The organism is Vibrio sp. 070316B (genome assembly GCF_013114115.1).
Classification (GTDB): Bacteria; Pseudomonadota; Gammaproteobacteria; order Enterobacterales; family Vibrionaceae; genus Vibrio; species Vibrio chagasii_B.
Genome location: NZ_VTYC01000014.1, coordinates 57,672 through 115,342, shown reverse-complemented (window position 1 = coordinate 115,342; position 57,671 = coordinate 57,672). Strand labels below are relative to the sequence as shown.

Here is a 57,671-nt window from a genome sequence, read left to right as displayed (position 1 = left end):
GGAATTTGCTGCCAAAGGTGGCAACAAAAGCAAAGGCTATACTTACAGTGGTTCCAATAACTTAGATGATGTTGCGTGGTACTCAGCAAATTCGAAAAATAGCGCACACCCAGTCGGGCTAAAGAAGCCAAATGAACTAGGCTTATATGACATGACCGGTAATGTTGGCGAATTCGTGATCGATGCCTTCGATGACACCTTCTACCGATTTGGTCCAACAGACAATCCAAACAACGCTAAACACAGCGACGTAGGCTTATCGCACAAGTCTGTTCGCGGTGGCAGTTTTGCTTATGACGAAAATGAATCGGAAAGTTACCGTCGTGATTTCGCAAGCCAGTCCATCACCATGTCGGACATGGGATTGCGGTTGGTTAAAGATGCGAACTAGATACGTGAATAACCCTATCTCAACGTTAAAAGTCTGACCACACGCTAGAACAATGCGTCAACACTGAATAAGGAAACCCTATGCAATACACCAAGCTTTCAGGTCTTACACTTGCTCTACTCTGTGCTTTGCCCGCAACAGCCGCAGAGAAACCTGATTTGGTTCTTCAAATCACGGTTGATGGTCTGCGTGCCGACCTTATAGAGCGCTATAAGCATAACTTTGGTGAGGGTGGCTTTCGCTACTTGATGGATGATGGCACCTATTACACTAATGCCAATTATCAACACGGTAATACAGAAACCATTGTCGGCCATGTATCACTAGCAACAGGCGCTCCACCAAGTGTACATGGCATGGTGGGTAATGTTTGGTACGACCGCAGTGAAGAGCGTTTAGTGTATAACGTAGAGGACGGCAACTACACCATGTTAACCTCTGGTGCTGGTGTCGATAAGGCTACAGAGATAGATCCAACACAAAAGACAGCACAAGGCGATGGCCGTTCTCCAGAGCCAATTCTTGCGACCACCTTTGGTGATGAACTCACTATTTCCAACAGCGGAAAATCAAAGGTTTTTGGTGTGTCAGTGAAAGACCGTGGTGCTATCTCTCTTGCAGGACACAGTGGAAAAGCGTTTTGGTTCTCGAAAGCACAATCTGAGTTTGTCACCAGTAATTATTACTATGATGAATATCCAGATTGGGTATCTCGTTGGAATGAGAAGAAAGTTGCAGCGCAATACTCCAAACAGAAATGGGAACTCTCGTTGCCGCGCGACCAATATACACTTCAAGAGCACGATACTGATTACAAGGTTAAGCTAGGTGATTTCCAAAGGACTTTCCCTCACCCTTATGGCCCAGCGAGTTACAAATATTACAGCACCACGTTAACCGTGAGCCCCGCTGGTGATGAGATTACAGAGAACTTTGCCAGCACACTATTGATGCAAGAAAAGCTTGGGCAAGGCGATGCCACCGACTACCTATCGGTTAGCTTCTCATCGAACGATTATGTGGTCCATCTATACGGCCCAGAAAGCTTAGAAACGGAAGACAACTTAATTCGACTTGATAAAACTATCGCGAAACTTTTAAAAACCGTCGATGACCAAGTGGGGTTAGAAAACACACTCATTGTTTTGTCCGCCGACCATGGCGTACCTGAAGCGTCGCCTGCGGCAAATGCGCTTGGCTTTAATCAAGCACAATACTTCAACAAAGATACCTTACTATCGAGTGGTGTTGAGAAACGTTTGAAAGACCAATTTGGTTTAACTAAAGATGCGATCCGCTTGTATGCACAGCCGTACATTTACCTGAATCATGACCTTATCGCTGAGAAGAAGCTTGACCTAGCAAAAGTTCAGGAAGCGATTGCAGATGAAATTTCGAAAGTGAAAGGCGTAGCATTTGCTGTATCAAGCAGTGATATCGCTAAGAACAGAGTACCTGATACACACGTCATGCAGCTGATTAAAAACAACTATCACCCAGCGCGCTCTGGTGACGTTTATGTCGTATTTGCACCGCGCAGCTACATCAACGACATGGAAGGCCTTCAAATCGCGTCGACACATGGTTCACCATGGAAATACGACACTCATGTACCGGTTATCTTTGCAGGTTATGACGTAGAAGCTAAAAAGATATCACGAGCAGTTACGCCTTATGATATTGCACCGACTCTGTCTAACAAGCTAGGCATTACACAGCCAAGTGGTTCGATTGGTGAAGTATTGAAAGAAATCGTCGATTAAAAGCATTAACACTAACACCGATTAAACCGGTGTGTTGCGAGCGATAAAAAGCCGCTTACCTAATACAGGCAAGCGGCTTTTTCTTTTCTTTGCTATGGTACGAGTAACGTTCAGTGCACTAGTTTTTTCCTGAATAACGGAAAGCCTCTCGAGTTAATTGGCTCAGCTCTTGATCATCCATTTTGTTGTGCACCACGGTGATTCTGCCTAAATAGATCAACGGCACTTCTGTTTGTCGACCTTCCAAGTGAAACTTAATCGCTTCTGCCGTAGCAACACCCAGATCGTCGCTCATTCTCATAGGGGTAGCATCAAGCTCATCAGAACGGATTTTTTCTATTTCTTTTGCGGTGCCGCCCCAACCTGTCACATATATCTCAGACAGCATGTCAGCTTCACTAAGCGCGTCCACCGCTCCCATCGTCATTGCCGTATTAGCATTGTGAACCATGGTCACTTCCGGAAAGTTACCGAGTACTAGGCGAATCCCATCGGCCCCTCCAATTTTTTGATACTGCCCAAAATGCTCATAAACCGTTAACCAATCGCCTTTCTCTTCAACACAATCGATAAAGCCTTGTGAACGTTGGGTGTCGGTGATGCCAGGAATGCCTCGGTTCGCGGAAAACTCAACATCATTACCTAACTCTTGAACCACGTGATCACACAACACTTTCGCGCCCATCTCACTGGAAAAATCAAACCAGCTATCTGGCTGATGTGACCACTGCTCGTTAGGGGTATGGAAAGCCCAAATGAAGGTTTTAAAGTCGGAGGACGCCGACAGCTTTTGAATGTTTCCGGCTTGAATATCCAATTCTGAAGGTCCAAAAATGACGAAGTCATACGGAGTATCCGAGCTGAGCACTTGTTCCGTGTATTGAGTTTGCAATGAGTGTTCAATCTGCCTTGATGTGAATTCATCAATCTCAAACCTGAGCTCCAAAGCGATCAGCCTTTCCTTTAGCGCAACGAAATTACGTATCCAAAAATCGGAAATATCTGCGCTTGGGTAAATTAAAGCGATCCTTACGGGTTTTTCAGACGATTCTGCTACAAGAGAAATAGGCTCACCACTCACAGTCTCTTGAAATTTTTCAAGTTTTCTAAAATCATCGTCAAGCCATTCTCCATCAGCCCTCACAGTTAGTGAAACCATAAAACAAGCAGTTAGAAGTAAAGGTAAAAGGATTTTATAATTTTGACCCAGCATAAATGTTACCAAGTGTTTGAATGTTTATTAACAATATTATAAATATAGGGCGATAATGATTTAAAGAACTTTTATAAAACTGATGAATAAAATATTTAACTTTGCAAGTGCATTACTTGCTATCACTTGCAGCTCAACAAGTTTTGCAGGGTACCCAGAAGACGTATTTTTCAAATACGCTGAAAATAAGGTTACGCGTGCGGTGTCTTACCAAACCACTTGGGGAGGACCAACTGCAGGCCCTGCGATACGCCATGAAAAAAGCATCATTTTTGTTGCATCGGACCTGCGTAACGGTGGTGTTTATGGTGTGGGGAAAGGCCTATCTGAAGCGATTTCAAAAATTGATTGGCACCTACGTTTTGTCGATGGTTTAGGATCTGAGGTTCGCCAAGGGGCAGCCATTAGAAAAGCAATCGGCTTTCAACCCGATGCCATTGTGCTTGGTGGTATTGATGCAGTACGTCATCAAAAGATCCTAAAACAAGCCCAAGATTTGGGCATCACCATCATTGGATGGCACGCCACAGAATTAGCGGGTGGAAATCCTGAGATTGGTCTGTTTACCAACATCACAACCGATCCTCTGGATGTAGCAGAAATCGCTGCTTTATTGTCTATTGTTAACTCAAAAGGCCAAGCCAAAATTGTGGTTTTCACCGACCCAAATTACGAAATTGCGATGATAAAAGCGAATGCAATGGTGGATACTATCAAACAGTGCCGCCAGTGTGATGTGCTTGAGCTGATCTACCTTCCACTCGATCAGATCGACCAAAAAATGCCATCTACCTTGAAGATGCTTGATAAAAAATATGGTGACAACATCACCCATATTTTAGCGATTAACGACCTATATATCGATTATGCCATCCCCTCCTTAGAGTCAAAAATCGAAGATAACAAGTTGATTCCCAATAACATTTCGGCAGGCGACGGCAGTAAAGCCGCGTACAAAAGAATCAACAGAGACAAGTTCCAGTCTGCGACCGTTCCTGAGCCTCTATACCTTCAAGGTTGGCAAATCGTTGACGAACTCAACAGAGCGTTTAATAACATGCCGCCTAGTGGTTATTCTGCGCCTGTTCATCTCGTCACGCCAAAGAACGTAGCAGAGCTTATTAACAACGAAACGACTGGCATTTATGACCCTAAGAATGGCTACCGCGAAGCGTATCTGAATATTTGGAAGCCACAATGAAATTCAATCAAATTAACATTACCCAGCGCTTCATAATATCCAACTTAATATCACTACTTATCGTAAGCTTCGCGGTCATCATGGTGATTCGCTCTTTGTATTATGTCGAATCAACGCTTAAAACAGAAACCTCTACACATGTCTCCGAGTTGATTGTAAATTCCGAGATAAGTCGACGAGTTTTTACCTTGACCTCTCGAGTAAAACTACTCGAACAGACCTTTCTATTCAGCGAGAATACCTTGTCTGAAGAGGCTTTTAACGTTGATTTCCAGCTGCAAAAACTAAGAGATTTGTCTACAAATGAAGGATTTTCACAGAAAATAGATGCCTTTATTGACAACTTCCACCGTTTCTTAGGCAGTTCACTTGCGCTTAATCGAATCTTAAAACAAACCAATCAAATTGATGCCACCTTAGCAGCCCAACTCAATAAGCTGGAGTTTGCTATTGCTGACAGTAAGCTGAAGCACCTCAATCAAAATGACTTTATTCGATACAACAATGAGTTGGATCTGATGAACATGCTGAGGGAATCTTTTCTGACTTCCGGAAAAATGGTCGGTGACATACACAGCCGCATTACACCAGAAACAGAAAAAGTGCTGTTAATCAAAGTCGAAAAAGAGCTCGATATCTTCTTACTGCACTTAGAAAACGTTGATATAAAAACAGCAGCGGTAATCAGCGAGAAGCAGAAAATTCAGAAAACAGTTAAACGCTATAATGCGGCACTTAAACGAATTCGTGCCAACCTAGAACAACGTTGGCTGGTCATGGCTTCTCTATTGGATGCACAAAGCGATCTATTAGAAATGGTAGAAAATACAGAGTCTCGTGTTCAAAACCAAGCTCTGGCCCTCACTGCTCAACTAGAAGAAGAGATCGGTGAGTCGCGCTTTAACGCAATTATCATCAGCTTTTCTGCCGTTATCTTGTCACTGCTGTTACTTAACCATGTCGTCAGACACCATATTCAAAAACCACTCAACGCACTTAAGCATGGTTTCAATCGTTTGGAGTCTGGCAGCCTAAAAGAGCCTATCGCGCTTGGTAGAAGCGATGAATGGTCTCATTTAGAGAAAGCCTACAATGACATGGCTGGTAGGCTGTCTGAAGCGTATTTGGACCTAACTGAAGAGAAAAAGAACTTCGACTTTCTTGCCCACCACGATCCGTTAACAGGTTTAGCAAACCGACTGTTAGCGACGAAGAGATTAGATGAGGAGATTAAACGGTCTCGAGAGCATAACTCATTTTTCTTACTGTTCTATCTGGATATTGATGAGTTTAAAACCATCAATGACTCGCTAGGACACGGGCAAGGTGACAACCTGTTGATCAACGTATCAAATATTTTGACCACGCTTGTTGGCAACAATGGCTTCGTCGCACGAATGGGCGGCGATGAGTTTATGGTCGTGTTCTCTGACATCAGCTTAAGTAAAGGTGAACAACTGGCAGACCGACTAAACCAATCACTCCGCAAACCTTACTATGCCGACAACAACTCGATATTCGTTGCTGCAAGTATAGGCGTGTGTGAGTACCCTACTCATGGCTCAAGTGGTGAAACTCTAATCCGAAACGCAGATACTGCCATGTATCACGCCAAGCGCAATGGCAGAGACCAATATCGCGTCTATGCCGACAAGATGACTCATGAAGTCAATGATCTTATCGAAACCAACATGGGCTTGCATCAGGCCATTGCTAATGACGAACTAGAAGTGTTCTTCCAACCAAAAGTCGATCTGGACACGCAAGAGATCATTGGTGCTGAAGCGCTAGTCCGTTGGCGACATCCTAAGTTGGGCCTTTTGCCTCCGGCTGGTTTTCTGGAAGTCGCAGAGAAGAGTGACCTTATTATCGACATTGATAAGTGGGTATTTAAAAAAGTAGCTAACCTCATCACCGACTGGCAACGCTCAGGAATCGACTTGGAGGGGGTAACTTTCTCAATCAACTTCTCTGCTCGGATGTTTTACATGACCGACCTCGCCGAGCAACTCCAAGTAATACTCGATGAGACAGATTGTCAGCCACATCAACTGTTACTTGAGATAACAGAAAGAGACATGATGCGAGATTTCGAGACCTGTTCGAGAACGATAGAAGTGCTTCATTCCAAGGGCTATAAAATTGCCATTGATGACTTTGGTACCGGTTACTCTTCACTATCTGTGTTGAAAAACCTCTCAGCAGACTGCGTCAAACTCGATCGAAGCTTTATTGAAGACATCAACTCATCTAAGGTTGATTACGAGATCACCTGTGCGGTATTAAAACTCGCACAAATACTCGATTTTTCAGTGATTGCTGAAGGACTTGAAACGCAGAACCACGTAAAGACTCTGCGTCAGATAGGTTGTAAATACGCACAAGGTTACTTCTTTGCTAGACCTCTACCTATAGATGACTGGGTCTCATATTTTGTTGGCAATACGGAGCAAACATCACAAGCATCAGTATAGGCTGTCGCTTCAAGCTCAGTGGAGTCAGTGGTTTGTACCCTACTCCAGACGTAATAAAAGCGTCTGGAGTGGGTCTACGAAACCACCACTCAGCTAACGAAAGCGCTAAGCCGAGACCTCTTTTGCTGCGGCTTTGATCTTGGCGCGTAACCACTTGTGGCTTGGTTCGTTAGTGCGGCTTGGGTGCCAAATCATACACATATCGAGGTTGTCCAGTTCGAACGGCAGCGCTAGCGTTTTAACCTTGTACTTTTCAGAGAAGCAACGCACCGACGACATCGGAAGCATTCCGATATAATCTGAGTTTTCGATAACCGGCAACATTTCAACTACACCTGCTGCTCTATAAACTACTCGACGTTTCTCAAGGTCTCTATAGTGCTCCGAACTCAATAGGCTTCGGCGTGCATGCCATTTGGATACCACCACATGCTCAAGCGACAAAAATTGTGTCATATCGATGCTATCGCCAATAGTTGGATGATCAGTGCGGCACACCACCACCAACTGTTCGGTAGAAATCACCTCATGCTTTAGCGTCGTTCTTCCTTTTGGCGTCATATCAATGATTACATCATGTCTTTGTAGTCTTAGATCCGACTCGTAGTCTTCTGTAAACAAAGGGTGAATTTCTAAGGCAATACCCGGTGCTACCTGGCTAATCAGTTGCATCACCTTAGGCATCATTTCGTAGCTCGCCGCCGACACACAGGCGATAGAGAACACGCGGCCGGAGGTTTTAGGGTCAAAGTCTCTTGATGCAGACAAGGTCGACGTAAAGTTCTTCAGTGCGGCCGCCATCGCTGGGTAGATATCCATCGCGAAAGTAGTTGGCTCAACACCTGAAGTGGTACGGTGAAACAGTGGCTCATCATAAATATCTCTCAGCCTTGCAAGTGCTTTACTCACAGCTGGCTGACTAATATCCATGCGGCTAGCAGCTCTAGATAAGTTCTGCTCTTCATAGATAGCGACAAATATAGGAATTAGATTTAGCTCGGTACTTTTCATACAGTTCCATATTAAAGAAGCAGGTTCCCTATAGTAGGGAACCTGCTGATTTTGTTCGATGCGAATTGCTAAAAGTTGTGCGTAATGCCTCGATAAACCTTGAATTTTTATAGGTATTTCAACGATACAAGAGCATCACGTGGCTACTTAGTTTTATCTTTTAAGTCTGGCAAGGCTTTAGGAATTTTCAAGCGACTTACGATCGACCGCGAAGAGTCTAGTTTTCCATTTGTATTGGTAATGGGTAGCTTTTTTAACCCTTGCAACAAACGCTTGAACACGCTTTTATTTTCATGACCTTGTTGAAGAGCAGTACTGTCCTCTTGCCATGAATTTTCATTACTGGCTTTTGCTAACTCTAACTCAGAAGTGTGTTGTCGCAATTGACGGTAAATAAACGTTCGCAGTTCTGCCCACTCTCCTTGTTTAATCAAACGATGGACCACCAACCAAGTCGGTGTTGGTCGAGCCGCGTAATAACGCTTACCAATAACAAACAGCACCGCACCTACTAATAAGATTAAACCAATCGTTATGAATACCGACATATAGGCTTTAATAAAAGAACGTAATGTGTGCTTGGCTTCAAACACTTCGCCCTTAATAACAACATCTTCTAAACGTTGCTTATCACTATTCCACCATTGAAACTTGAATTCAGGAAGCGTCAGTTCACCACCTTGTTGAATCACATAGACTGATTCTTCAATTCGGCTTGAACGATAGTCCCCTCGCTCTTGGGTATCATCAAGACGATTCGGTTGCGGATAGGCTTGATACTGCTGTGTAGATTCGTTGGTTAGTACGTTAGGTAACAACACAGATAAGCTGTCTTTTGCCTTAATGGCCACTGTTCGAGTGATTGCATCGCCGACTTTCAGCTCATCGCTAGAGCGTTGCCACTTTTGCTCAACCTCAACATCCGTTGCTGCGAACCAAGGCGAGTCTTCACTCAATAACCCAGAAGGTAGCGAAGCTTCAAACTTAATCGGTTGGGTGTAAAGTGTACCAGTCACGTTAGAACCATCGGGAGCTGACACCTTTATACTCACAGGCAAGGTAGGAATAACAAAAGCACCCGATGCCATCGGATAAAGGGTGATTTCCCAGCGCTGGCGAGACCAAGTAGTACCACCTACTCTCTCGGTGTAATTCGTTGCAAGCTGATTACGCTGCTTAGCAATCACGTTCGGGATTTCGATGCTACCGATGCGTGTGCCACCCGTAAACCAGCGTGGTGTTGCGACTTCGATATTCAAAATTACTTGTTCATTCACACTCACCTTAGTTGGCGCTATCTTGTCGCCCTGCTTAGGTTTTTCTCCCACCCACGCAATCAGTTCAACATCGCCACTGCGTTGCAAATCATAAATATCAAGGGCATAAGCTGAAGGCGAACAAAGAGCAATAATTAACCCCAACAACATCATACTGAGACCATGTCGTAGACGGTTTAACGGCTCGGTTGGTTGAGAGTCTCTATGCTGACCGAGAGACAAAGACTGACTGAAGTTCATTACTTTTTCTCCTGGTTAGATGTTGTTGAAGGTTCACGCAGCTGGATTTGAAACTTAGCGCGAAGAAAATACTTAGGATCTGCCTCTACTCGCTTTAACCACTTATCAGCGAGCTCTTGACTACCAAGAATTTCATTGGCATTGAGCGTTTCTTTTAACATGAGCTCAGCAACTGTCTCCTCTTCTGCACCATCGCCCGTACGTGGCTTATCCTCGTCTAGTTCAAACGATTCTTCAGGGCCATCCGTCGTCCCTGCTTGGCTTTCACTGGTTCGGTTAACTTCTTCAACAATGCCATTAACCACGGCTAAGTTGTGCTGAACCTCAGGCTTTAAATTAGAGTCAAGGTCAGGCTTATCATTTAAACTTTTCAGCAAATCTCGTGCAGCCAGATACTCTCGTTGCCTAGCTAGAGCACTAGCCGCGTTGTATAAACCAAAATCACTGTCGACTTGTAAGAAGGCACTATGGGCAAGCTTAAACTCGCGTGCGTAGTAGTAAGCGACGCCTTTCCTAAGTGGATCCTCAAAGTGTTTCGCCGCTTCTAGATACTCTTGTTGATTTAACAATCGCTGACCCTGTTGGTCCGGAGTCAGCCATAAATCCCACCACCATTGGGCAGTTTTATCCCAAGCCGATAATGTTTCCACTTCAGCAGGTCTGTCCGCCGTCAGATGAACCGTTTTTGCCATTGTATTTGGCGTATAAAAGGTACCTGTCGTAACAGCTCCTATTAGACACCACTGCACGAGCCAGCCTTTTCGGAACCAAAGTAACATGATCAAAGCAATAGGGAACAACAAGCCGTAACCCATGTCTTTCCAAGGCATTGAAGACTCACCATTGAGCTGCATATTGCGCTCAACCGCACTGTTAAGCGCTTTGATGTCAGAGTCATCTACCGTCACTTCAATCAAGCGACCACCGGTAGCCTTGGCTAACGTGCTCAATGAATCAAGGTCTATTGGGTTATTACTCACAATTTGGCTATTACCTGCGGCCAAGATCAACAGCTGGTAACTGTTTTCATTGAAGAACTTTTCGTACGCCTTGATGGTAGTAGGGTTTACGCCATCAGAAACCAGCAACACAGTTGAACCCGGTTCACCAGACAATTGTTGCTGAACCAAAAGCAGGGCTTTCTCAGCAGCTTTACCATCAACAGGCATAATTTCAGGGGTAATTGCTGCCAAAAACGGTTCGAAAACTTTGCTATCTTGAGTAACCGGCATCGCGACATGTGCACTTCCTGCATACACAACTAGACCTGTATTACCGCCTTTGCGCGCCGCCAATAAGTCTCGAATTTTTTGCTTCGAGCGCTCTAAGCGACTAGGAGGTAAATCCTTTTCTAGCATGGATTCGCTATTATCAAGTACCACCAACATTGAGGCTTTGTCTTCACCAAATGGCGATGCTTCACGCTGCCACGTTGGCCCTGAGCAAATAATGATCGCAATAGTCACGATAACCATCAGCAGCTTGAGTGGCAGTTGTTTGCGCCACCCGGTCTCACCGATCGTCAGCGCATTACGTAAATGCTCTGGCAGAATATCTTTCCAGCTCGGTTTGGTCTCTTCTCGCCAACGTAACCAAAGTAAGAAAAACATCGGCACGAATGCTAAGAGCCAGAGTGGGCGAATAAAATGAAACTGAGTAAAAAACTGTTGAACTGCGAGAGAATCAAACATCACTCTCTCCTTTCGTTTCAAGGTTCGACAAACGAACGGCACGGCGACGTCTTACCGTTGCAAGGCTAAATGCAGTGAGATACATGAGTACAACGACTGCCATTAAATAGTGGTGTAAGCCCTGCTTAGGTCGATAGGTTGTGCTTTCGTATAACTGAGGCTCAAGTTGACCGATTTGCTCGTAGGCAGTGCTGAGTTCATCACGGTTTAGCGCTTCAAACGCCTCACCGCCAGATTCAGAGGCGATACGCTTGATGGTCTCCATGTCCAAGGCTACTTCACCCACAGTCTGAGGATCGCCCATCGCAATAACGTGAATACGAACCCCTTTCGCCTTAGCCACTTTTGCAGCATCAATTGGCTCTACAAAACTGCCTGTGTCATTACCATCGGTAAGTACAATTACAACCTTCTCACGTTCGATATCGTTTTGGGCTTGTTCGACAGACATCTGCTTACCGCTCTGCTCAAACACTTTTATCGCTAAGCCAATCGCATCACCCAAGTGAGTACTCTGCCCTGCCATCGCCACATCTGTTTGATTTAATAGTTCTAGCCATACATCTTGGTCAGCAGTGAAAGGAGTTTGTACAAACGCAGCATCACCAAACAGTATCAAACCTAAGCGGTCGCCTTTTCTGGTTTTCGCAAAGTCCGCCAACACCTCTTTCGTTGCTTCCAAGCGAGAGATTTTCTTGCCTTGCTTAGATGTGAAGTCTTGTTCTGCCATTGATCCAGATAAATCAACGACCACCATGACATCTCGACCTAATTGTTCACGCACTTGAGGTTCACCAAGAATGGTCGGTTTAGCCAAGGCACAAACAACCAAAACCCAAGTAATAATGAGTGTGGTGCGTTGCCACCAGCTTGGCGTCAATTGACTTGCCCCTTCAGAAGGTGCTTCCCCAATCGCTTCCACCAATTCGTGGAAGAACGGCACTTTAATGGCCATTTGTTTGATGCGATATGCCGGCACCGCTAAGTAGACCAACAGAGGTAAAGGCAGTGCAACGAACCACAAAGGATGTGCAAATTCAAAGCTAGAAGAGAAGAGATTAATCATTTGCTTGCCCCTCAACCACCACTTGAACATCAGGCTTATGAAGTTTTAGCCACATCATAGAGGTTTGAATGACTTCCGTGCGCTGTTCAAAGGTCAAGCGTACCTTTGGATCAATGAGGCTTTGCATCCATAGTCCTGAGATTTCGTCAGCAAAGAATGCGTTGTTACTCTCTGTTTGCCCATTCACAGGAAGATAATCATTCAAGCGTTTCACATAAGCTTGCCCAAACAGCTTTGCATTGCTGCTGTCTAGATAACGCAGTACAACCTTAAGCACTTTAAAAGCCTGCTCAGGGGAGTTTATGTCTCTCGCATCCAATAACATCAATTCATTAAGTGCTTCTTTTCTATAGCGATTATTCCACCATCTTAGCGCCAAACGATAGGCCAGGTAGAGAGCCGCTAATAACAAGATAACGCCAAGGATCTTCCAACCGATGGTTTGTGGAGCCCAGCTAACACTATTAGGTATCGCCACATCGTGAAGTTCACGCAGGATATAAGTACTAGGAGGCGTATGTTCGACTGTCATTTAGCGCCCTCCCACTAACTTTTGTAACTGGGAGATATGATTGCCAGACGTGTCTAATTCGATATACGGAAGGTTTTTCATCGCCATTAATTTAGCTAGAGATTGTTTTTGAAGTGCTGCTTTCTGAGCCAGGCTCTCGCTTGCAAGGTTGACCTTAGATTGGCTATCTAGGCTCAATTGAAAACGACCGTCACCCACCACCCAGTTTGCGCTTGCAAGATCTCTTGGCAGTGAGCGCTCCAATGGGTCAGTGACCATGATGGCGAGAATATCGTTATGCTGTTGAAGTTGTTTCAAACGGTCTAGGTGATGCTCTTGGCAATCACGCCAATCGCTAATGAAGATCAACGTCGACTGCTTTAACCTCATTCGCTTAATCAATTCGATCCATTGAGTAAACCCGACTCCTTCATTGTCACTCACATTCACGCCCAGACTTTGGTTCGCTTTAGCAAGGTGTTTGAGTTGGGATAGTAAATCAGACTGAGAACGCTGCGCTTTTGTGTGAAATAGCTTTTGGTGTGACGCCAAAACAAAACCGACGCGGTCTCCATCCTTAAGAACCCGCCAACCACACAATGCCGCGACTTCAGCGGCAACGACGGACTTCATGGTGTCTTGAGAGGCAAAAAACATTGAGCTGCGTTGGTCTACACAGATCATCACATTACGGTCTTTCTCTTCGGTATAGCTACGAACATGTGGTTTCCCAGTTCGCATGGTAACTTTCCAATCGAGGTTACGGATATCATCACCGAGTTGGTAATGCCGTAACTCTTCAAAGTTCAAACCACGACCACGAAACAACGAATTGTGCCTTCCCGAAAGGACACTGCCCGCTTTTAGGTGAGGCAACAGAGAAAATGACTCAGCTTGCGCCTGTATTCGCACTAACTTTGAGTAATCACAGTACAGTCTTGGATCAAGGCCTTGCGATTTGGGAGCTTGTGTTGGCTTCGCCATGACGCCCCCTTATTATCCGATCTCTACGTTATCAAGTAGCTCTTCAACGACTCTCTGATGGTCGACCCCGTCAGCAAGCGCATCGTAAGACAGTGAGAATCGGTGCCCCAACACAGTTGGCAGCATTGCACGAACATCATCCAACGTGACGTGGTCACGCCCTTGTAGCCAAGCATAAGCGCGAGCACACTTATCTAGAGCGATAGAAGCACGTGGACTCGAACCAATTTCAATCCATTTGGACAAGTTAGATTCTGGGTAACGTTCCGGCTTTCGAGTTGCCATAACTAACGCCACGATATAGTTTTCAACTAAATCAGACACCGCGATTTCTGGAAGTTGGCGCCGTGCCTCAAGCACTAATTCAGGTTCAATATGCTGCGGAGTCACTAGCTCGGAACTGGTCTCATTGCCTAGCTCTTCACTGCGAACCAAGCGAATGATGTCACGCTCTGCTTCATCTTCTGGGTAATCAACCGTCACTTTCATAATGAAACGGTCCATTTGCGCTTCAGGTAGCGGGTATGTACCTTCTTGCTCAACTGGGTTTTGAGTAGCGAGTACCATGAATAGGTCAGGAAGGATGTGAGTTTCACCACCTACTGTGATCGTGCCTTCAGCCATCGCCTCAAGCAGTGCCGCTTGTACTTTAGCTGGCGCACGGTTTACTTCATCGGCTAGGACAATACTGTTGAAGATAGGCCCCGGTTGGAAGTGCAGTTGAGGTTTCCCGTCTAGCTCTTGATACACCTCTGTACCCGTCACATCTGATGGCAATAGGTCTGGTGTGAACTGGATTCGACCAAAACTGGTATTTAATAAGTTGGCAAGCGACTTTACTGAACGTGTTTTCGCTGTGCCAGGAAGCCCTTCTAAAAGCACATGCCCATTGGTCAATAACCCTATCACCAGAGCCCGAACGACGTGGCTCTGTCCGATAACACTTTTTTCTGTTTGTTCAATCAGTTGGTTTATTGCTTGCTGCGCATGGTTCATAGGTCTTCCTTTATTCAAACTGGCTGCGTACATCCTACTCACAAGCTCGATAACTATTGGTTATAAACGCAATAAGTGGTTATGGTGTAAAACGTTACAACCACCATAACCAATCTAACCTCATCATTTTATTTGAGCCTGGCCTTCAGTTGGTTAATGGCTTCTGGCGGCGCCACTTTGCTCAATGATGAGATACACTGTTCAAATGCTTTTGGCACACCCGGTATATGGCTGTTTCGCGCCAACACCTCACACTGTGCATACAAATGTTGAGGGTTTCGGCTAAATTGATAAGCCTTGTGTAATGACTGGCTCGCCGCAAGTACATCTGACTTTTCCAATGCCAAGCCATACACATACCAATATTGCGGATCGGTTTGTGCTGTTTCTGCCGCTTGTTTTAGATAACGCGTTGCTTGGTCATAGTCTTTCACTCGTAGCAGTGACAGCCCTGCACTGTATGGCAATACACTCGATTTCGGCTGAGCTTCAATACCTTGCTTCAACGTCGACAGCGCTTTTGATTCGTTACCTTGCGCTCGATACAAATCCGCCAAGTTGGCGTAACTGTTTTCGAAATAAGGCTCAATTTCGATAGCCCCTAAATAGAAATCTATCGCTTTTTGATATTGGCCTAAATCTCGGTAAACGTTACCTAGGTTAGTGCGACCAAACCCTCTGTCGGCATTGAATTGCTGTATCTCAATGTACTCTTCCAATGCAGGCTTAATTTGGTCTTTCTGCAGAGGATTCATTTCTCCCCAATAGCGCACCAACGCACCTGCAGTTTCGGAGCGAATCGACAATACAGGATCTTTCAGTAATGGCTCTAGAATCTGCCAACGATCAGTAAATGGGAAACCAGACGAGCCTTGCACAACACCCAAACGAATCATTTCATCATCGTGTTTCACCGCTCTTGCCAATGAGATAAGTGTATTCTTGCCCGTATTGCCACCTAAGCGCTCCAAGCTTGATGCTCGAATAATATTACTTAAGCTAGAATCCTGAGCCGAATACGCCAGTGCATCTTCCGCGCCTCTGTGCCCTATTGAGTCCGCGTAAAAAGCCACAGCAAAATGCTGTTGGTTTCGATATTTAGAATCAGGGAGCCATTGACCAATTTGCTTATCGGCCCATTGATCGGTTTTGTCTTCATGGCAACTGGTACACACGTTCGGCGTTTTAATATGTTGGCTAATATCTGGACGCGGCACATGCCAGCTATGGTCACGTCTCGGATCGACCTCCATATACGTCGTTTCAGGCATGTGGCAAGTGGTACATTTTGAAGCTTCTGTGTTTGCCTGGTGGAAAGTGTGTTTTTCTGGTGTGTATTCCGATGCAATATGGCACTGACTACATACCGCTTCTTCCGCAATTTTCAGCTCTGCGGTATGGGGATCGTGACAGTTCGTGCAAGTGACGCCTTTCTCAGCCATCGCTGACTGTAGGAATGAACCGTAAACATAGTCTTCATCATAGATTTGACCATCGTGATGATAGAGTTCCGGGCTAATTAAGCTCAAACGGTATTTATCAAAAAACGAGCCATTGACGTGATCCGCCGTCTCATTCAGTTGTGTGCGTCGGCTATGGCACTGAGCACAGGTTTGAACTTGGTTGGTATGAATGATGTCTTTCGGTTGAAGGGTGGAATTGCCCTCTTGGTAAACCCACTCTTTGACCGACTTAGACAAATCGCGGTCAAAACCATAATGCGCCGTGAGTTGAACGCTTTTACCACCATTGGCTTTAGCAGAATGAACAGCTTGCTTTGCTTGTTCAACGTGCTCACTTGCAGGGCCATGACACGCCTCACAACCCACATTGATTTCAGACCAAGTTGTACTGTAGGTGTTGCTTGCCATGTCGTAGTTCTTTTCTAGGTTTGTTGAATGGCAATCAGCACACATGAAATTCCAATTTTGGCCGCTATTGGTCCAATAAAATTCATCGGTGTTGGTTGTATCGGGATAGAGGTGAAACCAGCGCTGTCCTCCCTCACTCTCGGTGCGAGAGTCCCAAGCAAAAGGAATGAGCTGAACACGACCGTCTTCAAACTCAACCATATATTGCTGAAGTGGTTCAAAAGCAAAGGTATAACTGATTTTGTAATCTTTGAATTGACCATCTGGCCCTTCAATGTTGACCCAGAACTCATCACCTTTGCGATAAAAACGATTTGGCTTACCTTGATGCGTGATGGTTTGGTTATCAAAATTACCTAAAACGGAATCACCTGTGGCGTGCTTCATCGCCATATCATGATGAGAGCCCAGCCAAGCTTCGACTTCTGCGCTGTGGCAATCAATACAAGCCTCTGAGCCTATGTACGTGGCTGACGAACCGCTTTCCGTAGATTTAGACACGGCTTTAGTAGCTTTATCACTGACAGGCGACGCTTGTTCACTCGCGCAAACATTGAAGCTCAATATCGTGATAATCGCGGATAATACTGCAACTCGCTGGTGTTTCAATCCGTTCACTAGTGAGCACAACAATGCAGACATAACATTCCTTGTTTTATACATCCTTATGCTTAATAAGGTAGACGCAAAAACAACTAATTTACAATTATTTAGTGACCATGAGCTCGATTGTTGTGATTCATATTCAGGACATGTGGCTGCTCACGACTGCACCCATAAAAAAGAGCTCCGAAGAGCTCTTTTCATCCAGTTGGTATATCCAAGTAGTCGATTACTTGTTATGAGACTCCTGAAGTTTCTCCATAACCTGATCCAAACTAAAGCTCGCTGCTTTTTGACGTGGTGGATATTCAGCGAATGTTTCTAGGAACTTGCCAACATAGGCTTGTGCTGGAACGAACATGTACGCGTGGTCAAGCAACCAGTCGTAGTATGTATTCGAAGTGATATCAGCATTTTCGTACGGGTCCATTCTAAGGTTAAACAACTTAGGAAGACGCAAGGTCACAAACGGTTCAGCCCAAATTTGCATAGTACCCGTAGCTCGTTGCTCCATGAATACCGCTTTCCATTGGTTATAACGAAGCGCCGCTAAATCACCATCATCTGTGAAGTAGAAGATTTCGTGACGACGACCTTTTTCTTCTTCACCCGTTAGGTAAGGAAGGAAGTTATAACCATCTAGGTGAAGCTTAAAGGTTTTATCACCCGCGGTATGACCTTTGAGTAGCTTCTCTTTGATCTGATCATCACCCGCTGCAGCAAGGAATGTTGGCATCCAGTCCATGTGATGCATGATTTCGTTAGAAATAGTTCCAGGTTCAATTTTACCCGGCCAACGAACCATTGCTGGTACACGGTATGCGCCTTCCCAGTTGGTGTTCTTCTCACCACGGAACGGTGTTGTACCCGCATCAGGCCAAGAGTTCATGTGTGGACCATTATCCGTTGAGTAGAAAACAATCGTGTTGTCTTTGATACCTAACTCGTCGACTTGCTTCAGTAGTTGCCCAACATGGCGATCGTGTTCCACCATACCATCAGCGTAGTTACCAACGCCTGTCACACCTTTACTGTCCGCTTTCACGTGAGTCCTGAAGTGCATACGTGTTGCGTTCCACCAAACGAAGAAGGGCTTGTCGGCTTTCACTGCGCGATCCATAAAATCAAGCGCGGCATCGAGCGTTTCTTCATCAACGGTTTCCATACGCTTACGTGTTAATGGGCCCGTATCTTCAATCTTGCCGTCAGCAAATGATTTGATAACACCACGCGGGCCGAATTTCTTACGAAACTCTGGATCGGTTGGGTAATCTTCATTTTCTGGTTCTTCTTCAGCATTTAGGTGATAAAGGTTACCAAAAAATTCGTCAAACCCGTGCGCTGTTGGAAGGAATTCATCTTTGTCGCCAAGGTGGTTTTTACCAAATTGACCTGTCATGTAACCCATAGGTTTAAGCAGTTCTGCAATCGTAGCATCTTCTGCTTGAAGGCCAATATCAGCACCCGGCAAGCCTACTTTACTTAAGCCTGTTCTTAGTACACTTTGACCTGTAATGAAGGTAGAGCGACCTGCGGTACAAGATTGCTCTGCGTAGTAATCGGTAAACATCATGCCTTCTTTGGCGATGCTATCAATGTTCGGAGTTTGATACCCCATTAAGCCAAAGGTGTACGCACTGACATTAGATTGACCAATGTCGTCACCCCAAATGACGAGAATATTCGGTTTTTCTGCCGCGAATGTGGTGGTGGAAGCCGCCATCATCGCAGTACCCAAAATCGCTAATCGACGTTTGACGCCATATTTCGCTGTCATAGAAACCTCTTCGTTAGTTATTTGCATCCTGCCCTACAACGTATAGTCCATTTTTTGAACGATCGCGAGATTCGCTAAACTATTAATCTATTTGTCATTTTTATGAGACACGGATACAAAACTTACTGGTTTAATTTGCATCTACAAACTTGATAGGGATCACACATGTAAACTAAGGGTTTATTAGAAGTATCAAGTTAAACTCCTATTAATCAATAATTTAACCCTACATCATAACGATTGGTTATAAACACTATAAAAGGACGGAACCCGGTTTTGGGAATAACATTTGTCCATCGATGTGTTGTTCTAACGCATTAATCTTAAAAGTGAATCGGAGTCCTTATGGGTACTAAAATTAATAAACTAGCATTAGGTGTTGGCTTATTAGCAGCTTCTTCAGCAGCGACAGCAGCAGAAAAACCAAATATTCTTGCTATCTGGGGTGATGACATTGGTGTATTCAACATCAGTGCATATAACAACGGAATGATGGGTTACGAAACACCTAACATCGACCGTATTGCTAACGAAGGCGCACTATTTACTGACCACTACGGTCAACAATCGTGTACAGCTGGTCGTGCTGCATTCCTAACAGGTCAAGAACCTTTCCGTACAGGTCTACTTACCATTGGTATGCCAGGTTCTGATCACGGTATCCCAGACTGGGCTCCAACTATCGCAGACCTTCTTAAAGAACAGGGCTACATGACAGCTCAGTTCGGTAAGAACCACATGGGTGACCAAGACAAACACCTTCCTACAAACCACGGTTTTGATGAGTTCTTCGGTAACCTTTACCACCTGAATGCAGAAGAAGAGCCAGAGACATACTACTACCCTAAAGATCCTGAGTTCCGTAAGAACTTCGGTCCACGTGGTGTAATCAAGTCTACTGCTGACGGTAAGATCGAAGATACAGGTCCTATGACGCGTAAACGTATGGAACACGCGGATGAAGAGTTCCTAGAAGAATCTCTAGCGTTTATGGAAAAAGCAGTGAAAGCTGACAAACCATTCTTTATCTGGCACAACACAACACGTATGCACGTGTGGACTCGTCTACAAGAAAAATACCAAGGTAAATCTGGTATCAGCATCTACGCTGACGGCATGCTAGAGCACGATGACCAAGTTGGTATCCTTCTAGACAAGCTTGATGAACTTAAAATCGCAGACAACACGATCGTAATCTACTCTACCGATAACGGTGCAGAGACCGTATCTTGGCCTGATGGTGGTGCAACTTACTTCCACGGTGAGAAAGGTACGACTTACGAAGGTGGTATGCGTGTTCCTCAACTAGTTCGCTGGCCTGGCGTAATCAAACCGGGTAGCAAGATCAACGATATCATGGCTCACCAAGACTGGATCCCTACTCTTCTAGCGGCAGCTGGTGATGATAAAGTGGTTGAGAAGCTAGCGTCTGACAAAGGTGCTACATACAACGGTAAAAACTGGCGTGTACACCTAGATGGTTACAACTTCATGCCTTACTTCGAAGGTAAAGAAGAGAAAGGTCCTCGTGACAGCCTACTTTACTTCTCAGCAAACGCAGAGCTAAACGCGGTTCGTTGGAATGACTTCAAGATTTCATTCGCAGTTATGGACGGTAACATCACAGATGCTGTACGTTTCCAACCAAACTGGCCACAAGTAGTACACCTACGTGCTGACCCATTCGAAAAAGCACCACACGAATCTGGCATGTACCTACGCTGGATGGCAGACAACATGTGGCTATTCGTACCAGTTGGCGGCAAGGTACAAGAGTTCATGCAGACGCTACCTGATTACCCAATGCAGAACAGCCAAGTACTGAACCCAGGCAACTTCAACCAAAATGCTTACATGCTGCAGGGCAAACTTAAGCAACTTGAAGCGGCAGCTGCTCAAGCTAAATAAGCAAAACTGAATTATGTATTTTGAGTTGAACAACTAAATTAAATACATAGTCAAATACAAAGCCGTGGTGACTCAAAGTAGTTTCCACGGCTTTTCTGTATCTATCAGCCAATGTTCCTATCCCTACTCCTTATCTTGCAACATTAGATTTATGAAACTAGATTTACAAGAGAACCCTTATGATTCACAAGGTAAATAAGGGGTGATTCAGACGGATCCTGAATTGATTTAATGGATTAAATTTAGATGGAACTGATGCTATGAAGACATCCTACTTGGCTGGAATAAGCATAACTGTTATTTGTGTTTCGATCGCTATACTGGTTTATGATGGTGCATCTTCAAACTCTCACTCTTCCTTTGAGCACAAAGACCATCACCCTGCTGATTCGTCTCATGCGGATTCGCATGCAAACGACACGCATAAAACCCGCCAACTCGCGAAATCTATTATCAAAGTCTTTCCAATTCCTAACGCCACTGAAATCGATCACGATTTGGCGAAAATTGGCTGGGTACTCTTCAAAGATCCAAATCTTTCCTCTAATCGCAGCGTCAGTTGCGAAACCTGCCACAGCCTTCAAACCAACGGTGCTGAGGTGATTCCTGTATCTGTTGGGGTAAATGGTGCCGGAATGCGCAACTCTCTTACTGTCTTCAACGCGGTTTTCAATTACCGATTCTTTTGGGACGGTAGGGTAAACAACCTTTCAGATCAAATAGACGGACCAGTACATGATGTGGACGAAATGGACTCTAACTGGGATCTAATTACCGATTATGTATCTAAGTCACCCACCTACATTGACCTATTTAAAAGCCAAGAAATGGCGATTGATACCGCCTCTGTCAAAGCCGCACTCATTGAGTTTATGCGCGGTTTAACCACCCCCGACTCCCCTTTTGATCGATATTTACGTGGCGATACTGCTGCACTTTCAGCCGCTGAAAAACGTGGTTGGGAAACATTTCAAGAAGAAGGATGTATTCGCTGCCACCAAGGCACCAATATTGGTGGAGGCATGGTGATGCGTTTTGGTTACTTCGGATTATCAAAAACAGGCTCCGAGCGAAGTGAAGACCAAGGTCGCTTTATGTTTACTCAGCAACCACAAGACAAGCATCTATTTCGTGTCGCGAGCTTAAGAAACGTCGCGATCACGGCACCTTATTTCCATGATGGTCAAACCGAAACCCTAGAAGAGGCCATTAAAATAATGGGTGAAAGTCAGCTTGGTAAAACGTTTGAAGAACAAACAATCAGTGACATCAAGGTGTTTCTCGAGACACTCACTGGGCAACGCCCCGAAATACTAGTGGAGTTTGAAAATGAATAAGATCAGGCTCATCTTTTTATTGTTCATCTCGCTTTTCATAGGCTTAATGAGCTTCATTATGCTTACCTATTTTGAACATGAAAAAGTCGCAAGATATGGCGAATCAGTTCGAGAATTGGGCCATGAAATCCTAGAGATGCGTGATCAGATAACGAACAGCGCCCTCACCGGAATTTCAAACCCTTATCAGCTATCAGAGAACTTGGTAACGCTAGAAAGGGAACTACAAGTACTCAACTTGAGTTATCAAGGAAAGAACATACATTCTACGTTTTTCCAAAGTCTACAAACTCGCCAGCTTTTAGAGCATTTCCACAACGCATCCATGTCTAATGTCGACACGCTAGACAACTTGGTGGGGTTAAGTGTTGCTCGTCAGTTTATCCTACAATCCCTTACCCTTTTACTCACCAACACAGAGTCTGCGAGCTCTGATTTTTCCCCCAAGTCACAGTTAAGTATCCAGAGTGAAATGCTCACGAGCATCCTATTCGCTGGAGCGTCTATCCAAGCTGAAAGCAATTCTGAACTAGCCAAGCTATCTCAGACATTTACCGAATTAAATCAGCAGCAAAGCCAACTCTTATCCCAAGTACTCTCTGTGCATAGCATGGAGTATATTGAGCAAATAGAGCATCAGCTAACGGATAGCCAAGACGAGTTAAAGGGGCTAACCGTCAAGTTAATCATCGCACTTGCACTGCTTACGTTTGCGTTCTCATTAATTCTGTTCATTCACCGACTCTTTGAACTGAAACGTAACAACCTCTCTTATCAAGAAGCGGCAGATAAAGCACAAAAAGCGAGTGAGGCAAAATCATTGTTCCTCGCGACAATGAGTCACGAACTAAGAACCCCTATGAACGGCGTATTAGGTATTGCACAAATCATCAAAGAAGATTCTCAAAGTGCCGATACTCGGAAACAGGCACAAATCATCATCGACTCAGGGCAGCACCTTGTCACCATTCTGAATGACATTCTCGATTTTTCTAAAGTTGAGCAAGGTAAAATGGAGCTCGAACTGAGTCCATTTTCCGTAACCGACGTTGTCACACACCTAGACAAAACGCTAACGCCGCTCGCCACCGATAAAGGGATATCTTTTGTTATTAAGGATAATATCCCAACCAATATTCAACTGCTTGGCGACTCAGCACGAACGCGCCAAATCTTATTTAATCTAGCCGGAAATGCCGTTAAGTTTACCGAGTCAGGTAAGGTCGAAGTCGAGTTCGAGATCGCCCCTACTACACCACCATCGGTCAACATTATGGTCTCCGACACGGGGATAGGTATTGCTGAAGACAAGGTTGACCACATCTTCACAGCGTTCGAGCAAGCAGAGCTCTCTACAACGCGTAAGTTCGGCGGAACGGGTTTAGGGTTATCAATAGTCAAACAACTGGTTGAATTGATGGGAGGAACCATTGATGTCTCCAGCCAACTGAATGTCGGTACTCGGTTTACTATTTCCTTGCCATTAGAAATGCACGAACTAGCAAAACAAGCTACTGAACAAGCGTCCACCAGCATTAATAAAACGCTCAAAGACTTCACTGTGCTTCTCGTAGAGGACAATAAAATCAACGCCATGGTTATCAAGAAGTTCTGTGAGTCTATAAACATGACTGTTGAGAATGCCTATGACGGGCTGCAGGCACTCGATAAATTGGCTATAAACCAATATGACTTAATCATTATGGATAATCACATGCCGAACATGAGTGGTATCGAGGCGATTCAAAAGATCCGCAATGAACTTAAGTTAACCACGGTTATTTTTGCTTGTACTGCGGATGTATTTAAAGAGGCTCATGACAAGTTTCTTGTGTCAGGGGCGAACTTTGTCCTTACGAAACCATTGCAAAAAAACAGCTTACAAAATGCCATTAATGAGTTTCATCATCAGTTTGAGATAAACAGACACCAATCTGTTCATTCTCGCCAATCAACCGAAACGAGTAATAGCAATGTCACCATGCTGACACGCCCACCTAAGAACAAACTGCCTCTTACAGAAGAAGAAATATCTCGTAGCCCATTACTCGAAGGCGATAAGCTAGCAGGCAATGAAAAGCTGAAGTGTTTAAACAACTTAGTTGATGAATTAGAGAATGAAATTGATGAGCTAATCGCCCTCTTCTCGGATGATAAACCCGATGATTTATCGAGAACTTTAAAAGCCGTCATCACTATTGCATCTAAGCACGAGATGTATGAGGTACTTGAGCTCGCTATATCTGCAGCGCAAACCACAGAGCAGCACATCATGCCTGAAGCCGAACTGCTGCAACAGCTCATCAATCGACTCATGGTAAACAGCCATCAAGCAACACGCTTAATACACAAACTCAACCAACAACGTAAAACCGGTTAACTGGGGTGTCATATGAAATTGAACCTACCTAGTATTGGTCCACATCTACTGTTGGCGGCGGGCGCTACGCTCATTTTTGTCGTCGACTATCACGTACCATTAGGCATAGCGATGGCTGTACCTTACATTACGATAATCCTGCTCGCATCAACCACTAAAGAGCCATTTTCAGCCATTATGTGGGCGATTGTCTGTACCTTACTTACTCTCGTTGGATACTACGTTTCCGAGTCCGGTAGTGAGCCATGGTTTGTTATATTGAACCGAGTCATTACCATTTATGCGATTTGGGTATGTGCTTTTGTTCCTATCTACATCACGCTTCAGTCACCTACTGATACTGAGGTTTTTGATGATGACATCACCCCACCAGATGAACTAAACCACTCTTATGCGGATAAGAAACGTACAGGTAACACACTCAATAATTAGGCTTAGGTTAAGTTTCGGTGAATTTTGCCAAATCGAGACAAGGTAACTTGAAATACTTTGTTCTGCGTGAGATTGTAAAATATCTCACACCAATAACTGTATGATTATGAAAACATTACAATCCATTGCGCTGCTTTCCACAATTATCGCAGCACCACAAGTGTTAGCTGATGTAAAAATTGAAGTTCCCTCTAGCGCAGATGCTCTAGTTGAAGTCTTAGCGGTTAATGAGGCTAAACCTGATCTTGAGGGTGGTTTTTTCTCTTCAAGCAAAACGATCACCGTGCCAGACGGTGTAAACCAAATCGTTTTCCAATATCAGATCGCTTTTAGTCAAGGTAACGACCGTGAGTTTGTCGATAGTGACGCAATTATTGCTACTTTTGATGCTACAGACACAACAGTAACGTTCGACATGCCGAAGTTCCGCAACGCTAACGAAGCGAGAAAAGGCTTTCAGAACCTAGATTGGAAATTGGTTGATGAGAACCAAAATGCAGTCAGTGTTAAGCAAGACAAATTAACCAAAGATGGCATGCAGATTGGCCGTAAATACCCTCAAGAAGCGAAAGAATACAACCGTACAGGTGGTATTGCAGCATTAACGACAGGTGCTACAGCCGCTGCAGTTGTTCAACCAGTAACACTACCAGCAAAAATTGATGGCAACGCGTCTAACACGGCCGAAGAAATGCTGTACTTCTGGTATGAAAAAGCCGACGCTGAAACCAAGCAAAAATTCAAAGAGTTCGTGAACAAGTAAACGCTATTTGTTGATCGTCTTAATAAAAAAGCTGGCATTCAATCGCCAGCTTTTTTTGTATCAACTTTAGGGTAACTACCTTTCCGTATTCGCCCTATTGGTGCGCGTTTGCACTATGCGTTCTCAGCAGAAAACACTTCTCCGTCGATTTTGATTGGCCATCCCATCAATTCATATTCAGCAGCAAGTAAGTACGCGCAGCGGCTTGATATTCTCGTTTTTATCCACTCGCCTACCCCACACACTTTGTATTCTAAAACAGCCATTTTCATAACATCTTACTCCACTCGAAATTAAATTTATAAATCTAGAGCGAAAGTTATAGAGACAATGGGCCTGTGTATGTTCCAAAAAGAACACAAACCTATGATTTACCTATAAAGTTGTAGGTATTTTGCTTTCAATCATTCTATCAAGATCAGACGTTTAACCGTGTATCTCGTCAATAGGGTTTCGGATCATTAAGTTCATTGGCGAGATGAGTTCATATAATCCTTCAACATCTGAAATAAAAACCTTGCCTCGTTGGATCTTGACCAAGCCAGCTTGTTCGATTCCCTTCAACACCTCGTTCAACCTTGAACGAGAGATGCCAGTAATCGTACTCAACTGAGTTTGTGACACGTTAACACTCAAGGTAGCTCCCGCTATATTGGTTTGACGCGCTGCGAGCTCAAGAAGTACATAAATTGTTTTCTGTTCTTTCTCGTGAATAGAAGAGAGATATGCCTGCATCCAAATCGACTGGGCTCTGGTACCACAGTGCAGTAACCACTTAAATACCATACACTGCTCTTCAGCTAGCTCTAATACCTTCTCCGACGGGAAAAGCACCATAGTAACAGGCTCGACTTCTTCTGCGACTGCAAACAGATTATATTCAGCATGAATGGACAAGGCCCCCATCCAATCGCCTTTTCCAATCACGCCCCCCGATAAGTTTTCATGTTTTGGGTCGAAAAACAGATACCAGCGGAACCGCTTAGAATGTAAAAAACACCGGGTAAGTTTTGAAACTTTTGTGTAATTTCCAAGCTTTGGATACCGGTTTTAAATACGGCAATCTCAAGTAAGCTATCGATAAGACCTTGTGGTAAATCACATGGCCACTGTATTTGTGTGCCTATGGTTGGATCTAACAATGATTTATTCCTCCTCCAACAATCTCACACATGAAAATGTATCATTACATCTCTTTCAAATGTAGTTCATCATTGCCAGCACAGAAGGTTTTATTCAAATAAAATCTTATATCTTAGTAGGTTAAGTGACCGGGATAGCTCGTAACCTCTGTGATAGCTAAGCATTAGCGTACGTGTTTTCGGGCAAATCCGATTCTCGATATGACTTACCACGTTACTCTGCATAACTAACACTTAAGTACAAAATATTCCTTAATCAGTGCATCATTCGAAGCTTTAGTTGACACGCTTAAGTTGTTGCCGTTATTTTGTTCGAAAATCACAAATGACGGTCAATATGAAAGATAGCCAATTCGATAACTTTGAAGATCTCCTCACACACCAAACCGACACCTTGACCGCATGTCAGCCAAAAGATTTTGATAAGACGTTTGTGTCACTCGCTCAGCAGGCCCTTGCTTGGTTTAAGTTAGATAGGCTTACTCTGTTTCCAAACTCGATGATTCTTTTGGATACAGGGAAAAGCATGTCTGTCTCTCAAGTCGGAATGCCCCCACTCGAGATGGAGCGCTTTCTAAAAGGCAACTACCTTGAATATCTACAGCTTTTACGCTCTAAAGAGTGTTGGCAGCTATTTCCAGAGCAATCACTCGCAAACCACAAGATCGATCCGCTACGTGAACTCTATCAAGAAGACGCTCATTGGCACGCTATCGTAAGCTTATCGTTATTTGGGCAACAATGGGGCGCTATCGGTTTCTCTAGGTTCAAGCGTTACGACACTCCGATTGAAGAGCGTGATTTGAAGCGAATCAAAATGCTGAGTGATGTTTGGCTCTGTTTTTGGCAACACTCAAAAATGACTCGTAGTGTGACAAGTGATGAAGCCAGTAATATCAATGAGAGTGAAAAACTCTTGTTACTTACAAAAAAACAATGCGCTGTACTTACGCAGTTGGCGCAAGGTTACACCGCTAAGCAATGTGCCGACATACTGTTTTTAAGCCCAAGAACGATCGAATCGCACAAATATCGAATGTTAGATATCCTCGAACTCGATAACCATACAGAGCTAATCCAGTTCGCACTTCGTAATGGCTTCGGAATTGATAATCCATAAGTGCTGGTTACCAAAAAACAGTGCTCGTGCTAGTTAGTCAACACACCTCAACTCAGGACGAAAGTACAAAGCCCTCAAACTTCTGCAGTTTGAGGACTTTATGCTTTATGGCTTTATGGCTTTATGGCTTTATGGCGGTAATTTAATTCTTATTCAGATTATAAATTCAATCACCTAGAGCGAATTCAAGATGCTAGATATTCAGGCTTTATTCTCGACATCAGCAACATATCAATGTACTTGCCGTTTTTAAAGGTACTCAATCGCTTAGTCCCCTCTAACTGAAATCCTACGCGTTCGTATAAAGCAATCGCAGCGTGGCTATCGGCATGAACCTCTAACTCTAGGCGGATTAGGTTTAACCAATTGTCCGCCTGATTGATGGCTTCTTGCATCAAGGCTTTGCCAATTCCTTTTCCGTGAACATCCGGATGAATGGCAATACCAAGCCCTGCGCTGTGTCTGTCTCTCACCTTAGTCGTCATAAACAAGGTAATATGGCCCACAACTTTTTCAGCAGACTCTGCAACTAGAGTAAAATGATCGCAATGACCAAACAGCCGTTCCACTTGGTCAGAACTGAGATAAGGCTTTTGTGACGTGTTTTCTGAAACCGAAGGACGGCGATAAATATCGAATAAATCTTGGCTATCCGTTGCTTCTAAATGTCTAATTTTTATTTCCAAAGCGTTTCCTTACTATCTAATCTTTTTAACTGAACGACTTTCATCCTACGGATAGCAACGAGCACCTACAACCTTAAAGATTATAAGTGCTCGAAATAATTAAACAGATAATAAACTCAACAAAATCGGAACGTTATACAACGCCTTAGAATATCTAACCCTTAGAATTTATAGTCGATACCGACACTCGCGAGTACCTGTTCAGAATTATAGAAGTCGATATTGGAATCAATCGTTCTTAGACCAAGTAAGGTGATAAACGACCAATCTTCATAACCCATCAACCCACCAAACTCATACGCTAAGAAGGCACCGTACTCGTTCTCTTCACGAGTTTTTCCATAGATTGGATTGACTTCATCGTACTGACGGTCATTCGCATCTAACGTAACAACAAAACCGTGACGGCCAATTCGCTTAGCGTAGTTCAACTCAATACCGTAGCTATCAAAGCTGAGTGCACCGCCTTCAGCGTCTGAATTGAAATAAACCATAGAAGGCACTAACAAACCGGCCTGATTAGGCAATATAAAGCGATAACCTGCTTTAGCGTACAGGTAGGTTCTTTCCCTATCTAATAGCGCTATTTCTTCGCCAGTTAACCCCAGTAAGTTTTGTGTACCCGATAATTCATCATCCACATCAGATTCACCAATAGCGAAGTCTGTTTGGAAAGCAGTGCCACCGATGTTAGTCAGTTGCAGCCTCCCAACATTACCTTTCACGTCGGTTTCGTTTCGATTCACACCTACAGCATAAGGATCAGACCAAGCCTTACCGGAGATGAGTGTCGGTAACACGGAAACATCTAATATGGTGCCACCAGAGAGTTGTTGTCGATAACCTATTTCAAATGCAATGGTACCGGTCGCAATATCTTCTCGGGTAGTACCGGCATAAACTTGGTGAGTAAGGGATTCACCAAAGGTATATTTAACGGTTCCAAGAAAACCAAGTAAACCTTGATTCTCACCATCACCTTCCATGGTATTAGTTGCTTGATTTGAGTCTTGTTCGGTACTCAAATTACTGCTGTCAGAATAGAAACCAGCCAAGATACTAAAGTTACCACTAAAGCCCTCACTAGGAGCTAGTCCACTGTGCGCAGGCATAGAAATAGCCGCGGAAAGTACTACAGGTAAAACAGACCTCATATTCACATCCATTAATTGAATAATCACCAATTAACTATAAGTAAAAAAACGGAAGTTTAACAAATATTTAACTCATAATTTTTCATCATCTGCCCGCTTACCCTGCCAAAACTCTCGACACGAAAATTCAATAAGTTGATCTATCTCTTTTAGGCTTTCGTAGTACCTCTCGGAAATAACGGACAAACTCAAAGGACTACATATGTTGAATTATTTAAGCAAGACTCTGTCAGTACTGGTAGCAACACTTCTGTTCACCACTTTTGCACACGCAGCACACCACGGAGCGAAAAAAGACATCGTTGATGTAGCGGTTGATAATGGCTCTTTCACAACGTTAGTAGCGGCAGTAAAAGCAGCAGGATTAGTGGATACACTGAAAGGAGAAGGCCCGTTCACTGTTTTTGCACCAACAGATGAAGCGTTTGCCGCTCTACCGGAAGGCACGGTAGATATGTTATTGAAGCCGGAGAATAAAGACAAACTGGTCGCAATACTCACCTATCATGTGGTGCCAGGAAAAGTAATGGTTGAAGATTTGGTCAAACTAGATAGCGCAGTCACCGTCCAGGGTGAGCCAGTCGCAATTAGTACTGACCATGGTGTTGTAATGATCAACAAAGCTCACGTCGTAACAGCAGACGTTAAAGCGAGCAACGGTGTGATACATGTCATTGACGCTGTACTGTTACCTAAGTAAAGACAACCAATGGACATAAAAGATATTTAGGGGGTGTGACAATGTCACACCTCTTTTCTATTCGAACATTAGATTTTGGCTTACTACTTTAGATATTAAGTGAATATTAGGTTATACGAACAGTCGGCCGAATATCAGGAACGCGGCCATCGACACCACTTTGGTAAACACCACCACCCAAATACAATCACCAATACTCGAATGGGTTGCCTTCCCAAGTAGAAATACGAACAATATAAGCCCTAGAACCCACCCCACTGTCGGTATCATAGAGACTAAAGATACGATGATCGCTATCGTCAGAAGAGACTTAAAGTCCGCCACCACAAACGACATTTTAGATGCAATGTACATACAACATGCCGTGACTAGCGCATCCATAACAAATGCTAAAGCTTCGATTCCCACGTACTACCCTCACTCTTTTCAATCGAACCAAATAGTACATTGAAATTAAAGAGGAAATCTTTGGGGCAATTGTAAAAACATCATCAAGATCTGTCCTACAATTGAGATTTAGAAGAGATTTTCGATAATCATTTTCGAGATTTATTCTTTGGCATTCTCATATTTATGGCCGAATAAACAAAGGAATGAATTGATGACAAAAGAAAAAAATGAAATAACCACGACGAAGAGCGGAAACAACCCAGAGACCCCGGATTGCAAGGCTAACACTCCGATTGCAAAAGAAAAAATCGACACTAATGTATATATTTTTAATCTACTCACGTGACTCATGAACAACACTCCTTGTATTCATACAATCTTTAAGATTAGACAAATTGGCTAATACACAATTTGAACTCATCGACAATATCAGTAGATCAGCAAAATTTATCCTTAAAAAGGTTTAATACTCCTTTTAGGCCTGTTCCTCTTCACAATCTTCGCTCTTAACATAAACCTACTTATCGATAACCTTTTCCATCACGAAATTCGTAAGCGTTACTCCACGCATATCGACTTGCTGATCACTCACTACTTTAAAACCCATACGCTCATAAAATGGCCTCGCAGTGATACTTACCTCTGAGAAGTATCTTGATACCCCACGAATTTGCCCAATCGTGAACACATGCTCCATCAACGCTCGGCCCACACCTCGCCCCTGATGTTGGTGATGGCAAAAAAAATGGTCGACTAAACCACTCGGCTGTAAGTCAGTATAGCCAACAATATGACCATCTAACTCAGCGACAAATGGTTTTAACCCGTCCATACGCTTTTGCCACAACGCAAAGTCAAAACCACTTGGTGCCCAAGCCTCGACTTGCTCTTGAGAATAATCTCGTATGTTCACGTTGCGAACCGTGTAAAAAAAGATCTCCCATAGCGCTTTGGCATCACTTTCTTGATAATTTCGAATTCTAACCACACTCTCTTCCTTTGGTTGCTTTCAGATTCTAACTATTGGATTTGTTACTCTACAAACAGGCATCAGTTGATACATAGTTGCAATGGGACACTCACTAGCCACATTAAAGAATACGTGTCACTGATGGGTATTTTTCTGAAGCAAACTCATGATAAATATCCGCTAAATAACGCGCTAACTCTTCCTCTGCTAAATCAGAAGGGATAATCACATCATAAACTCGAGCTCGTATTGAAGTTTCCGACTCTCGATAAAGTAGCCACTCTTCGTTTTGTCTCTGTACCGACATTCTCTGATGAAAAACCTGAAATTTTAGCCACATACGCTCTTTCACCTCTATCCCAAAACTAACGATAAAACACCGCGAGCCATATCGTAACAGAGTCTTTGTCGGTCCCCTGAACCTTGTGCTTTTCACCGGCGGGAATATTGAGGTAGTCCCCTTTAGACAAAGTAACAATACGACCATCAGCAAATTCGATAACGCCTTGCCCCTCGAGCACCAGAACCCATTCATGCTCCTCTTGATCGTACCACCCCTCCTCAGGAGAACTGTGCCCATGTGAAAGTATCCTCTCTATCCGAATGTTGTCATTCGCTATCAAGTCATTAAATATTTCATTAGGTATCGACGAAGGGATATCCGTGTAGATATTTGACATAGCATTTCCTTGTTTTTTAGCCGCTCAAAGGTTGTGAGGTGTTAATGACACGACACACTAAGCAGCTACGTTCTTCCTGAAATAAAAACGGTAATAGCCAAGCAAGTTACTGACAATAAATAAGGCTTCCATAACAACCGCTGTTGGAGAGCCAACTAAGTAATTATGAACAAGCCAAAAACTGGTGCCGATGATCATTAGCTCTCGAAGTCGACGGTCATCCTTGTTAAAAGCAGCAAATGTTTGAAACATTGATGCACAGCAACTCAATACGCTAGTTAACCCTGAGAAGGTAAAGGCAGTGGCAACCACAGACAGAGAGCAAAACAGATATTTGAATTTAGGTGATGTGGAAAACACACTCGTTAAATAACGGATAGTGGCAATAATCATCAAGCATGCCGCAGTCCACTGCTCCAAAAGAATAAAGTGACTTGAAATCAGTACACCGGCAAAAAACAGGCAAGTTACAATCTTCTTACGCTCTTTAAACTGAAACGACAGAAGATCAAAGCAAATCGCAATGGCGACTAAAACTTGAGATAGATAAAAAGCAGACACAGTGATTCCTTCAACAATAACTTAGGTTTTAACGACCTCGCTACGATTCATCAGGCAACTCAATAGCCAGTAGCGCTCGTATGAACCCTCCATTTGTAACCTAAAAAAATGGGCTACACGATTATTTTTTGAATTACTGACTCGTTTTAGCGGCCTATGTGATATTCGTTCCTAAGTGATATCTAAACCTTCAAGCGCCCACTGATCACGGTTTTCGCAGAGCCAATCAACTTTATGCGTCCATTAGCCAGAAGTTCTGTCGAAATATAGCCTCCACGACGAGAAGCTTGGTATGCATTAAAACAATACTTGTTCAGTTTCTCAGACCAGTATTGCGTGAGAGCACAGTGCGCCGAGCCAGTTACTGGGTCTTCATTCGTGCCAACCCAAGGCGCGAAATAGCGGGAGATAAAATCAAGCTCAATATTGGATGAAAGCGCGGTCACCACAACACCTCTACCCTTCATCTTCTTGAGGGCATCAAAGTTGGGGGTTAGGTCTAAAACAACCTGCTCATTGGTCACCTCGATAAACGTTTTAGAGTCGAACTCCATGTATGACAACACTTGACTGTTCTCAATACCTAGATGTTCCAACAGCCTAGTATCAACCTCTACACTTGATAATTGAGTACCTGGGAAATCTAACTCGATGGACGAGTCACAAACTGTGGCAGTTAAATCACCAGATAAGGTCTGAAATACGATCCTGTCACTGGCTTTTACTAGTCCTTTTTCTTTCATCACATGAACCGTCGCCAAAGTGCCGTGCCCGCACAGCTGAACTTCTACTTCCGGCGTGAACCACTTGAGAGTCATAGATTCTAGCGCAAGGAAAGCCGTTTCTGGAACCGCCATCTCATCCGCAATAGAAAGCATTAATGCTTCATCCAACACGTGTTGAGAAATACAGACACCCGCAGGATTGCCTTTAAAAGCTTGGCTAGTGAATGAATCGACTTGATATATTTCTAAATCCACAATGTCTCCGACGATTGAAATGAATGACAACGTTCGACCACAATAAGCACAAACTCCTTGTGCCACAAGTCATTAGGCAAAATTTCTCAAGGGGTGACCGATAGAATAAGCCAATGATAAATAATGAGTTATCGAACAACAACATGATTTAGAAGAATGGACCCATTAAGCTTGCTCAGGAGCGTCTCCTCCTTTTTCAGCGCTTTGTTTTATCGCTTCTCACCGTCGCTCCATATCGCAAACCTAGCGATTGGGATAGCGCTAACTAACACCATGCTGATGGTTTTACTTCAAGTAAAACCTAGGCAATTGCGTGCGCAGCATAATGTTTAAGTAAAATTAGAGGCGTAAATTTGAAGCAGGTCTCAAATTTTGCGCTAGGATCTAGTTAAACAAAGAAGAGAAAGGAATCCGTCAGTGAAGGCATTTTATGTTTCAGTTCTCGTGTCCGCATCCTTTTCGCCTGGGTTAGTATTTGGTCAACAACATGAAATTTATCTCTACAATTGGGATGAGTTTTTATCCGAGAGCGTCATTGAAAAATTGAACGACACCTATGGCATTGCATTAAAACAGCAATACTTTTCAGACGAATCGATTCGTGATGAAGTCCTATTGAGCGAACGCCGCGGTGCCTTTGAATTGGTTGTGATCGAGAGTATGAAGCTCAAAGCGTTGGCTGAGCAAAACCTATTTCACAACCTCAGTGGCATGCAGCAATCTCTTGCAAACAACTTTGACTCTCGATGGGTTGATGGATGCGGCGACTATGGCATCCCTTATGCTTGGGGAACATCGGGCATATTGTACCGTAGCGATAAAGTCGACACTCCTAATTCATGGAAAGCCATATTGGATCCTGAAACCGAAAACAGTGGCCGAATTAGTATGTATTACGAGCCAACAGATCTAGTGAGTGCTGCACTTCTACTCAACCAATTCGAACCATTCACAAACAATGAGCAGGAGCTGAGAGTTGCCTACAAAACTTTGCAAACTCAAAAGCCCCACCTTGAGAGTAATGAATACGTCGTCGACTATATCCACCAGCCAGAAAGACTGGCCAATATAGACTTGGCTTACGGGTATTCTGGAGACAGTTACATATTGAATGAGGTCGATCCCGAAGCATCATGGGCCTATATCGTTCCTCAAGAAGGCACAACCCTTTGGTTGGAGTGCATCGCAGCGATTAACAACGGAGAACTATCAGAACAAGCATCAACGATACTCTCCTTTTTGTCACAACCCGAAATTGCAGCACAAAACGCAATGGACTCCTGGTTCGCCACACCAAACTCAAAAGCTAAGGCTTTGACCTCTCAAGAGTATCAAAACGACCCAGAGCTTTTCCCTAGCCAAGAAGTGCTAGAACGCAGCTATCTGTATCAGCCCCTTGAACCGAATAGCCTTCAAATTCGTAATCGTATTGTTGATAGTTTGAGATAAGAAATGCCTGTATTGAAGAAACTGTATTTTGTACTTATCCCAGCACTGCTACTCATATTCGCAGTCTCGGGATTCATTACCTACAACTTCGCCTCAAACCACACCAAGCACATGTACTTAGACGAAGTGCAGTCCGATGTTAATACCGCGCTGGTTGCGGCTGAATATGAGCAATTGGGGCTATCTTTGCTCGTCAAAGATATCAGTTCATCGTTACAATTCTTGCGTTACATTCAAAACCCTACTGACTATACAACCCTATCTCTTTTAGAAAAAAGAGTATTGCGAGTTCTCAATCAAAGCCATGTTAATCAGTTCGGTCAACGCAACATTTACATCATTGATCCAAAATTTAAACTCACACTATCGACATTACGAGTTGACCCTTTTGAAGACTTAAAGATACCGGACAGTATCTACGAACGGGTCTTCGACATTTACACCTCATTGATCAACCAAACTGAACTATCCCAAGAGGGCTTTTCATACATATCGGTTAATGGTGGATTAAGATATGCCTATGTAGCCGCCATCGACCCTTACCTAGTTCCTCAAGATAAACGAGCCAACACAAGCTCAAACCGATACATCTTAATTGCAGACGGTCCGCTAAAGCAGCTCTCAAACTTGCTCATTAGCTATAATGACGACGACAACATGCAACTTTTGATTGAACCATCAAATGAAGCAGAAAACATTGAAAACACTCAGTTTATTATAAAGTCATTTGAACAGAATAAAGACAGTATTAACGTTCAAATGAACAGTCGTCACTTCCTTGCTCAAGTCAACATTCGAGAACAGAAATTTAACATGGAAAAAGCCATGATCGCTCAACACACCTTCTTAGGATTCCTAGCGACTTTGTCTTTTATCATGCTCATTGTTCATTTGGTAGTGCGTTACCAATTGGTGCGTCCGCTCAAAGACCTTCTCCACGAAATATCGATTGGAGGGCTCAAACTCAGATACTTTAAGCGTTCATCAGGACAAAGCGAGATTGACGGGCTAAAGAATGCATATATCGACTCACTGACAGAACTGAAATTTGAAGCTGAATTTGACCAACTAACTAAGTTGGCTAACCGCCGCTCATTCATTCGACATCTTGATGTGCGCCTAAAAAGCTCGATGAGTACACGCTGCTACTTAGTTTGCTGGGACATCATGGACTTTAGGAAGATTAACGACCTATACGGCGCAAAAGTCGGTGATAACGTGCTAATTAGCTTGGCGAAAGCACTTAGAGAAACGTTACAAAATCAACAATCTTCCTTTGGCTTTAGTTGCAGTGATTATTCATTGGCAAGGCTGGGAGGCAATCAATTCATCGCCATACTAGAAATGGCTGAACACCAATCGATAAACGAAGAGGTCGAGAACATCAATAACGCCTTAACCGGCACAACCTTCCTTGATTACTATGGCTTTCGTTTAACTATCGCCACGGGTGTGCTCCCGGTTGACACCCCTAAATTTGAAGAGATCTGGCACCGTTGTATCGATGCAATGTTGCTAAATGCCAAGGCTCACAGTGACGGAGATAGTCGCATCGTTTATGGCGAAGAGCTCATCCATTCCTTAAAAAGACACGATATTATCGAGAAAAGGCTTTTAGAGTGCTGTGAGAGCGATAACTTTGAGCTACGCTTTATGCCCATATTTAATGCAAAGACATTAGAAATCGATGGTGCTGAATGTCTTATTCGTTGTCCTGCTCTCGCTGATATCAAAGCTGGACCAGACGAATTTGTAACAGTCGCAGAAAAAAGCAACTTGATATCGAAAATCGATATGTGGGTAATAGGAATGGCGATTAAAAGCTACAAAGAGCTTTCCGATATCCATAAATACAAAGGTACCTTATCTATCAATATCTCGGCGATGGAGCTCTATAACCGTAATTTCGCAGACAACATTCGCAAGGTAATAGAACGTTTTAAAGTGCCACCAGGCAATATCATCATTGAGATCACTGAGACCAGTTATGTGAAAAGCACCAAACTGACGGTGCAGACAATTGAGAGCATTCGAAGCCTGGGGCTAAAAGTGTCACTCGATGATTTTGGCACAGGTTACACAGCGTTTAATCAGTTGCTTCATTACCCTGTCGACGAACTTAAAATTGATAAGAGTTTTATCGATCATATCGTCGATGACAAAGCGGACCGTAAAATGGTGGAATCAATGGTTAATTTGGGACATTCCTGTAACACCTTGGTGGTCGGAGAAGGCGTTGAATGTATAGAGCAGTACCAGTACCTGCGCAAAACCAACTGTGACCTGATACAAGGCTATCTGTTTAGCCAGCCACTCACTTACACTGAGTTTATCGAGTTCATCCGCGACCACAAGCCGAATACCTTCCTAGAGCAATGTTCGATGCTTAACGAGATCAATGGAGATCGTATCGTGGCACTCAACCAAAAAAGCAATTAGTAAAACCAGAAAGAGAAAATAGGGCTTCTGACTTTACAGCCGCTCTATCTGGAGACCTAAGATAAAGAAATTTAGCTTTATCTCTAACCTTGTTCCGACACGGTTCTTACAAATCAGGGATTCATGTTGCTTTCAATAGCGTCTGTTGTGAGTTAGACAGGCGTGTATAGTCACGAGGACAGATGAGTCCTAAAGCCGTTAAGTGCGTGCTGCAAAGGAAACTAGAGGGGGCAAATGAAGCAACAAGAAAAGGCTAAGCAAAAACTCTCAACCTAACCTTGCATTGTGGTTAACAACTCCATCATATCTTTGGAGCTGATATTCTTCTTGTGCCTCACAACAGCATCTATCATCAACTCTAAGTTACCAGCTGAAATGTAATCGCTCAAAACGTCATTAAACTGTTCTTGTATCTCATCACTGGAATAGATGTGTTCAGGAATGAAGAATAAGAACTGACTGCCACTACTACGAAACGAAATGGCGCATTCAGGAATTTTAGTCGTTAAAGATTTAGCAGCAGAGCTCACCACCAAATCGCCATATTCAAGGCCATATTTCTGGTTAATTTCACTCAGGTTTCTGATACGCACAAAATAAAGGTCAAAATTATTGTCTCTCGGGTAGTTATTCTTCACAAAGTTCATCAAAGAGACTCGATTTTGAAAACCCGTAATAAAGTCTGTGGAGTGAAGTCTCCTCTTAATTGAGAAGTCGGCATAAAAGATCACTCCTGTTACGATTAATATCAGCGCGAGAAACACACTACTGGCTTGATGCATGATAACTAACCTATCAACCATTATGCTTTTCTCTTCAATCACAGGGCTTTGCAGGCGGAACTTTTCATTAATAAAATCGACTAACGAGTCATAGCAAATATCGATTTTCTTCTGTAGTGACGCCTTGGGCAGTGCACCTTGACTAACCAACTTTATGGAAGATTCTAGCGACTTAAATTTCTCAAACTCTCCGGTGAAATAAGGTTTGAAGTTGGCAGATTTAATGAAATTAGAAGATTCGGTACTGTTGATCAGAATATCAAAGCGGCTCCACGTAATATCATAGGCTAACCACAAATCGTCGTAATTGAGATTATCCGAACGGCTCACCATCAAGAAATTCGCGTATTCCTTTACCAGTTGAAAAACAAACCAGGTTGCTTCGTTTTGCCGATTCGAAAAACTTTTGTTGATATCGTTAATGCGCGTAACACTGTAGATATTCACGCTTAGAACCATCACCGCCAAAAATATTACAACCACTTTGACAGCAGATAGGGGAAACAATTTCTTCATGGTGACCCTCTACAAGTGAATATCTCGTATCTGCCAAATCATCTTCGCATGGAAATCAGTGTTATTGATATCAGGCTGTGACGACAACGGGTAAATCAGCCAGTACGGTCCCTTATCTCTCACAGACATAAATTCACCATTTTGTTTAATGGCAATAATCGGCTGATAGTCATCAAAATCTTCTTTGGGTACCGCCACTTTATAATCGTTCAAAGCAACAATGGTAACGAGGGGAGATAGCGATAAGTCCATGGTTTCTATGATAGCCTGCAAAGTCACACCACTATAAACCGACTCCCCTTCAGCCCATGGAAGGACGGTTTTTATTTCAGTCTGAGGTAATAGCAACAACTGTTCTCGAGTCATTTCATGCTTTTTCCCTATTTGATCGAACACAGTCAAATTTGAGGAAGCCAATATAGAAAATGAGCACAATGAAAGGAAAAAAAGAATTGTCGTTCTCATTTTAATCTCCATTTAAAAAGGTCACTAAGTTGAGTCTAGTTCAGATTATTCATTTGATTTACTAACAACAGTTTTATTTCTTTCAAAACCATCGCTTTGTAAAGCTTCACCTAGGCTGGAGCTTGGGTGAGTCACCTATCAATAAAAAAGTAACTTTGTGCCCTATGAGTAATCCAATTCCCTCCATGAATACGTAGTGACCAATAAAATTGACAAGAAAGATGAGTTTCAAAGTAGCGAGAAGCGTCGTCAATGCATAACCTTTAATCGAACGTAAGTCATTTAAAGAGTCTATTTTATTCGTTTCATGGTGTGCTTATGCACCTTCGTCACTGTAAATAAACCTCAACATGGTTACTCACTTCATAATCAAGGGAATCGATAATGAGTTTTAATAAAAAAGCATTTAACCCCACGGTGGCACTTACTGCCCTAGTAATGACGCTGGTCATGTTTCCTGTTTCTGCTGAAGTTAATCAAGAACAATTTGAGTTAGGTAAGCAAAAAGCAAAAGTATGCATGACTTGCCATGGCGTTGACGGCATTTCAACACAAGATCCCTACCCTAATCTTCGAGGTCAAAAAATGGGGTATCTCATCTCTTCACTCAAAGATTATCAAACGAGAGAAAGAACGAGTGGTTTGGCGGTTCTAATGCAACAACAGGCCGACACGCTTTCAGATCAAGATATACGAGATATTTCGTATTTCTATTCAATGGTCGGTAGCGATTCAACCACATCTAGCGATTGAAGATCATCCACAGATTAAAAATAAGTCAGCCATTGAAACTTTAGGCAAGGAGCCTTGTTATGGAACAAGTGACAACCCAGTACAGTATTAAGGTCGTGAAGTACTTTATTATTGCCTCCTTAATCTGGGCCATTCTAGGTATGATTATCGGCGTGATTCTCGCCGCGCAATTGTATTGGCCGGTACTAAACTTTGACTCTCAGTACTTTCAGTTTGGTCGACTGCGTCCACTACATACATCCGGTGTGATATACGGGTTCGTCGTTAATATCCTGATGGGTACATCACTGTACATTGCCCAGAGAACGGGACATTGTGAACTGTTCAACAAAAGCCTGTCATGGATGGTGTTTTGGGGTTGGCAGCTTATCTTGCTATTGGCGCTCATATCGCTGCCAGCTGGCTACACCACATCAAAAGAGTACGCAGAGCTAGAATGGCCTATCGACCTACTTATCGTGTTGGTTTGGGTGCTCTACGCTGTGTTGTTCTTTGGCACTATTGCTAAACGAAAAGTCGACCATATTTTCGTAGCGAATTGGTTCTTCGCTGCGTTCATCATTGTGATTGCAATGATCTTCATCGTAAACAATCTTGCGATGCCCGTTTCTGCCATGAAGTCTTATTCGGTCTTCGCCGGAGCTCAAGACGCCATCGTACAATGGTGGTGGGGACATAACGCCGTCGGTTTCTTGCTGACGGCTGGCGTCATCGGTATGAACTACTACTTCATACCCAAAGCGGCTGACCGCCCTATCTACTCGTACCGATTGTCCGTGATTCACTTCTGGGGCTTAGTTGGCTTCTACACTTGGGCGGGTACTCACCACCTCGTCTACTCTTCCGTTCCGGTATGGGTACAAAACATTGGTATCGTGATGTCACTGATCCTCTGGTTGCCATCGTGGGCGGGGGCATTTAACAGCGCGATGACTCTGCTGCAAAACAAAGAGAAACTTAAGTCCGACTACATTCTCCTATTCTTCTTTTCGGCAATCCTCTACTACTGTTTAGCGACATTCGAAGGCCCACTGCTCGCGATTCGCTGGTTCAACATGGTGGCGCACAATACCGAATGGATCATCGGTCACGTGCACTCCGGCGCACTTGGCTGGGTGGGTATGTCGGGGATAGCAGTCTTCTACTACTTCATTCCACGCTTATGGGGAAAAACCGAACTCTGGTCACCACGGCTTATTAAATGGCACTTCTGGTTGGCACACGCTGGTGTTGCTATCTACGCTATCGCCCTTTGGGTGGCGGGTGTTGGTGAGGGCTTCATGTGGCTCACTCAAAATGAAAACGGTGAGCTTGTCTATAGCTTCGTTGAAGCTATGAATTTCAAAGCTCCGTGGCTATTCCTACGCTTCTTTGGCGGTGCCCTATTTGTGCTTGGTTTGTTCTTAATGGCACTGAACCTGTACAAAACGGTACGAATGCCTAACACACCAGAAGCGAAACACACCGTAACGAAGGAGGCTTAAGATGAGCAAGGACTTTACACACTCAGTCGTCATATTAATTTTGACCACCGTAGCCGTCGCCTCCTTTTCGTTGGTAGTTTGGGTTGTGCCTAATATTGTTCGCAGTGACGATATCGCGAAAAACAGCTTAGCCGTTCCACTGACTGCCATAGAACTAGCAGGACGTGACATTTACATCAGCGAAGGCTGTCACGTATGTCATACGCAGATGGTGCGTCCTCTTGATCCAGAAATAAAACGTAACGGACGTCCAAACCAAGAAGCAGACGATATCTATGAGTTTCCTAACTTGTGGGGATCTAAACGTACTGGACCTGACCTAACCAATTTAGCAAGAAAGTATTCTGACCAATGGCACGTGATACACCTAATCAACCCTCGACAAGTCGTGCCTACTTCTATCATGCCATCATACCCTTGGCTGTTTGAACAAACGCTCACCGGGGATGATATCGGCGACAAGATGGAAGTTTTACGTACGTTAGGTGTGCCTTATACCGATCAAGAAATTGGCGATGCCAGACTGCAAGTAAGAGGAAAAACCAAAGGCGAAGCGCTGATTCGTTATCTACAAAGCCTTGGTAAAGATACGTCACAGGAGGTATCACAATGAATACATTCTGGAATCTATGGGCGGTAATATTAACCTTAATATTCTTTGTTCTAATGGTATCGGTTGTCGTTAAATATTGGCGTAGCAATCACAAGGCGGACCACGACCACACCATTGGCACCTTTGATGGTATTGAAGAGAAAGACGCGCCGCCACCCAAGTTGCTGTTCATCAGCTATGCTGTCGCCTTCTTGCTGTCTGCTGGCTATTTGGTCCTCTACCCTGGGCTTGGTGAGTGGGAAGGCTTAGTCGATTGGCAACAAAGCGACGACAAGCTTAGCTCCCCTAGCACAACGTTAGATGAGCAGTTTGCACAAACAAGCGAAACCACATTAGAAGGCCTCGCAGCTGTTCCAGCTATCGTAAACAGCGGTAGAATTCTGTTCCAGACCCATTGTGCCGCTTGTCATCGAGACAACGCTCAAGGGCAAAAGCACTTCCCTAACTTGATCGACCAAGAGTGGTTGTATGGTGGCAGTGATGAAGCCATTATTCACTCGATTGCCAAAGGGCGAAACGGTGCCATGCCGGGTTGGAGTGAAATCATGCGTCCAGATGAGGTGGCAAAAGTCTCTTACTACCTAGCGTCATTGAATCAGCGCCACACTGATGTACCTGAGGTTAAAGTCGAACTGGGTAAAAGCTTGTTCGTCCAATATTGTTCGTCTTGTCACGCCGATGGCACGGTTGCCAATCCTGAGCTTGGCATTCCTGCTCTATCCGATGACAAATGGTTACACGGGGGCAGCATTGAAGAGATTCAACATACGATTAACTATGGCTTGAACAACCTGATGCCAGCGTTTGATAACCAACTTACCGAAAACGAGATACTGGCTCTAGGCGCCTACATCCGACATGCAGGAGAAGCTGAACAACAGAGGGTTGAAAGCTTGAACTCAGAGTCAGTTGAGCGCGGAGAGTACTTGGCGCATGCCGGTGACTGCGTGGCTTGTCACAGTGCCGAAGGTGGCGAACCCTTTGCTGGTGGCCTGCCGTTTGTTACTCCATTCGGTACCGTGTATTCAACCAACATAACTCCTCACACTACCGAAGGTATCGGAACCTATGATTTCGACGACTTCAGAGCCGCGTTGGTTGATGGCAAAGGTAAAGATGGCTACTTGTATCCAGCTATGCCCTACACCTCTTATCAATACCTCACCGATCAAGACATGGTCGATTTGTGGGAGTACATGCAATCCATCACCGCGGTACCAAGACGCAATGACGACAACAGCATGATGTTTCCATCGAACATTCGCCTAGGTCTGCTTGGTTGGAATATCGTGTTTATGGATACCGATCCGGTCGATTATCAAGTACCAGAGGAGATCAAAGACAAAGTCGACAACGTTGAGAAGTGGCAGCAAGGTAAATATTGGGTTGCAGGGCTTGGTCACTGCTCCGAGTGCCACACACCACGAAATATTGCACAAGCTCTAATACCTGAGCGCATTTTCCAGGGTAACTTAATCGATGGCTGGAATGCGCCCGATATTACCGCAAACGAGCTTTATATCGACGGCTGGGATGAGAAAACACTCACCGACTTCCTACACACCGGTCACTCAGACAAAGGCACGGCTTTCGCTGGTATGGCTGACGTAGTGAAAAATAGCCTGAGCTTGATGACACGTGAAGATATCGAGTCGATGTCCTACTACTTGTTGAGCGGTGATACCAACAACACCATTAGTAGCGATGCCGTACAGTTGCAGCCGAAAGGGTTTGATGAAGAGTCATACGCTGCCGAGATCTACACGACTTATCGCCAAACCTGTGGTGCGTGTCATGGTGACGATGGTAAAGGGCGAGACCCTATTGCCCCTACTCTGCTGAATAACGGCATCATCATGCACAGTGACCCATTCAACACCATTGCGGTAACGGTAAGGGGCTTACAACCTACGTATCTCGACAAAGACAGAAACTTCATGCCAATGGCGAGCTTTGAAGATGTCTTATCGGATCAAAGGCTAGCAGAGCTGATCACTTTCGTCCGATTACATCTCGGTGACAGAGATGAACCAGTCACCGCAGAACATGTTCGTGAAGTGAGAGAAACCCTAGAGGCAGCGGGTTACGCGGGTGGATTACATACCACACCTGACATGTATGACCGCAGAGATAACAACATCAACATCCGCTAGCGGACCTATCACTTAGAAAGTGAATTGCAAACGACCAAAGGAGACCTAAGTGTCTCCTTTTCTTTTGCGCTTTAAATGCCCTTGCTACTACAACACAATTATAACTAACTGATTACACAATTAAGCAGACTTGCACATAATGCGATCAATCTCGCAGAACAAAGATGACACCGAGTGCATAATACGCAAAATTTTATAATGAGTTACTAAGGACTGATATGGATACAACTACACTCATCTACGATACGTTGGAAGGTCTATCGAGCGCGAAACCACAACAACACGCTCAAATCCGCCAAAATCTATATAACCATCTAGATCTATCATTTGAGAAGCAGTTGGCTTTGTATTCATCCGTTCTTGGTCCAGCAAGTGCTGGTAGATTGACCGATTTAGACAGTGCAGTAATGTCTGCGCGTAAAATTGTTGGCTTGGAAAACAGCTAATCTGTCGTCCAAGTAAATTCTGAAAAAACGCTGCCTTGTGCAGCGTTTTTTTATGCTTCAATTTCCCGTATCGCAGCCCATTCTCTACGCTCTCTATCCCCCGACGACCAGCTATTTAGAGTAATAAGCTCGAACACTGATAAGTGCAATTTGTCGAAATTTTCAAGTTGCGGCCATTCTCATTTAGTTAATCTTATGTTCCATTTTTAACAGGTGTGTAACGACAATAATGGCGCTAATGTTAGTAGCACGTTAACCACACAGCGGATGGAAGAATCATGAGAGTACTTATTGAATACACACAAACAGGCAAATATCGTGATCAAGCTTGGGAAGCACTGACCATTCGTTCGAAAGGCGAGATTCAAGCTGTGACTCCATCTTACGCGGCTCAACTTATCGAACAAAATCGCGCCTGCTTAACCACAACAGAACATCAAGATATCGTCATCCAACCTTAATGGCTTATTGAGCTACCCCTCCTAGTTCCTTAAATCGAATAGTTCGATGACCTAACAAAAACGCTGCACGGATGCAGCGTTTTCTTTTTCTAGCGTTTCTAATTTTTAACGTCTCTTATTTCTAACTGTGATAGCTTGATTACTTTAGCAAATTCTCTAATGCTTCAACCATCGTCATCAGCTTGTCTACAATTCTTTCACCGTCTGCTCGTAAGCCGTTATGCTCATACTCATTAGTGATCCACGCTTTTGAGTTTGGAATGTTCGCCAATGTTTCACGGCTGTAATCCAGCTCAACGTACATGTCGTCGGCATAAACTGCGCACGCCATAGGCACGGTATTCTTGCTAAGTTGCGCTGCATTGTACAAAGTGCCCCAGTCCGACTTCTCAGCTAAGATATTCGCCGCTTCACGCAGTGGCTTCAGTGTCTCTAATTGGTCAAACATCCATGGGTAGACCATTTCTCCAGTAAACCAGAACTCACTTCCCGATTGGTAATTAAAGTGTGGATACTGCTCGCGAACTCGATGAGCCGACCAATTTGATGCTGTACCTTGGCAATAAATCGATTCATGCAAAATGGCATAGATTGGGTTGGTTAGATAACCCTGCTCTTGTTGCATTTGATTTAGGAAGCTGTAGCTCAGCTGCTTTTTACCATTTGCTTCAACAAACGCACTCTCTAATGTGAAGTACATAGGAAGGTTTGCTTCGCCAGCACCTAGGTTAATGCCAATCAATTGGAACTGTTCAACAGTAAATACCTGACCGTTTGGTAACTTCACTTCATTGTTAAGCAGATAATCAGAGATCTCACGACACATGGCTTGTGCTTGAGGGAATTGAGCAAAGAAGGCTCTGTTTTTATCTTCAACACGCTTATAGGTCGCACGGTATACATCGTCAGCTTCACGTTCAATAGACGGAATACCGCCCGTCACATAGCAGCGTTGCAAGCTTTTCGGGAACAGTGATAAGTAGCTTAGAGTGCAAAAGCCACCAAAGCTCTGGCCAATCGTCGACCACTGCTTAACACCAAATTGCTCACGAATCGCTTCAGCATCACGAACAATGTTGTCGGCCCTGAAGTGCGTAAGATATTCAGCTTGTTGCTCTGGAGAAAGATGCGCCAAGGTTTCATGGCTGATTACCGTGCTATTGCCAGTGCCACGCTGATCAAGAAGCAGAACGCGGTAGTTTTGTAAGGCACGTTTCATCCAACCTGATTCTCCACTCACACGCGGAGAAGGAAAGCCTGGGCCACCCTGAAAGTAGATAAGCCACGGGAGTTCTTGGCTGTCTTTTGCTAGATCGACAACTTCACGAGCGAATACTTGAATCTGCTGCCCATCTTTCGCTTGATAATCGAGTGGTAGTTCAAAATAGTGCTGACGATACAGGGTGGTTCCATCTATAAACTTAGCTTGCACGCTTCATTCCTTTTTATCTGATTCTAATGTCATCGGTACGAATAAAAGTAGCGCCCTATGGCACACATAGGTAGCAAGATACGCATAGTAACTCGTAAATGAAACCGTTTGTTTAGCATGAATGTGAAGGTGCTTCATTTGATTGCTCAAGGAGTGTTCGTATCGTTACAACCTGTGTCAAAACGGCGCGTTTTTGAGGCTTTATCAAGGGATCAGTAAATAGACAAACAGGAAAATAAAAAGAGCTTAACGAGGTGAGGATACGTTAAGCTCTTTTGGTGTTATCTGATGTTTCTGTTGCGGTAAATTCAATCAACTATGAGGCGACTAACTCTCCTGCCCCTTGAATTGAACGCTGGCTATTTTCAACCAGAATCGCGGTGGCCGTTTCTTTTAATGTCGCCCACTCTGCGTCGTTGACCTCAATGCCATCACGCCACGCGTTTTCTTGTGTTTTAAATAATGACTCAGACGTGACATGTGTTTGGTAGCCATCTGACAAGCGTTCGATATCGAAATCCTGGACGGAAAGTTCGATGGTCATATTATGGATATGTTCGTCCGATGTCAGAGGCAAATCTGATAAAAACAGTTCTGGAGCAACGCAACCACGGTTAAGGACATACAAAGTGCTCTTAGGGTTAGAGCCGTTGTCCCAACGTGCAGTGCACGCAATACCTTTCGCGGCCAGTTTCACAAGCTCGCTGTAGGCTAGCCAGCGGTTATGACAGTTGTTGAGCTCAATTTTCAACGTCTTCTTACCGACCATTTTTTCAATCGCGTAATCCATTACCACAGGAAGGTGGCACGCTAAACTTGCCTTATGCAGGTCGACTTCAACCGTGTGATCACTTGTCACTTGAATATCAACTGGGCAGTCGTCCTCTAGACCTATAAAGTTGCTCGCATTATTAAAATGACGCACACCATCCAAGCCTACCATTTGTAAATCAGCCACCATGTTCGCTATCACATCGGCTTCACCACATGTACGGCGCATCCCTAAAAAGGCTTTGTTGACGGCCGCGACCAATTCATTGTGAGAAACGATCATAGCGATTTACCTCCATGTTGAGCATTGATATGTGTAGGAACGTTATGTGAGCTAGCAAGCTCCGCTTCACTTGGTAAGACTGGGAACACCCACTCGTCTTGATGAATTTCGTCAAGCAGCGGTGCGCCTTGGAAGAAGGTTACGCGAACCCAACGATCTGAGCGAGGATCAAACTTAGTTGCACCAAACATAGCCAGTTTGCAACGTAACAGATGCATCGGCAGCGACTCTTTATGAAGCACATTCATTTGAATGTCCCCCATCGCTTTGTTGCCCAGTGTCCATACGCGACGAGCTATAGCACGATGCTGTGGCTGTTTTACTAAGAACTCGGCTAGCGAGAGCTCCGGCGTAAACTGCAATAAAGCATGGTACAAACGATAAGCTTGACGACCGATATCTAACGGCAGTTCACGCTCTTCACCCAGCTCTTCACCTCGAACACCGAGTCTTGGCTCTTCTTTGTCTTGAGAGCGATACCAGAACCAGTAGTTGTTCTCAGCCTTAGTAAAGTCCGTTGTAATTGCCCAGCGGTACTTCTCTTCTAAGATCACTAACAGATCTTGTATCTTTTTACCGCTAGGAAGTGACAGTGCCTCGCTACAATTCATCTGCTCCTGATGGGCGTCCACTAATTCTGGGTACAATTCCATCAAGCATGAGATAAGGATTTCTTGGGCTTCCATACTCATGTGCTTAGATTGTTCAACTAACTGCGCCCATGTATCACATTGGCTGACAGACACTTCTAACGATTGCTCTGCGTGTTTCAACTCATCCACAGCAGCTTTGTTCAGCTCTTGCTGATTTTCATTGATGGTAACGACTTGTTCTAAATGACAAATCGCTTTTTTAACTAATGTACGTAGTGGCTTGATCAACGCCGTATCCGTGTGATTAGCCAACACGTCAGCTAATGCATGTTCACGGGTTGTCATCCATTGGTCGACAATACTTGGGTGGTTAATTAGGTATGGCGCCATGCCTAAACCAGTAGCATTACCCACACCTAGATAGCGTTGTAAGCCTCTGTGCAAGGTAATCGCTTGTTCACCGCCTTGTTGCTCTGCTAGGTAATGAACCCAGTCGAGACTAAATTCACGCAGCATGTATACCGCACACATCTGAGCACTGAACGACTGATTGAAATCTGGGTTCTTTTCTAAAATTTTGAAGTCAGCAATACCGAACTTACCATTACCATAAACCGCAGTCGTTCTCAGGATGTAGCCTACTTCCGCTAACTCTTTGGGCGTTGGTTGAACCCCTTTGGCCAAGTGGCTCACTATGTGTTCAAACACACGCACACTTTTGTTGGCGCGCGCCAGAACAAGCACATTGTTAGGGTTACGACCTGCTTCTTGTAGCGGTACATTCGCACGAAGTCTCTCAAGTAGATCGACATCCACATCGCCAAGAACCAAAGCAAATGTTACGTCCCACTTTTCAGCAATTACACGGTCATTTCGTTCGTCGTCTGCAATCTCATCGCAGAACACAACCAAATGATAAACATGGTTTGGCGTCTGTAGCTTATAGATAGCATGACCATACCCTTGAGGGTCTAATTGCCACTCATGTTTAGTCACTTTCCATTGCTGTTGCGCCATTTTACGAATCAGAGTTCTTACGAAGCTGATGCGTGTTTGGTGCATAGCACCCAGTCTTTCCGGTGCCATTACGACCGTTGCGTCACGTAGTGCTGATTCAGTGTAGGTAGAACGATGTGCATCCATTTTGCTCACCACCTTTGTAGTTATAAGGGTTTTGCTAGCCATTCAGAACCGATCGTTGCTGTCTTTTGAAGCATGTATAGCGACAGTATGTTGGTTAGCTTTCACGTTTTAATCGTTATTGATGTTGTCGAGGCAAGCGAACTCGCCCCTTATTATTTGTCCTGACTAGATCTCTTGACCTAAATAGTTGCCGTCCGATGTATCTTCACCAGTACGGGTTTTCTCTTCCTTTCGGAATCTGGTATCAGCCTTACTTCAAAGGCTGATACCTTGTTTCTCTTTAATTTTTAGAGAGCGTTTCCTCTACAGTTTCTTTACAGTTCCTGCTCTTCTACAAACTCTGCTTTTCTACAAACTCTTTTCTACAAACCTTGCTCTTTCGCCATCTTGATTGCGATTTGAGGCGCATTCCAAAGCGATGGCAGTAAGATTAAGGACACCGGAACCGCTGTGATTACGATGAAAGATTGCAGCGCGGAAATACCACCAGAGCCTAGAGAAATCAGAATCAACGCCGTTACGCCCATCATCACGCCCCAGAAAGTACGGATGATTGCATTCGGTTCTGTCTCACCACTGATCACAACACTGATGGTGTAAGTCATTGAGTCGCCAGTCGTTACGATGAAAATGGTGGTTAAGATCAGGAACAAGATAGAGATAAGCATCGGCATTGGTAATTGCTGAGTTACCGCTAGCAGAGCACCTGGTAAGTTAAAGCCTTCAAACGCTTTACTTACGCTGCCTGGATCTGCGATTTCGAACGCAAGGCCAGAGCCACCAACAATCGTGAACCAGAAACAAGTAACAAACGGTGCAACTAAGCTGATGGTTGAAACCAGTTGGCAAATACTACGACCGCGAGAGATACGTGCAATAAAGATTGCCATCATTGGGCCGTAACCTAGGAACCAACCCCAGAAGAATACTGTCCACCAGCTCAACCACCCCTCGTCACCACGGTATGTCGCCATCGGGATGAAGTTATCGATCATGCTGCCTACACCTTGAATGTAGCCGTTAAAAATAAAGTTTGTAGGGCCAAAGATCAGGATGTAGACCATCAATGCCATTGCAAGAATCACGTTGTAACGGCTTAGCATTTGCATTCCACGGTTAAGGCCGCTCAATGCCGATAATGTGTATAGAACGATAGCGAATAAGATGATGATCAGCTGCGTCGTGAAGCCATCAGGGATATCAAACAGTGCATTCAGTGCATAGCTCACTTGCAAGCCCAAGAAGCCGATAGGACCGATGGTGCCCGCCGCTACAGCGACAATACAACATGCATCAATCAAAGCGCCGGTGTGACCTTTCAGTGCACGTTCGCCTAATACTGGGTAAAGCAAAATACGCGGTTTAAGTGGCAAGCCTTTGTCGTAGTGAAGGTGCATAACCACGATAGACGTTAAGCTGCCGACGATTGCCCATGCAAGGAAACCCCAGTGCATGAAAGATTGTGATAACGCATTAACCGCGCCTTGCTGTGCGTTTTCTTGTACACCGTACAATGGTGGTGGGCTAACGTAGTGAGCAATCGGTTCTGCTGCAGCCCAAAATACGCCGCCACCCGCAAGTAGCGTACAGAAGATGATCGCCATCCAACGGAAACCATCCATTTCAGGTTTCGCGATGCCGCCTAGGATAACCTTGCCTGTTCGCCCTGCCGCCAAGCCAAGACCAATAAGAAAAGTCAGAAGAAGAAGCATTTGCCAGTAAGGACCGAATACTTTAACCGACCACGCAAAGCCCGTGTTTACTAGGCTTGATAGTAGCTCGCCGTCAAATAAAGCAAGTGTCACGAACAGAGCGATAAAGCCGCCGCTGTACCAAAGTGCTGGGTTGGATAACCCTAATTTGTCTGACGTAGATTCAGACTGGTTTGTGTTGCTTTTTGCATTACTTGTTGTGTGTGCTTGACCCGCATTTAAGCTTGGAGATTTCACGCTATTGGTTAAATCAGACATACTCTGACTCCAGAGGTTTCTTTGCAGCTGTCATAAAAATGATGACTACAAGGGTGTATTTAACACCTGCCCTATTATTTTTTGTGTTGGGCAGGCTAATCCATGTTTGGGTTACCGCGTTGCGAAATAGACCGTTGTTCCTTTTAAATAGTGAATTTGATTGAAGCAGTTCTCACTAAGTGAACGTGTTTAGCAGACTGCTCGTTAGATGCTTATTAGTAAGAAGCGCAGCTTAACTTTGGTTTTGAGGCTCTAGGCCATCTTTCAAAAAGTTAAACCAGTTTTCTCCTAAGACTTGTCCAGCTTCAGACTCGCTAAAACCATGACGCATCAATCCGTTATAAATATTTTCCATACCCGAACTACCACAGAACCAAGGCAACGCATCAGGCCAACCTGAGTTGTTCGCAGAGCCTTCGCCATAGTCCATCGCTTTAGACCAACGACCATTTCTCATCCATTCAAGAACAGCTTGAGGCTGGTTTAAGCATAGGTCACTGCCAATACCGAGGTGCTCTACGCCGACCATGTCAGCAGTGGTCGCAACCATCTGACAGAAGTCTTCCAAGGTACATTGGCTGCCGTTTGGTAGGTGGAATGGGTATAAGCTGAATCCGATCAAGCCACCGCGTGCAGTGAGCGCTTTAATCACATCGTTTGATTTGTTACGAAGTGCATCATGAGCAAACGTCGGGTTCGCGTGGCTGATACAAATAGGACGAGAAGACAAATCAATCGCTTCAAGTGTTGAGCGCTCGGCACTGTGAGACATATCGATGATCATGCCCACTCGGTTCATCTCTTCGATGGCTTGCTTACCAAAGCGAGTAATACCGGTATCGTTCTTCTCGTAACAACCTGTAGCCAGTAAACTTTGGTTGTTGTACGTCAGTTGCATGATCAAAAGCCCCTGCTTACGCATCACTTCGATAAGACCAATCTCATCATCGATTGGAGAACAGTTCTGAGCACCAAGGAAAATGCCGACTTTGCCAGTCGCTTTTGCAGTCTCAACATCAGCCATTGAGTGAATCGGCATGATAAGGTCTGCGTTCTGCTCGAATCTTAAGTTCCACTCTGCAAAGCGAGATAAGGTTTCACGAGCTGTCTCGTGGTAAACCGCGGTAGCGTGAACTGCTGTAATGCCGCTCGCCTTAAGTGTTTGGAAATATTCTCTGTTCCAATTGCAGTATTGCAATCCATCTATAACAATCCGTTGCTGGTACATAACCACTCCTATTGAAAGCTCAGTGTTCTAGCTCGGTTTTGAAAACACGCTCAAGTAACATGTTTTCAAAAATGGGTTAAATCACTTATCTACTGTTATTTCTTATTAGGTTTGAATGTTGACCTGACTCTGAGAATCAGGCCAATTCGATAGCTGGATAACTAGGGACTTAATATCTTCAGCTATCCAATTCTTATATAGAGAGCAGATTAGTAAGGGCGCTGGTAAGCCGTCTTCACTACTGTGTAGAACTCTTTCGCGTATTGACCTTGCTCACGAGGACCGAAGCTAGACTCTTTACGACCGCCAAACGGTACGTGGTAGTCGGTACCAGCGGTTGGTAGGTTAACCATCACACAACCAGTTTGAGCTTGTTGTTTGAACAGTGCGCTAGTACGTAGGCTTTGAGTGATGATGCCGCCTGTTAGGCCAAAGCGAGTGTCGTTAGTCGTTGCAATCGCTTCATCTAAGTCAGCCACTCGAATCACGCTTGCCATTGGTGCGAATACTTCCTCTTGGTTCACTTCCCAATCGTTCTTAGTGTTCAAGAACAACGTTGGAGACATATAGAAACCTTCGTGTTGCATGCTCAAGCGTTCGCCGCCGAATGCCAGCTCACCGCCACTTTGACGCGCTTTCTCAACCCAACCTAGGTTTGCTTCAAGCTGGTTTCCGTCAACAACTGGGCCCATGAAAACGCCTTCCTCTAATGCGTGACCCACTTTCAGCTCGCTCATACGTTTAATCAGTGCTTCAACGTACTGGTCGTGGATGCTATCCATAACAACAAGACGAGAAGACGCTGTACATTTTTGACCTGCACCAGAGAAAGAGCCGGCAATAGTTGCTTCAACTGCGGTTTGGATATCTGCATCATCAGCGATAACCAGCGCGTTCTTACTGCCCATTTCCAGTTGGCAACGAACGAAGTTTGGTGCGGTAGCCGCTGCCACTTTACGACCCGTGTCAACAGAACCGGTAAAGCTCACACCGTTCACTTCTTTAGAGTTAATCAGTGCATCACCTACCGTTGAACCGCTACCCAATACAAGGTTAAACGTACCTGCTGGGATACCTTGGCGGTGGATGATCTCAGTAAGCGCAACGGCACTTGCTGGTGTTAGGTTTGCTGGTTTCCAGATAACGCTGTTACCAAAAGCAAGCGCTGGAGCAATTTTCCAAGCAGCGGTTGCCGTCGGGAAGTTCCAAGGAGAGATAATGCCGATAACGCCTACCGCCTCACGAGTCACTTCAACAGAAACGCCAGGGCGTACTGAGTCTGCGTTGTCACCAATTTGGCGAAGCACTTCAGCCGCAAAGTATTGGAAGAACTGACCTGCACGGTAAATCTCACCACGACCTTCAGCAAAAGGCTTACCTTCTTCACGAGAAAGCAAAGTACCCAACTCATCACAACGGGCAATCAGCTCATCACCAATGGCTTGAAGCACGGCTTGCTTGCGTTCAATCGGTGTTTTTTCCCATTCTGGTTGAGCGTATTTTGCCGCTGAAATCGCTTGTTGAACTTGCTCTGCACTTGCTTGTGCAAAGTTGCCAATATTTTCAGAAATGTCTGATGGGTTAATGTTCGCAACGGTGCTTACACCCGCTTGCCATTCGCCGCCGATATAAAGTGCGTTTTCTGCTTGAACATTCTGTAAGTGAGTCATCATTCTGTCCTTGTAACGTTAGGTTGCGGTTGAGTCTGGCAACCATCGGATTAATTAATAAATTGTTAATTTATATAGAAAATAAGTATTAATTTTGTATCTAAACGTAAAACCATTCGCTTGTATCAATAAAGATCTGCATAGACAAACAGCTTTGTTTGGCAAATTGCCTCAGTTCACAGTCCATTTATTCAGGTTGAGACGCCGATGCATAAACCACGAACTCAACCAACATCTCTTCTCTAGCTAGCCCTGCAACAACGACTGCTGCACGATTTGGATAAGGTGCGTTGAAGTATTCTCCGTATACGCTGTTTACCGTTTTCAGGTATTCACGGTCAGTCACGTAAATCAGAACCTGCAGCACGGAATCCATCGATTCGCCTGCACACTCCAAGGTATGAACAAGGTTGTTAAAAGTCTGACGCGTTTGCGCTTCAATACCGCCTTCTACTACTGCGCCCGTTTCATCAATTGGAATCTGAGCCGTGTATAGAGTGCCGTTATTAACGATTGCCCACTCTAGTGGTGCTTTTGAAGCAAAAAGAGCGGTTTTTACTGGGTGTTTTTTAGTTTGTGCGTTCACGATTTCATCCAACTTTGTAACAACTATGTTTCAAGATGGTTAAATACTGCACCTTGACGCCTGATAAATCTAACGGTAAATTTTGTGCATTTGATAAATAAAATCTATCACCTTACAAAAAGTAAGATATAGCAAGGGCTAGAGAGGGATCGAAGTCATGAGTATTAAGCTACAACAGTTAAAACATTTTGTTTTAGTGGTCGAAGAAGGTGGATTTCGTGCCGCCTCTCACCGAGCAAATCGCTCTCAAGCGGCACTGTCTACTTCAATAAAAGAGCTTGAGAAGATACTTGGTCAGCCACTGTTTGAAACAGGCAACAAATCTACACTGACACCTTTTGGTGAAATATGCCTACCAAAAATCATTCAATTCTTGAATGTTTACAAAGCATTAGACAACGACTTACGTGCAGCGGCGGCTGGGCAACAAGGAAGAGTTCGAATAGCGAGCGTGCCTTCGGTGGCAGCCAAATTGATCCCTAGCGTGTTAGGGGCCTTTTGTGAGCAATACCCGAATGTAGAAGTGAGTTTGATTGATGATAATGCGGCAGGTGTAGAAGCTCGATTACTCTCTGGAGAAGTAGATGTCGCCCTAGGCAACACCTCCCATTTAGAAGAAGAGAGTATCGACTTCACCCCACTTCTTTCCGATCCTATCGGTGTGGTCTGCTTAAAGGACAACCCTATCGCCGCTCAACCTGAAGGGATCGAATGGCAAACTCTGTTAAAACAGCCCTTCATTCGTAACGGGACTTGCACCCTACTCGATCCAACACCTGCACGTATGCTCAGCGAACAAGCCCTGTATTCCGTAGAGAACATTACTTCTCTGTTTTCAGTGTTGGAACTAGGCATTGGGGTAACCACGCTGCCTAAGCTTGCTTTTCCAACCAATGAAACACGTTTAGTGTGGATTCCTTTGATCGACCCGCCGTTACAGCGACAAATTGGAATATTCCGACTGTCTGACCGTACTATCTCACCCCAAGCGCAAGCTTTTCATGACTTGTGTATTCAATATCTGAGCTATGAAGCTTCATAAACAAGGTTTAGCAAATGGCAGTGCTGCACTGCCATTTGTTGCTTCAAAATACGCTTTATCTGGCCGCATCAACCACTATCAACAAGCTCTTAAGTGGAGTTTGAACTTCATAAAAACGGTTTTAACACTCTCAATTCTTCCCCTTACCATCCAATCTAACCGGCCATAAATACCTCGATGAGTAACAAAAATGCGGATAACCATTGATGTAACACAGTTTTTCCACGCTTCATGAGTAATAGATAAAAAATATATATTTCTGCGTTAATAAACGCACGCCGCTCCCTATAAATAACCAAATAGTGATGAATTAACACATCTAGAGTCCGACTCTAACTCTGATGAAAAGTTAATTTAAGTGTCTGAAAAATATAAATTGATTACCTTAAACACACTTGGCTTGACCCTGATTTATTCGAGCAGTTATCAATACTTAAAGTTATCAGTAAATCATCTGAAATATTCATGATTATAGTGACAGAATTATTACTTTCATAAATGGAAAACACCCATTTCAAAAATGGAATTATTGATGTCGATATTTGTCGTTTTGATCACATAATTTTAGGCGTAGTTTATATTTTGTCGAAACGAGAGCGAATTAGTTTATATCGTTCTATTTCGTCAGGAGATATAAAACCAGCAAGATTATCTCTTTGTTAACAAGCAAAGTTTTATTAACAAGTAAATGCGAGTAGCAAGACATATTCAAACTGTGTTTTATATGAGCTTACACTGTTAAATATAAGGTTTTATTATGAGGCTTAATGGGATAAGTGGTGACATTCTTGTTGCTGCTAAAAGAGTTGTTCTCTGCCAAGTAGTATTAGCCGTCGGTGTAGTTTTATATGAAGTGTTTTTTGGTAATAAAGTAGATATGGAATCGTCGGCTTTGGGTATCGTTATTGCGATGCTACCTCCGCTGTTTGGTTTTATATATGCAAGCCTAAAGGTGCGCAAGAATCCTAATTATAGTTTACGTGACTTAATGCAAATGAGTCGTGTCGTGAAAATAACTTATACGTTCTTAATGTTTATCTTGGCGTTCCAGTTTTTCAAATTGGATAACCCAGTAATATTGTACGCATATATTCTCACTATGGTTGGGTACTTCTTAACA

49 protein-coding genes and 2 pseudogenes (2 of these 51 cut by a window edge) are annotated in these 57,671 nt (G+C 44.1%); 22 read left to right on the top strand and 29 right to left on the bottom strand.

What is annotated here, in order from left to right; all coding sequences use genetic code 11:
* Both F0251_RS12730 and F0251_RS12725 read left to right on the top strand, forming a co-directional pair.
* Positions 1-391 carry the 3' end of an SUMF1/EgtB/PvdO family nonheme iron enzyme gene (locus F0251_RS12730; RefSeq protein ID WP_105058118.1) on the top strand. It extends 398 nt beyond the left edge of the window, so the window shows 391 of its 789 coding nt (coding positions 399-789); its start codon lies off the left edge, out of view; its stop codon occupies positions 389-391.
* Positions 392-471: 80 nt separating this feature from the next.
* Positions 472-2,154, top strand: coding sequence for an alkaline phosphatase family protein (locus tag F0251_RS12725; protein WP_171731105.1), 1,683 nt, complete (start codon positions 472-474; stop codon positions 2,152-2,154).
* A 118-nt stretch (positions 2,155-2,272) separates the two neighbouring features.
* Here F0251_RS12725 and F0251_RS12720 read toward each other — a convergent pair whose 3' ends face one another.
* A complete protein-coding gene (locus tag F0251_RS12720) occupies positions 2,273-3,367 on the bottom strand; it encodes a substrate-binding domain-containing protein (RefSeq protein WP_171731104.1) in 1,095 nt (364 codons plus the stop codon).
* 82 nt (positions 3,368-3,449) lie between these two features.
* Between F0251_RS12720 and F0251_RS12715 the strand changes: the two genes are divergently transcribed.
* Both F0251_RS12715 and F0251_RS12710 read left to right on the top strand, forming a co-directional pair.
* The gene (locus F0251_RS12715) at positions 3,450-4,568 is read left to right on the top strand and encodes a substrate-binding domain-containing protein (RefSeq protein WP_061031040.1); all 1,119 of its coding nucleotides are present in this window, start codon (positions 3,450-3,452) and stop codon (positions 4,566-4,568) included.
* Positions 4,565-7,042: an EAL domain-containing protein gene (locus F0251_RS12710; RefSeq protein ID WP_171731103.1), complete on the top strand. Its 2,478-nt coding sequence runs from the start codon at positions 4,565-4,567 to the stop codon at positions 7,040-7,042. Before F0251_RS12715 ends, F0251_RS12710 begins: the two co-directional genes overlap by 4 nt.
* A gap of 105 nt (positions 7,043-7,147) precedes the next feature.
* Here the strand turns inward: F0251_RS12710 and F0251_RS12705 are convergent, their stop codons facing one another.
* The 9 genes from F0251_RS12705 to F0251_RS12665 all read right to left on the bottom strand — a co-directional run bounded on the left by F0251_RS12705 (position 7,148) and on the right by F0251_RS12665 (position 19,069).
* On the bottom strand, positions 7,148-8,053 hold the full coding sequence (locus tag F0251_RS12705; RefSeq protein ID WP_171731102.1) for a LysR family transcriptional regulator: 906 nt from the start codon (positions 8,051-8,053) through the stop codon (positions 7,148-7,150).
* Between the two features lie 143 nt (positions 8,054-8,196).
* Entirely contained in the window at positions 8,197-9,483 is a 1,287-nt protein-coding gene (locus F0251_RS12700; RefSeq protein ID WP_253821631.1) for a BatD family protein, read from the bottom strand.
* A gap of 86 nt (positions 9,484-9,569) precedes the next feature.
* Positions 9,570-11,261: a VWA domain-containing protein gene (locus F0251_RS12695; protein WP_171731100.1), complete on the bottom strand. Its 1,692-nt coding sequence runs from the start codon at positions 11,259-11,261 to the stop codon at positions 9,570-9,572.
* Positions 11,254-12,327 (bottom strand): VWA domain-containing protein, encoded by a 1,074-nt coding sequence (locus F0251_RS12690; RefSeq protein WP_171731099.1) that lies wholly within the window; start codon positions 12,325-12,327, stop codon positions 11,254-11,256. The genes F0251_RS12695 and F0251_RS12690 overlap by 8 nt, the downstream gene beginning before the upstream one ends.
* Positions 12,320-12,859 (bottom strand): DUF4381 domain-containing protein, encoded by a 540-nt coding sequence (locus F0251_RS12685; protein WP_171731098.1) that lies wholly within the window; start codon positions 12,857-12,859, stop codon positions 12,320-12,322. Before F0251_RS12685 ends, F0251_RS12690 begins: the two co-directional genes overlap by 8 nt.
* Complete coding sequence (locus F0251_RS12680; RefSeq protein ID WP_128164099.1) at positions 12,860-13,822, bottom strand: DUF58 domain-containing protein; 963 nt, start codon at positions 13,820-13,822, stop codon at positions 12,860-12,862. It abuts the gene before it with no gap.
* Between the two features lie 12 nt (positions 13,823-13,834).
* Entirely contained in the window at positions 13,835-14,818 is a 984-nt protein-coding gene (locus tag F0251_RS12675) for a MoxR family ATPase (RefSeq protein WP_105058109.1), read from the bottom strand.
* 128 nt (positions 14,819-14,946) lie between these two features.
* Positions 14,947-17,331, bottom strand: coding sequence for a tetratricopeptide repeat protein (locus F0251_RS12670; protein WP_171731097.1), 2,385 nt, complete (start codon positions 17,329-17,331; stop codon positions 14,947-14,949).
* Positions 17,332-17,521: 190 nt separating this feature from the next.
* Positions 17,522-19,069, bottom strand: a complete 1,548-nt coding sequence (locus tag F0251_RS12665; RefSeq protein WP_171731111.1) for an arylsulfatase — start codon at positions 19,067-19,069, stop codon at positions 17,522-17,524.
* Positions 19,070-19,414: 345 nt separating this feature from the next.
* On the opposite strand from F0251_RS12665, the gene F0251_RS12660 reads away from it, so the two are divergent.
* From F0251_RS12660 to F0251_RS12640, 5 genes are all read left to right on the top strand, one after another.
* On the top strand, positions 19,415-20,977 hold the full coding sequence (locus F0251_RS12660; protein ID WP_061031050.1) for an arylsulfatase: 1,563 nt from the start codon (positions 19,415-19,417) through the stop codon (positions 20,975-20,977).
* 260 nt (positions 20,978-21,237) lie between these two features.
* The gene (locus F0251_RS12655; RefSeq protein WP_171731096.1) at positions 21,238-22,314 is read left to right on the top strand and encodes a cytochrome-c peroxidase; all 1,077 of its coding nucleotides are present in this window, start codon (positions 21,238-21,240) and stop codon (positions 22,312-22,314) included.
* On the top strand, positions 22,307-24,694 hold the full coding sequence (locus tag F0251_RS12650; RefSeq protein ID WP_171731095.1) for an ATP-binding protein: 2,388 nt from the start codon (positions 22,307-22,309) through the stop codon (positions 24,692-24,694). The genes F0251_RS12655 and F0251_RS12650 overlap by 8 nt, the downstream gene beginning before the upstream one ends.
* Before the next feature lie 12 nt (positions 24,695-24,706).
* A complete protein-coding gene (locus F0251_RS12645; protein ID WP_171731094.1) occupies positions 24,707-25,126 on the top strand; it encodes a hypothetical protein in 420 nt (139 codons plus the stop codon).
* Positions 25,127-25,232: 106 nt separating this feature from the next.
* Positions 25,233-25,889 carry a DUF2057 family protein gene (locus F0251_RS12640; protein ID WP_171731093.1) on the top strand — a complete coding sequence of 219 codons (657 nt, stop codon included), beginning with the start codon at positions 25,233-25,235 and terminating at the stop codon, positions 25,887-25,889.
* 113 nt (positions 25,890-26,002) lie between these two features.
* Here F0251_RS12640 and F0251_RS12635 read toward each other — a convergent pair whose 3' ends face one another.
* Positions 26,003-26,161 (bottom strand): hypothetical protein, encoded by a 159-nt coding sequence (locus F0251_RS12635; protein ID WP_171731092.1) that lies wholly within the window; start codon positions 26,159-26,161, stop codon positions 26,003-26,005.
* A 154-nt stretch (positions 26,162-26,315) separates the two neighbouring features.
* Positions 26,316-27,031: pseudogene (locus tag F0251_RS12630) on the bottom strand (Crp/Fnr family transcriptional regulator).
* A gap of 337 nt (positions 27,032-27,368) precedes the next feature.
* Here F0251_RS12630 and F0251_RS12625 point away from each other — a divergent pair.
* The gene (locus tag F0251_RS12625) at positions 27,369-28,151 is read left to right on the top strand and encodes a LuxR C-terminal-related transcriptional regulator (protein WP_171731091.1); all 783 of its coding nucleotides are present in this window, start codon (positions 27,369-27,371) and stop codon (positions 28,149-28,151) included.
* 185 nt (positions 28,152-28,336) lie between these two features.
* On the opposite strand, the gene F0251_RS12620 is transcribed toward F0251_RS12625, so the two are convergent.
* Together F0251_RS12620 and F0251_RS12615 are read right to left on the bottom strand one after the other, a co-directional pair.
* Complete coding sequence (locus tag F0251_RS12620; protein ID WP_171731090.1) at positions 28,337-28,837, bottom strand: GNAT family N-acetyltransferase; 501 nt, start codon at positions 28,835-28,837, stop codon at positions 28,337-28,339.
* Positions 28,838-28,998: 161 nt separating this feature from the next.
* The gene (locus tag F0251_RS12615) at positions 28,999-29,991 is read right to left on the bottom strand and encodes a DUF2860 family protein (protein ID WP_171731089.1); all 993 of its coding nucleotides are present in this window, start codon (positions 29,989-29,991) and stop codon (positions 28,999-29,001) included.
* Positions 29,992-30,193: 202 nt separating this feature from the next.
* Here F0251_RS12615 and F0251_RS12610 point away from each other — a divergent pair, with 202 nt between their 5' ends.
* Positions 30,194-30,691: a fasciclin domain-containing protein gene (locus F0251_RS12610; RefSeq protein WP_171731088.1), complete on the top strand. Its 498-nt coding sequence runs from the start codon at positions 30,194-30,196 to the stop codon at positions 30,689-30,691.
* 111 nt (positions 30,692-30,802) lie between these two features.
* On the opposite strand, the gene F0251_RS12605 is transcribed toward F0251_RS12610, so the two are convergent.
* The 6 genes from F0251_RS12605 to F0251_RS12580 all read right to left on the bottom strand — a co-directional run bounded on the left by F0251_RS12605 (position 30,803) and on the right by F0251_RS12580 (position 34,272).
* On the bottom strand, positions 30,803-31,099 hold the full coding sequence (locus F0251_RS12605) for a hypothetical protein (RefSeq protein WP_086713803.1): 297 nt from the start codon (positions 31,097-31,099) through the stop codon (positions 30,803-30,805).
* Between the two features lie 499 nt (positions 31,100-31,598).
* Positions 31,599-32,069 carry a GNAT family N-acetyltransferase gene (locus F0251_RS12600; protein ID WP_061031061.1) on the bottom strand — a complete coding sequence of 157 codons (471 nt, stop codon included), beginning with the start codon at positions 32,067-32,069 and terminating at the stop codon, positions 31,599-31,601.
* Between the two features lie 103 nt (positions 32,070-32,172).
* Positions 32,173-32,391 carry a hypothetical protein gene (locus F0251_RS12595; protein WP_061031062.1) on the bottom strand — a complete coding sequence of 73 codons (219 nt, stop codon included), beginning with the start codon at positions 32,389-32,391 and terminating at the stop codon, positions 32,173-32,175.
* Positions 32,392-32,416: 25 nt separating this feature from the next.
* Complete coding sequence (locus F0251_RS12590; protein WP_061031063.1) at positions 32,417-32,731, bottom strand: cupin domain-containing protein; 315 nt, start codon at positions 32,729-32,731, stop codon at positions 32,417-32,419.
* A gap of 57 nt (positions 32,732-32,788) precedes the next feature.
* Positions 32,789-33,292 carry a YgjV family protein gene (locus F0251_RS12585; RefSeq protein ID WP_105058101.1) on the bottom strand — a complete coding sequence of 168 codons (504 nt, stop codon included), beginning with the start codon at positions 33,290-33,292 and terminating at the stop codon, positions 32,789-32,791.
* Between the two features lie 182 nt (positions 33,293-33,474).
* Entirely contained in the window at positions 33,475-34,272 is a 798-nt protein-coding gene (locus F0251_RS12580; protein WP_061031065.1) for a PhzF family phenazine biosynthesis protein, read from the bottom strand.
* Between the two features lie 417 nt (positions 34,273-34,689).
* On the opposite strand from F0251_RS12580, the gene F0251_RS12575 reads away from it, so the two are divergent.
* Complete coding sequence (locus F0251_RS12575; RefSeq protein ID WP_061031066.1) at positions 34,690-35,721, top strand: PotD/PotF family extracellular solute-binding protein; 1,032 nt, start codon at positions 34,690-34,692, stop codon at positions 35,719-35,721.
* Between the two features lie 3 nt (positions 35,722-35,724).
* On the top strand, positions 35,725-38,160 hold the full coding sequence (locus F0251_RS12570) for a bifunctional diguanylate cyclase/phosphodiesterase (protein WP_061031067.1): 2,436 nt from the start codon (positions 35,725-35,727) through the stop codon (positions 38,158-38,160).
* 272 nt (positions 38,161-38,432) lie between these two features.
* Here F0251_RS12570 and F0251_RS12565 read toward each other — a convergent pair whose 3' ends face one another.
* Both F0251_RS12565 and F0251_RS12560 read right to left on the bottom strand, forming a co-directional pair.
* Complete coding sequence (locus F0251_RS12565; RefSeq protein ID WP_061031068.1) at positions 38,433-39,458, bottom strand: diguanylate cyclase; 1,026 nt, start codon at positions 39,456-39,458, stop codon at positions 38,433-38,435.
* Positions 39,459-39,467: 9 nt separating this feature from the next.
* Complete coding sequence (locus F0251_RS12560; RefSeq protein WP_061031069.1) at positions 39,468-39,923, bottom strand: hypothetical protein; 456 nt, start codon at positions 39,921-39,923, stop codon at positions 39,468-39,470.
* A 384-nt stretch (positions 39,924-40,307) separates the two neighbouring features.
* Between F0251_RS12560 and F0251_RS12555 the strand changes: the two genes are divergently transcribed.
* The 6 genes from F0251_RS12555 (at position 40,308) to F0251_RS12530 (ending at position 45,833) form a co-directional block, all read left to right on the top strand.
* Entirely contained in the window at positions 40,308-40,676 is a 369-nt protein-coding gene (locus F0251_RS12555) for a cytochrome c (protein WP_105058099.1), read from the top strand.
* A 59-nt stretch (positions 40,677-40,735) separates the two neighbouring features.
* Complete coding sequence (gene ccoN, locus F0251_RS12550) at positions 40,736-42,160, top strand: cytochrome-c oxidase, cbb3-type subunit I (protein ID WP_171731087.1); 1,425 nt, start codon at positions 40,736-40,738, stop codon at positions 42,158-42,160.
* 1 nt (position 42,161) lies between these two features.
* Positions 42,162-42,773 (top strand): cbb3-type cytochrome c oxidase subunit II, encoded by a 612-nt coding sequence (locus tag F0251_RS12545; protein ID WP_116870761.1) that lies wholly within the window; start codon positions 42,162-42,164, stop codon positions 42,771-42,773.
* Positions 42,770-44,926, top strand: coding sequence for a cytochrome c (locus F0251_RS12540; RefSeq protein ID WP_171731086.1), 2,157 nt, complete (start codon positions 42,770-42,772; stop codon positions 44,924-44,926). The genes F0251_RS12545 and F0251_RS12540 overlap by 4 nt, the downstream gene beginning before the upstream one ends.
* A 218-nt stretch (positions 44,927-45,144) precedes the next feature.
* Positions 45,145-45,372: a PAS factor family protein gene (locus F0251_RS12535; protein ID WP_061031074.1), complete on the top strand. Its 228-nt coding sequence runs from the start codon at positions 45,145-45,147 to the stop codon at positions 45,370-45,372.
* A gap of 278 nt (positions 45,373-45,650) precedes the next feature.
* Complete coding sequence (locus F0251_RS12530; protein WP_004741177.1) at positions 45,651-45,833, top strand: hypothetical protein; 183 nt, start codon at positions 45,651-45,653, stop codon at positions 45,831-45,833.
* Positions 45,834-45,972: 139 nt separating this feature from the next.
* Here the strand turns inward: F0251_RS12530 and F0251_RS12525 are convergent, their stop codons facing one another.
* The 7 genes and pseudogenes from F0251_RS12525 to F0251_RS12495 all read right to left on the bottom strand — a co-directional run bounded on the left by F0251_RS12525 (position 45,973) and on the right by F0251_RS12495 (position 55,509).
* On the bottom strand, positions 45,973-47,265 hold the full coding sequence (locus F0251_RS12525; RefSeq protein ID WP_171731085.1) for an alpha/beta fold hydrolase: 1,293 nt from the start codon (positions 47,263-47,265) through the stop codon (positions 45,973-45,975).
* Between the two features lie 316 nt (positions 47,266-47,581).
* Positions 47,582-48,319: a DUF3726 domain-containing protein gene (locus tag F0251_RS12520; protein ID WP_171731084.1), complete on the bottom strand. Its 738-nt coding sequence runs from the start codon at positions 48,317-48,319 to the stop codon at positions 47,582-47,584.
* Positions 48,316-50,129 (bottom strand): annotated as a pseudogene (locus F0251_RS12515) (hypothetical protein). Before F0251_RS12515 ends, F0251_RS12520 begins: the two are co-directional and overlap by 4 nt.
* Before the next feature lie 288 nt (positions 50,130-50,417).
* The gene (locus tag F0251_RS12510; protein WP_171731082.1) at positions 50,418-52,025 is read right to left on the bottom strand and encodes a BCCT family transporter; all 1,608 of its coding nucleotides are present in this window, start codon (positions 52,023-52,025) and stop codon (positions 50,418-50,420) included.
* Positions 52,026-52,257: 232 nt separating this feature from the next.
* The gene (locus F0251_RS12505; protein WP_171731081.1) at positions 52,258-53,253 is read right to left on the bottom strand and encodes a membrane dipeptidase; all 996 of its coding nucleotides are present in this window, start codon (positions 53,251-53,253) and stop codon (positions 52,258-52,260) included.
* A gap of 209 nt (positions 53,254-53,462) precedes the next feature.
* Positions 53,463-54,923, bottom strand: a complete 1,461-nt coding sequence (locus F0251_RS12500) for an aldehyde dehydrogenase family protein (protein ID WP_171731110.1) — start codon at positions 54,921-54,923, stop codon at positions 53,463-53,465.
* A gap of 187 nt (positions 54,924-55,110) precedes the next feature.
* The gene (locus F0251_RS12495; RefSeq protein WP_004741170.1) at positions 55,111-55,509 is read right to left on the bottom strand and encodes a RidA family protein; all 399 of its coding nucleotides are present in this window, start codon (positions 55,507-55,509) and stop codon (positions 55,111-55,113) included.
* A gap of 157 nt (positions 55,510-55,666) precedes the next feature.
* Between F0251_RS12495 and F0251_RS12490 the strand changes: the two genes are divergently transcribed.
* From F0251_RS12490 to F0251_RS12480, 3 genes are all read left to right on the top strand, one after another.
* On the top strand, positions 55,667-56,551 hold the full coding sequence (locus F0251_RS12490; RefSeq protein ID WP_105058091.1) for a LysR family transcriptional regulator: 885 nt from the start codon (positions 55,667-55,669) through the stop codon (positions 56,549-56,551).
* On the top strand, positions 56,538-56,720 hold the full coding sequence (locus tag F0251_RS12485) for a hypothetical protein (protein ID WP_146107449.1): 183 nt from the start codon (positions 56,538-56,540) through the stop codon (positions 56,718-56,720). Before F0251_RS12490 ends, F0251_RS12485 begins: the two co-directional genes overlap by 14 nt.
* A gap of 588 nt (positions 56,721-57,308) precedes the next feature.
* On the top strand, positions 57,309-57,671 hold the 5' portion of the coding sequence (locus F0251_RS12480; RefSeq protein ID WP_061031080.1) for a hypothetical protein. 39 nt of this gene lie beyond the right edge of the window; the window shows 363 of its 402 coding nt (coding positions 1-363); it begins with the start codon at positions 57,309-57,311; its stop codon lies off the right edge, out of view.

Excerpts from the sequence above, each read along its gene's own strand:
- F0251_RS12725 (WP_171731105.1), top strand. The coding sequence starts at position 472 with ATGCAATACACCAAGCTTTCAGGTCTTACACTTGCTCTACTCTGTGCT.
- F0251_RS12720 (WP_171731104.1), bottom strand. The coding sequence starts at position 3,367 with ATGCTGGGTCAAAATTATAAAATCCTTTTACCTTTACTTCTAACTGCT.
- F0251_RS12715 (WP_061031040.1), top strand. The coding sequence starts at position 3,450 with ATGAATAAAATATTTAACTTTGCAAGTGCATTACTTGCTATCACTTGC.
- F0251_RS12710 (WP_171731103.1), top strand. The coding sequence starts at position 4,565 with ATGAAATTCAATCAAATTAACATTACCCAGCGCTTCATAATATCCAAC.
- F0251_RS12705 (WP_171731102.1), bottom strand. The coding sequence starts at position 8,053 with ATGAAAAGTACCGAGCTAAATCTAATTCCTATATTTGTCGCTATCTAT.
- F0251_RS12700 (WP_253821631.1), bottom strand. The coding sequence starts at position 9,483 with ATGATGTTGTTGGGGTTAATTATTGCTCTTTGTTCGCCTTCAGCTTAT.
- F0251_RS12695 (WP_171731100.1), bottom strand. The coding sequence starts at position 11,261 with ATGTTTGATTCTCTCGCAGTTCAACAGTTTTTTACTCAGTTTCATTTT.
- F0251_RS12690 (WP_171731099.1), bottom strand. The coding sequence starts at position 12,327 with ATGATTAATCTCTTCTCTTCTAGCTTTGAATTTGCACATCCTTTGTGG.
- F0251_RS12685 (WP_171731098.1), bottom strand. The coding sequence starts at position 12,859 with ATGACAGTCGAACATACGCCTCCTAGTACTTATATCCTGCGTGAACTT.
- F0251_RS12680 (WP_128164099.1), bottom strand. The coding sequence starts at position 13,822 with ATGGCGAAGCCAACACAAGCTCCCAAATCGCAAGGCCTTGATCCAAGA.
- F0251_RS12675 (WP_105058109.1), bottom strand. The coding sequence starts at position 14,818 with ATGAACCATGCGCAGCAAGCAATAAACCAACTGATTGAACAAACAGAA.
- F0251_RS12670 (WP_171731097.1), bottom strand. The coding sequence starts at position 17,331 with ATGTCTGCATTGTTGTGCTCACTAGTGAACGGATTGAAACACCAGCGA.
- F0251_RS12665 (WP_171731111.1), bottom strand. The coding sequence starts at position 19,069 with ATGACAGCGAAATATGGCGTCAAACGTCGATTAGCGATTTTGGGTACT.
- F0251_RS12660 (WP_061031050.1), top strand. The coding sequence starts at position 19,415 with ATGGGTACTAAAATTAATAAACTAGCATTAGGTGTTGGCTTATTAGCA.
- F0251_RS12655 (WP_171731096.1), top strand. The coding sequence starts at position 21,238 with ATGAAGACATCCTACTTGGCTGGAATAAGCATAACTGTTATTTGTGTT.
- F0251_RS12650 (WP_171731095.1), top strand. The coding sequence starts at position 22,307 with ATGAATAAGATCAGGCTCATCTTTTTATTGTTCATCTCGCTTTTCATA.
- F0251_RS12645 (WP_171731094.1), top strand. The coding sequence starts at position 24,707 with ATGAAATTGAACCTACCTAGTATTGGTCCACATCTACTGTTGGCGGCG.
- F0251_RS12640 (WP_171731093.1), top strand. The coding sequence starts at position 25,233 with ATGAAAACATTACAATCCATTGCGCTGCTTTCCACAATTATCGCAGCA.
- F0251_RS12635 (WP_171731092.1), bottom strand. The coding sequence starts at position 26,161 with ATGAAAATGGCTGTTTTAGAATACAAAGTGTGTGGGGTAGGCGAGTGG.
- F0251_RS12625 (WP_171731091.1), top strand. The coding sequence starts at position 27,369 with ATGAAAGATAGCCAATTCGATAACTTTGAAGATCTCCTCACACACCAA.
- F0251_RS12615 (WP_171731089.1), bottom strand. The coding sequence starts at position 29,991 with ATGAGGTCTGTTTTACCTGTAGTACTTTCCGCGGCTATTTCTATGCCT.
- F0251_RS12610 (WP_171731088.1), top strand. The coding sequence starts at position 30,194 with ATGTTGAATTATTTAAGCAAGACTCTGTCAGTACTGGTAGCAACACTT.
- F0251_RS12595 (WP_061031062.1), bottom strand. The coding sequence starts at position 32,391 with ATGTGGCTAAAATTTCAGGTTTTTCATCAGAGAATGTCGGTACAGAGA.
- F0251_RS12590 (WP_061031063.1), bottom strand. The coding sequence starts at position 32,731 with ATGTCAAATATCTACACGGATATCCCTTCGTCGATACCTAATGAAATA.
- F0251_RS12570 (WP_061031067.1), top strand. The coding sequence starts at position 35,725 with ATGCCTGTATTGAAGAAACTGTATTTTGTACTTATCCCAGCACTGCTA.
- F0251_RS12565 (WP_061031068.1), bottom strand. The coding sequence starts at position 39,458 with ATGAAGAAATTGTTTCCCCTATCTGCTGTCAAAGTGGTTGTAATATTT.
- F0251_RS12560 (WP_061031069.1), bottom strand. The coding sequence starts at position 39,923 with ATGAGAACGACAATTCTTTTTTTCCTTTCATTGTGCTCATTTTCTATA.
- F0251_RS12555 (WP_105058099.1), top strand. The coding sequence starts at position 40,308 with ATGAGTTTTAATAAAAAAGCATTTAACCCCACGGTGGCACTTACTGCC.
- ccoN (WP_171731087.1), top strand. The coding sequence starts at position 40,736 with ATGGAACAAGTGACAACCCAGTACAGTATTAAGGTCGTGAAGTACTTT.
- F0251_RS12545 (WP_116870761.1), top strand. The coding sequence starts at position 42,162 with ATGAGCAAGGACTTTACACACTCAGTCGTCATATTAATTTTGACCACC.
- F0251_RS12540 (WP_171731086.1), top strand. The coding sequence starts at position 42,770 with ATGAATACATTCTGGAATCTATGGGCGGTAATATTAACCTTAATATTC.
- F0251_RS12535 (WP_061031074.1), top strand. The coding sequence starts at position 45,145 with ATGGATACAACTACACTCATCTACGATACGTTGGAAGGTCTATCGAGC.
- F0251_RS12530 (WP_004741177.1), top strand. The coding sequence starts at position 45,651 with ATGAGAGTACTTATTGAATACACACAAACAGGCAAATATCGTGATCAA.
- F0251_RS12520 (WP_171731084.1), bottom strand. The coding sequence starts at position 48,319 with ATGATCGTTTCTCACAATGAATTGGTCGCGGCCGTCAACAAAGCCTTT.
- F0251_RS12510 (WP_171731082.1), bottom strand. The coding sequence starts at position 52,025 with ATGTCTGATTTAACCAATAGCGTGAAATCTCCAAGCTTAAATGCGGGT.
- F0251_RS12505 (WP_171731081.1), bottom strand. The coding sequence starts at position 53,253 with ATGTACCAGCAACGGATTGTTATAGATGGATTGCAATACTGCAATTGG.
- F0251_RS12500 (WP_171731110.1), bottom strand. The coding sequence starts at position 54,923 with ATGACTCACTTACAGAATGTTCAAGCAGAAAACGCACTTTATATCGGC.
- F0251_RS12490 (WP_105058091.1), top strand. The coding sequence starts at position 55,667 with ATGAGTATTAAGCTACAACAGTTAAAACATTTTGTTTTAGTGGTCGAA.
- F0251_RS12485 (WP_146107449.1), top strand. The coding sequence starts at position 56,538 with ATGAAGCTTCATAAACAAGGTTTAGCAAATGGCAGTGCTGCACTGCCA.